Annotated in this window: 53 protein-coding genes, 4 tRNA genes and 1 pseudogene (2 of these 58 cut by a window edge); 28 read left to right on the top strand and 30 right to left on the bottom strand. The window is 61.2% G+C overall.

The window, feature by feature from the left end:
* From C8K61_RS01990 to C8K61_RS01970, 5 genes are all read left to right on the top strand, one after another.
* Positions 1-2,359, top strand: the 3' portion of a protein-coding gene (locus tag C8K61_RS01990; RefSeq protein WP_108094493.1) for a ligase-associated DNA damage response DEXH box helicase. It extends 272 nt beyond the left edge of the window; only the last 2,359 of its 2,631 coding nucleotides appear in the window; its start codon lies beyond the left edge, outside the window; the stop codon is at positions 2,357-2,359.
* Positions 2,360-2,365: 6 nt separating this feature from the next.
* A complete protein-coding gene (gene pdeM / locus C8K61_RS01985) occupies positions 2,366-3,025 on the top strand; it encodes a ligase-associated DNA damage response endonuclease PdeM (protein WP_108094492.1) in 660 nt (219 codons plus the stop codon).
* A gap of 138 nt (positions 3,026-3,163) precedes the next feature.
* Complete coding sequence (locus tag C8K61_RS01980) at positions 3,164-3,565, top strand: type II toxin-antitoxin system HigA family antitoxin (protein WP_108094491.1); 402 nt, start codon at positions 3,164-3,166, stop codon at positions 3,563-3,565.
* Between the two features lie 181 nt (positions 3,566-3,746).
* Positions 3,747-4,982: a trans-acting enoyl reductase family protein gene (locus tag C8K61_RS01975; RefSeq protein WP_108094490.1), complete on the top strand. Its 1,236-nt coding sequence runs from the start codon at positions 3,747-3,749 to the stop codon at positions 4,980-4,982.
* A gap of 63 nt (positions 4,983-5,045) precedes the next feature.
* Positions 5,046-5,273, top strand: coding sequence for a hypothetical protein (locus C8K61_RS01970; protein ID WP_108094489.1), 228 nt, complete (start codon positions 5,046-5,048; stop codon positions 5,271-5,273).
* Between the two features lie 215 nt (positions 5,274-5,488).
* On the opposite strand, the gene C8K61_RS01965 is transcribed toward C8K61_RS01970, so the two are convergent.
* Entirely contained in the window at positions 5,489-5,887 is a 399-nt protein-coding gene (locus tag C8K61_RS01965) for a nuclear transport factor 2 family protein (RefSeq protein WP_108094488.1), read from the bottom strand.
* Between the two features lie 176 nt (positions 5,888-6,063).
* Here C8K61_RS01965 and C8K61_RS01960 point away from each other — a divergent pair, with 176 nt between their 5' ends.
* From C8K61_RS01960 to C8K61_RS01945, 4 genes are read left to right on the top strand one after another with little or no spacing between them, the layout of a single operon-like run.
* A complete protein-coding gene (locus C8K61_RS01960) occupies positions 6,064-7,245 on the top strand; it encodes an ABC transporter substrate-binding protein (protein ID WP_108094487.1) in 1,182 nt (393 codons plus the stop codon).
* 3 nt (positions 7,246-7,248) lie between these two features.
* Positions 7,249-8,118 carry a branched-chain amino acid ABC transporter permease gene (locus C8K61_RS01955; RefSeq protein ID WP_108094486.1) on the top strand — a complete coding sequence of 290 codons (870 nt, stop codon included), beginning with the start codon at positions 7,249-7,251 and terminating at the stop codon, positions 8,116-8,118.
* A complete protein-coding gene (locus C8K61_RS01950) occupies positions 8,115-10,607 on the top strand; it encodes a branched-chain amino acid ABC transporter ATP-binding protein/permease (RefSeq protein WP_108094485.1) in 2,493 nt (830 codons plus the stop codon). The genes C8K61_RS01955 and C8K61_RS01950 overlap by 4 nt, the downstream gene beginning before the upstream one ends.
* Positions 10,604-11,854 carry an amidohydrolase family protein gene (locus C8K61_RS01945; RefSeq protein ID WP_108094484.1) on the top strand — a complete coding sequence of 417 codons (1,251 nt, stop codon included), beginning with the start codon at positions 10,604-10,606 and terminating at the stop codon, positions 11,852-11,854. Before C8K61_RS01950 ends, C8K61_RS01945 begins: the two co-directional genes overlap by 4 nt.
* Here the strand turns inward: C8K61_RS01945 and C8K61_RS01940 are convergent.
* Positions 11,832-12,527 carry a GntR family transcriptional regulator gene (locus tag C8K61_RS01940; RefSeq protein ID WP_108094483.1) on the bottom strand — a complete coding sequence of 232 codons (696 nt, stop codon included), beginning with the start codon at positions 12,525-12,527 and terminating at the stop codon, positions 11,832-11,834. The two genes, C8K61_RS01945 and C8K61_RS01940, sit on opposite strands and share 23 nt — an antisense overlap.
* Before the next feature lie 102 nt (positions 12,528-12,629).
* Positions 12,630-14,201: a gamma-glutamyltransferase family protein gene (locus C8K61_RS01935; protein ID WP_108094482.1), complete on the bottom strand. Its 1,572-nt coding sequence runs from the start codon at positions 14,199-14,201 to the stop codon at positions 12,630-12,632.
* Between the two features lie 338 nt (positions 14,202-14,539).
* Here C8K61_RS01935 and C8K61_RS01930 point away from each other — a divergent pair, with 338 nt between their 5' ends.
* Entirely contained in the window at positions 14,540-14,710 is a 171-nt protein-coding gene (locus C8K61_RS01930; protein WP_218277790.1) for a hypothetical protein, read from the top strand.
* On the opposite strand, the gene C8K61_RS01925 is transcribed toward C8K61_RS01930, so the two are convergent.
* The 6 genes from C8K61_RS01925 to pstS all read right to left on the bottom strand — a co-directional run bounded on the left by C8K61_RS01925 (position 14,695) and on the right by pstS (position 19,881).
* The gene (locus C8K61_RS01925) at positions 14,695-15,276 is read right to left on the bottom strand and encodes a hypothetical protein (protein ID WP_256589342.1); all 582 of its coding nucleotides are present in this window, start codon (positions 15,274-15,276) and stop codon (positions 14,695-14,697) included. The genes C8K61_RS01930 and C8K61_RS01925 overlap by 16 nt on opposite strands.
* The gene (locus C8K61_RS01920; protein WP_108094480.1) at positions 15,273-15,974 is read right to left on the bottom strand and encodes a hypothetical protein; all 702 of its coding nucleotides are present in this window, start codon (positions 15,972-15,974) and stop codon (positions 15,273-15,275) included. Before C8K61_RS01920 ends, C8K61_RS01925 begins: the two co-directional genes overlap by 4 nt.
* Before the next feature lie 82 nt (positions 15,975-16,056).
* The gene (gene pstB, locus C8K61_RS01915; protein ID WP_218277796.1) at positions 16,057-16,818 is read right to left on the bottom strand and encodes a phosphate ABC transporter ATP-binding protein PstB; all 762 of its coding nucleotides are present in this window, start codon (positions 16,816-16,818) and stop codon (positions 16,057-16,059) included.
* A gap of 76 nt (positions 16,819-16,894) precedes the next feature.
* The gene (pstA, locus tag C8K61_RS01910; protein WP_108094478.1) at positions 16,895-17,788 is read right to left on the bottom strand and encodes a phosphate ABC transporter permease PstA; all 894 of its coding nucleotides are present in this window, start codon (positions 17,786-17,788) and stop codon (positions 16,895-16,897) included.
* On the bottom strand, positions 17,788-18,753 hold the full coding sequence (gene pstC / locus C8K61_RS01905) for a phosphate ABC transporter permease subunit PstC (RefSeq protein ID WP_108094477.1): 966 nt from the start codon (positions 18,751-18,753) through the stop codon (positions 17,788-17,790). Before pstC ends, pstA begins: the two co-directional genes overlap by 1 nt.
* 96 nt (positions 18,754-18,849) lie before the next feature.
* Positions 18,850-19,881: a phosphate ABC transporter substrate-binding protein PstS gene (pstS, locus tag C8K61_RS01900; protein WP_108094476.1), complete on the bottom strand. Its 1,032-nt coding sequence runs from the start codon at positions 19,879-19,881 to the stop codon at positions 18,850-18,852.
* A 252-nt stretch (positions 19,882-20,133) separates the two neighbouring features.
* Between pstS and C8K61_RS01895 the strand changes: the two are divergent.
* Positions 20,134-20,247: pseudogene (locus tag C8K61_RS01895) on the top strand (cupin domain-containing protein); the annotation flags it as partial.
* A gap of 246 nt (positions 20,248-20,493) precedes the next feature.
* Positions 20,494-21,498: a tRNA dihydrouridine(20/20a) synthase DusA gene (gene dusA / locus C8K61_RS01885; protein WP_178086407.1), complete on the top strand. Its 1,005-nt coding sequence runs from the start codon at positions 20,494-20,496 to the stop codon at positions 21,496-21,498.
* A 49-nt stretch (positions 21,499-21,547) separates the two neighbouring features.
* Here the strand turns inward: dusA and C8K61_RS01880 are convergent, their stop codons facing one another.
* Entirely contained in the window at positions 21,548-22,570 is a 1,023-nt protein-coding gene (locus C8K61_RS01880) for a zinc-dependent alcohol dehydrogenase family protein (RefSeq protein WP_108094474.1), read from the bottom strand.
* A 186-nt stretch (positions 22,571-22,756) separates the two neighbouring features.
* On the opposite strand from C8K61_RS01880, the gene C8K61_RS01875 reads away from it, so the two are divergent.
* The 5 genes from C8K61_RS01875 (at position 22,757) to tal (ending at position 30,951) form a co-directional block, all read left to right on the top strand.
* Positions 22,757-23,680, top strand: coding sequence for a LysR family transcriptional regulator (locus C8K61_RS01875; protein WP_108094473.1), 924 nt, complete (start codon positions 22,757-22,759; stop codon positions 23,678-23,680).
* A gap of 276 nt (positions 23,681-23,956) precedes the next feature.
* Positions 23,957-25,204, top strand: a complete 1,248-nt coding sequence (mexE, locus tag C8K61_RS01870) for a multidrug efflux RND transporter periplasmic adaptor subunit MexE (protein ID WP_108094472.1) — start codon at positions 23,957-23,959, stop codon at positions 25,202-25,204.
* 27 nt (positions 25,205-25,231) lie between these two features.
* Positions 25,232-28,411, top strand: a complete 3,180-nt coding sequence (locus C8K61_RS01865; protein ID WP_108094471.1) for an efflux RND transporter permease subunit — start codon at positions 25,232-25,234, stop codon at positions 28,409-28,411.
* Positions 28,408-29,820 (top strand): efflux transporter outer membrane subunit, encoded by a 1,413-nt coding sequence (locus tag C8K61_RS01860; RefSeq protein ID WP_108094470.1) that lies wholly within the window; start codon positions 28,408-28,410, stop codon positions 29,818-29,820. Before C8K61_RS01865 ends, C8K61_RS01860 begins: the two co-directional genes overlap by 4 nt.
* Positions 29,821-30,024: 204 nt before the next feature.
* On the top strand, positions 30,025-30,951 hold the full coding sequence (gene tal / locus C8K61_RS01855) for a transaldolase (RefSeq protein ID WP_108094469.1): 927 nt from the start codon (positions 30,025-30,027) through the stop codon (positions 30,949-30,951).
* 63 nt (positions 30,952-31,014) lie between these two features.
* Here tal and rssC read toward each other — a convergent pair whose 3' ends face one another.
* Complete coding sequence (rssC, locus tag C8K61_RS01850; RefSeq protein ID WP_108094468.1) at positions 31,015-31,497, bottom strand: anti-sigma factor antagonist RssC; 483 nt, start codon at positions 31,495-31,497, stop codon at positions 31,015-31,017.
* 43 nt (positions 31,498-31,540) lie between these two features.
* Entirely contained in the window at positions 31,541-32,725 is a 1,185-nt protein-coding gene (rssB, locus tag C8K61_RS01845; RefSeq protein WP_108094467.1) for a two-component system response regulator RssB, read from the bottom strand.
* Positions 32,726-32,942: 217 nt separating this feature from the next.
* Here rssB and C8K61_RS01840 point away from each other — a divergent pair, with 217 nt between their 5' ends.
* Positions 32,943-33,242, top strand: a complete 300-nt coding sequence (locus C8K61_RS01840; RefSeq protein ID WP_108094466.1) for a PilZ domain-containing protein — start codon at positions 32,943-32,945, stop codon at positions 33,240-33,242.
* Positions 33,243-33,380: 138 nt separating this feature from the next.
* Here C8K61_RS01840 and C8K61_RS01835 read toward each other — a convergent pair whose 3' ends face one another.
* Positions 33,381-34,082: a VacJ family lipoprotein gene (locus C8K61_RS01835; protein ID WP_108094465.1), complete on the bottom strand. Its 702-nt coding sequence runs from the start codon at positions 34,080-34,082 to the stop codon at positions 33,381-33,383.
* A 230-nt stretch (positions 34,083-34,312) separates the two neighbouring features.
* Here C8K61_RS01835 and C8K61_RS01830 point away from each other — a divergent pair, with 230 nt between their 5' ends.
* From C8K61_RS01830 to C8K61_RS01820, 3 genes are all read left to right on the top strand, one after another.
* The gene (locus C8K61_RS01830; protein ID WP_108094464.1) at positions 34,313-35,050 is read left to right on the top strand and encodes a phosphatase; all 738 of its coding nucleotides are present in this window, start codon (positions 34,313-34,315) and stop codon (positions 35,048-35,050) included.
* A gap of 123 nt (positions 35,051-35,173) precedes the next feature.
* Positions 35,174-35,437 carry a DUF4404 family protein gene (locus C8K61_RS01825; RefSeq protein WP_108094463.1) on the top strand — a complete coding sequence of 88 codons (264 nt, stop codon included), beginning with the start codon at positions 35,174-35,176 and terminating at the stop codon, positions 35,435-35,437.
* A gap of 101 nt (positions 35,438-35,538) precedes the next feature.
* Positions 35,539-36,291: a hypothetical protein gene (locus C8K61_RS01820; protein WP_146174263.1), complete on the top strand. Its 753-nt coding sequence runs from the start codon at positions 35,539-35,541 to the stop codon at positions 36,289-36,291.
* Positions 36,292-36,395: 104 nt separating this feature from the next.
* Here the strand turns inward: C8K61_RS01820 and queF are convergent, their stop codons facing one another.
* The 5 genes from queF to C8K61_RS01795 form a co-directional block, all read right to left on the bottom strand.
* Positions 36,396-37,226 carry an NADPH-dependent 7-cyano-7-deazaguanine reductase QueF gene (gene queF / locus C8K61_RS01815; protein WP_108094884.1) on the bottom strand — a complete coding sequence of 277 codons (831 nt, stop codon included), beginning with the start codon at positions 37,224-37,226 and terminating at the stop codon, positions 36,396-36,398.
* A 71-nt stretch (positions 37,227-37,297) separates the two neighbouring features.
* Positions 37,298-38,077, bottom strand: a complete 780-nt coding sequence (locus tag C8K61_RS01810; protein ID WP_108094885.1) for an ABC transporter permease — start codon at positions 38,075-38,077, stop codon at positions 37,298-37,300.
* Positions 38,078-38,088: 11 nt separating this feature from the next.
* Positions 38,089-39,021 carry an ABC transporter ATP-binding protein gene (locus tag C8K61_RS01805; protein ID WP_108094461.1) on the bottom strand — a complete coding sequence of 311 codons (933 nt, stop codon included), beginning with the start codon at positions 39,019-39,021 and terminating at the stop codon, positions 38,089-38,091.
* Between the two features lie 105 nt (positions 39,022-39,126).
* The gene (locus C8K61_RS01800; RefSeq protein WP_108094460.1) at positions 39,127-39,747 is read right to left on the bottom strand and encodes a glutathione S-transferase family protein; all 621 of its coding nucleotides are present in this window, start codon (positions 39,745-39,747) and stop codon (positions 39,127-39,129) included.
* 115 nt (positions 39,748-39,862) lie between these two features.
* Positions 39,863-40,519, bottom strand: a complete 657-nt coding sequence (locus C8K61_RS01795) for a transglutaminase family protein (RefSeq protein WP_108094459.1) — start codon at positions 40,517-40,519, stop codon at positions 39,863-39,865.
* A 160-nt stretch (positions 40,520-40,679) separates the two neighbouring features.
* Here C8K61_RS01795 and C8K61_RS01790 point away from each other — a divergent pair, with 160 nt between their 5' ends.
* Together C8K61_RS01790 and C8K61_RS01785 are read left to right on the top strand one after the other, a co-directional pair.
* Positions 40,680-43,127 carry an acyl-CoA dehydrogenase gene (locus C8K61_RS01790; protein ID WP_108094458.1) on the top strand — a complete coding sequence of 816 codons (2,448 nt, stop codon included), beginning with the start codon at positions 40,680-40,682 and terminating at the stop codon, positions 43,125-43,127.
* 81 nt (positions 43,128-43,208) lie between these two features.
* Positions 43,209-43,619, top strand: a complete 411-nt coding sequence (locus C8K61_RS01785; RefSeq protein ID WP_108094457.1) for a PA2817 family protein — start codon at positions 43,209-43,211, stop codon at positions 43,617-43,619.
* Positions 43,620-43,742: 123 nt separating this feature from the next.
* On the opposite strand, the gene C8K61_RS01780 is transcribed toward C8K61_RS01785, so the two are convergent.
* The 4 genes from C8K61_RS01780 to C8K61_RS01765 form a co-directional block, all read right to left on the bottom strand.
* Positions 43,743-43,818: transfer RNA gene (locus C8K61_RS01780), tRNA-Gly, on the bottom strand.
* Between the two features lie 20 nt (positions 43,819-43,838).
* A tRNA-Glu gene (locus C8K61_RS01775) sits at positions 43,839-43,914 on the bottom strand.
* Between the two features lie 45 nt (positions 43,915-43,959).
* A tRNA-Gly gene (locus tag C8K61_RS01770) sits at positions 43,960-44,035 on the bottom strand.
* 25 nt (positions 44,036-44,060) lie between these two features.
* Positions 44,061-44,136: transfer RNA gene (locus C8K61_RS01765), tRNA-Glu, on the bottom strand.
* 223 nt (positions 44,137-44,359) lie between these two features.
* Here C8K61_RS01765 and C8K61_RS01760 point away from each other — a divergent pair.
* A complete protein-coding gene (locus tag C8K61_RS01760; protein ID WP_108094456.1) occupies positions 44,360-45,130 on the top strand; it encodes a hypothetical protein in 771 nt (256 codons plus the stop codon).
* A 147-nt stretch (positions 45,131-45,277) separates the two neighbouring features.
* Here the strand turns inward: C8K61_RS01760 and C8K61_RS01755 are convergent, their stop codons facing one another.
* The gene (locus C8K61_RS01755) at positions 45,278-45,760 is read right to left on the bottom strand and encodes a GAF domain-containing protein (RefSeq protein WP_108094455.1); all 483 of its coding nucleotides are present in this window, start codon (positions 45,758-45,760) and stop codon (positions 45,278-45,280) included.
* Positions 45,757-46,647, bottom strand: coding sequence for an ATP-binding protein (locus C8K61_RS01750; RefSeq protein ID WP_108094454.1), 891 nt, complete (start codon positions 46,645-46,647; stop codon positions 45,757-45,759). The genes C8K61_RS01755 and C8K61_RS01750 overlap by 4 nt, the downstream gene beginning before the upstream one ends.
* 105 nt (positions 46,648-46,752) lie before the next feature.
* Between C8K61_RS01750 and C8K61_RS01745 the strand changes: the two genes are divergently transcribed.
* A complete protein-coding gene (locus tag C8K61_RS01745) occupies positions 46,753-49,077 on the top strand; it encodes an ATP-binding protein (RefSeq protein ID WP_108094453.1) in 2,325 nt (774 codons plus the stop codon).
* On the opposite strand, the gene C8K61_RS01740 is transcribed toward C8K61_RS01745, so the two are convergent.
* From C8K61_RS01740 to C8K61_RS01730, 3 genes are all read right to left on the bottom strand, one after another.
* Positions 49,061-49,552 carry a MarR family winged helix-turn-helix transcriptional regulator gene (locus C8K61_RS01740; protein ID WP_108094452.1) on the bottom strand — a complete coding sequence of 164 codons (492 nt, stop codon included), beginning with the start codon at positions 49,550-49,552 and terminating at the stop codon, positions 49,061-49,063. The two genes, C8K61_RS01745 and C8K61_RS01740, sit on opposite strands and share 17 nt — an antisense overlap.
* A gap of 10 nt (positions 49,553-49,562) precedes the next feature.
* The gene (locus tag C8K61_RS01735; RefSeq protein WP_108094451.1) at positions 49,563-50,048 is read right to left on the bottom strand and encodes a glutathione peroxidase; all 486 of its coding nucleotides are present in this window, start codon (positions 50,046-50,048) and stop codon (positions 49,563-49,565) included.
* A gap of 72 nt (positions 50,049-50,120) precedes the next feature.
* On the bottom strand, positions 50,121-51,338 hold the full coding sequence (locus C8K61_RS01730; protein ID WP_371919958.1) for a YbfB/YjiJ family MFS transporter: 1,218 nt from the start codon (positions 51,336-51,338) through the stop codon (positions 50,121-50,123).
* A gap of 140 nt (positions 51,339-51,478) precedes the next feature.
* Between C8K61_RS01730 and C8K61_RS01725 the strand changes: the two genes are divergently transcribed.
* Positions 51,479-52,063, top strand: coding sequence for a TetR/AcrR family transcriptional regulator (locus tag C8K61_RS01725; protein ID WP_108094450.1), 585 nt, complete (start codon positions 51,479-51,481; stop codon positions 52,061-52,063).
* On the opposite strand, the gene C8K61_RS01720 is transcribed toward C8K61_RS01725, so the two are convergent.
* Positions 52,060-52,953 (bottom strand): LysR family transcriptional regulator, encoded by an 894-nt coding sequence (locus tag C8K61_RS01720; protein ID WP_108094449.1) that lies wholly within the window; start codon positions 52,951-52,953, stop codon positions 52,060-52,062. The two genes, C8K61_RS01725 and C8K61_RS01720, sit on opposite strands and share 4 nt — an antisense overlap.
* A gap of 113 nt (positions 52,954-53,066) precedes the next feature.
* Here C8K61_RS01720 and C8K61_RS01715 point away from each other — a divergent pair, with 113 nt between their 5' ends.
* Positions 53,067-54,419, top strand: a complete 1,353-nt coding sequence (locus tag C8K61_RS01715) for an MFS transporter (protein WP_108094448.1) — start codon at positions 53,067-53,069, stop codon at positions 54,417-54,419.
* Here the strand turns inward: C8K61_RS01715 and C8K61_RS01710 are convergent.
* Entirely contained in the window at positions 54,389-54,646 is a 258-nt protein-coding gene (locus C8K61_RS01710) for a transmembrane sensor/regulator PpyR (RefSeq protein WP_108094447.1), read from the bottom strand. The genes C8K61_RS01715 and C8K61_RS01710 overlap by 31 nt on opposite strands.
* 226 nt (positions 54,647-54,872) lie before the next feature.
* Between C8K61_RS01710 and C8K61_RS01705 the strand changes: the two genes are divergently transcribed.
* The gene (locus tag C8K61_RS01705; RefSeq protein WP_108094446.1) at positions 54,873-55,607 is read left to right on the top strand and encodes an ABC transporter substrate-binding protein; all 735 of its coding nucleotides are present in this window, start codon (positions 54,873-54,875) and stop codon (positions 55,605-55,607) included.
* Between the two features lie 6 nt (positions 55,608-55,613).
* On the opposite strand, the gene C8K61_RS01700 is transcribed toward C8K61_RS01705, so the two are convergent.
* A protein-coding gene (locus C8K61_RS01700; RefSeq protein WP_178086406.1) for a PilT/PilU family type 4a pilus ATPase crosses the window boundary here: on the bottom strand, positions 55,614-55,777 show its 3' end. It continues 1,045 nt past the right edge of the window; 164 of the gene's 1,209 nt are visible here — the last part of the coding sequence; its start codon lies beyond the right edge, outside the window; it ends in the stop codon at positions 55,614-55,616.

Below are 55,777 nucleotides of genomic sequence, written 5' to 3'. Positions count from 1 at the left end.
GACGCCTATGCGCGCCCTGGCCGCCGACACCGCGCGCGCCTTGCAAACGCCACTGGATGATTTGCAGATTGCCTGGAGTGTCGGCCTGCGCACCGGCGACACCAGCAGCGCTGAACGTGCCCGACAAGGCCGCAAGCTGCCCAGCGCCCTGATCACCACCCCGGAAAGCCTGACCCTGCTGCTGACCCGCGCTGACGCCCGCAACGCCTTTGCCAACCTGCGCATGGTGGTCGTGGATGAGTGGCACGAACTGCTCGGCAATAAACGCGGCGTACAACTGCAATTGGCCCTGGCCCGTCTGCGCCAGTGGAACCCGGCACTGATGGTCTGGGCGCTGTCCGCCACCCTTGGCAACCAACCCCATGCCATGCAAGTGCTGATGCCCAGCGGCCGTCTGGTGCAAGGCAAGGTGGCTAAAGACCTGCGCGTCGACACCCTGCTGCCGCCGGGCATCGAACGTTTCCCCTGGGCCGGCCACCTGGGCCTGCGCATTCTCGCGCAGGTGGTCGAAGAACTGGCGCACAGCGCCACCACCCTGGTGTTCACCAACACCCGTTCGCAGGCGGAAATCTGGTACCAGGCCCTGCTTGAAGCACGTCCCGACTGGGCCGGGCTGCTGGCGCTGCACCACGGTTCACTGTCGCGGGAGGTGCGCGACTGGGTGGAGCTGGCATTGAAACAAGGCAGCCTGAAGGCCGTGGTGTGCACCTCCAGCCTGGACCTGGGCGTGGACTTTCTGCCGGTCGAGCGGGTGCTGCAGATCGGTTCGCCCAAAGGCGTGGCGCGCCTGATGCAACGCGCCGGGCGTTCCGGCCATGCTCCCGGGCGGCCATCGCGCGTGACCCTGGTGCCCACCCATAGCCTGGAGTTGCTGGAATCGGCCGCCGCACAAACCGCCGTGGCCGAACGCAAGGTGGAAGCACGCTACTCCCCGGAAAAACCGCTTGATGTGCTGGTCCAGCACTTGGTCAGCATGGCCCTGGGCGGCGGCTTCGAAGCGCCCGCCATGCTCGCCGAAGTGCGCAGCGCCTGGGCCTACCGCCACCTCAGCGACGAGGAATGGCAGTGGGCCCTGGCGTTTATCCGCCACGGCGGCCATTCGCTGACCGCCTACCCCGACTACCGCCGCGCCGAGCCGGACGCCGACGGCCGCTGGCAGGTGCCCGATGCGCGCCTGGCGCGGCGCCATCGGATGAGCATCGGCACCATCGTCAGCGACGCCAGCCTGGCGGTGAAGTACTGGAGCAAAGGCGGCAGCGGCGGCTCGCTGGGCAGCGTGGAAGAAGGCTTTATCGCGCGCCTGCGCCCCGGCGACGGTTTTCTGTTTGCCGGGCGTTTACTGGAGTTGGTGCGGGTGGAAAACATGACCGCCTACGTGCGCCGCGCCACTGGCAAAAAGGCCGCCGTGCCCCGTTGGAATGGCGGGCGCATGCCACTGTCCAGCGAGCTGGCCGACGCGGTGGTCAGCAAACTCGGCGCCGCCGCGCGAGGCGATTACGCCAGCCCGGAAATGCACCTGCTGCAGCCATTGCTCGAAGTACAAAACGCCTGGTCGGCACTGCCCAGCGAAACCACCCTGCTCGCCGAAGTGCTGAAATCCCGCGAAGGCTGGCACCTGTTCCTCTACCCCTTCGCCGGCCGTTCGGTGCACCTGGGGCTGGCCAGCCTGCTGGCCTGGCGCCTGGGCCAAGGGCAGCCGCTGAGCTTCTCGATTGCGGTGAATGACTACGGTCTGGAGCTGCTCAGCGCCAGCCCTGTCGACTTCAGCCAGGTGGTCAACGCCGAGCTGTTCAGCAGCGAAAACCTGCTGCACGACGTGCTCGCCAGCCTGAATGCCGGCGAGTTGGCGCGCCGGCGTTTTCGCGAAATCGCTCGCATCGCCGGCCTGGTGTTTTCCGGCTACCCGGGCGCGCCAAAAAGTGCGCGGCAACTGCAGGCGTCCAGTGCGCTGTTCTTCGACGTATTCCAGCAATACGACCCCGACAACCTGCTGCTCACCCAGGCCCAACAGGAAGTGCTGCGCCAGGAGCTTGAGGTCGAGCGCCTGCAACATTGCCTGCAACGTATCCAGCAACGTCGGCTGGACATCCACCTGATCAAACGCGCCACGCCCCTGGCCTTTCCGCTGTTGGTGGAACGCTTTCGCGAAAGCCTCAGCTCGGAAAAACTGGCCGACCGAATCAAACGCATGGTGCAAGACCTGGAACAAGCCGCCGGCCCTGGCGGTTACCGCCACGACAGCGCCGGTCACTTCGCCATCGACAACGACCGCCCCGCGCCGCGTAAAGGTCGCGCGCCACGGCAAGGCAAAGACGGTCGCCCACGGCCGGCCAAACAACGCCCCGGCGGCGACGGCTGAGGACGTATGGCCCACCCCACCCATATCCCCGTGCAAGTGGCCGGCGAAGAACTCTGGTTGCTGGCCGACAAAGCCATCTGGTGGCCAGCGCAGCAGGCGCTACTTATCGCCGACATCCACATCGGCAAAGCCGCCACCTACCGCCAACTCGGCCAACCCGTGCCCCACGGCACCACCGCCAGCAACCTGCAACGCCTCGACCAGCTGCTACAGCGCTTCCCGTGCCAACGCCTGATCTTCCTCGGCGACTTCCTGCATGCCGCCGCCGCAAAAACACCCGCGACCCTTGAAGCCCTCGACACCTGGCGCCGCACCCACCCCGCGCTGCCCATCACCCTGATCCGCGGCAACCACGACCGCCGCGCTGGCGACCCTCCCGAAACACTGAACATCGAGGTGCTCAGCGAACCCCTGCTGCTCGGCCCCTACGCCCTGCAACACGAACCCCACCCACACCCCAGCCACCACGTACTCGCCGGCCACCTCCACCCCGCCTACCGCCTGTACGGCCGCGGCCGACAAAGCCTGCGCCTACCGTGTTTTGTCCTCGGCCACCAGCGCAGCCTACTGCCCTCCTTCGGCAGTTTTACCGGGGCGATGACGGTGCAGGTAGAACCTGGGGAGCGGGTTTATGTGGTCGGTGATGGGGGGATTTGGGCGGTGTAGGAGCCTGCGGGGAACATGGACTTTCCATCTCATGCGAGAAGGCGAACAACGCTTTACCGGAAACAGCCTTCAAGGCAATAACGGAGGGCTGTGGGATAAAGGTCGCGGATGCCACCAAGGCAAGCTGGAGGAATAACCATGTCCGCACTGATCAAACAGGCCAGTGAGCACTGGCGCTACGTCGCCCCGCTGCTCACCAAGCCCACCAATGAAGCCGAATACGATGTGCTGGTGGCTGCGCTCGACGAATTGCTGGCCATGGTTGGCGATGACGAAGACCGCCCCTTGGCCAGCCTGGCAAGCAGTATCGGCAGCCTGCTTGAGGCCTACGACGAATCTGTTCGACCAATGCCAAAGGTCAGCGGTGCAGAAGCGCTGCGCTATCTGATGCAAGAGCACCAATTGGCCCAGAGCGACCTGCCAGAAATCGGTACCCAGTCCGTGGTTTCGGAAATACTCGGCGGTAGACGTCAATTGAACGTTCGCCATATCCGCGCGCTTTCCAAGCGGTTCAATGTGCCGGTGGACGTCTTCTTTTAGTCGACTCCAGTAGTCACCAAGCCAGCTCTGCGCCTTGGTTTGAAACAGCTTGCGATGGTTTCAAACCCTTCGGCTAACGGCGTTGGTTGGGAGACTCGGCTAAGGTAAGTCGCGCAGTACGGAGTCGGCCGGGTGACCGTGTCGGCAGCCACTGGAAGACTTTGCCAGAAAGAGAATTCGCATGACCGCGCCAGCCTATGACCTCGTCGTTTTCGGTGCCAGCAGCTTTGTTGGCCAGATCCTTACCCGCTACCTGGCCGAGTACCTGCCCGGCGAAGCGCCGGCGTTGCGCTGGGCTATTGCCGGCCGTTCGGCCAGCAAGCTTGATGAGCTCAAACGCGCCCTCGGCCCGCAGGGCGAGAACCTGCCGACGATCATTGCCGACGCTGCCAACGAAGCGCAGTTGCAGGCGCTGTGCGGACAAACCCGGGTGGTGGTGTCCACCGTCGGCCCCTATGCGCTGTATGGCGAGCCGTTGGTAAAAGTCTGCGCCGAGACCGGCACCGACTATTGCGACCTCACCGGCGAGGTGCAGTGGATCAAACGCATGCAGGACAAGTACGAAACCGCCGCCAAGCAATCCGGCGCGCGCATTGTGCATTGCTGCGGGTTCGACTCGGTGCCCTCCGACATGGGCGTGTATTTCCTTCAGCAACAGGCGCAGCAGCAATGGGGCGCGCCCGCCACGCAAGTGAAAATGCGGGTGAAAACCCTCAAAGGCGGCGCGTCGGGCGGCACCATCGCCAGCATCATCAACGTCGCCCAGGAAGCCGCCGCGGACCCGGCGCTGCGCAAAGAGCTGATGAACCCCTACTCCATCTGCCCGCCCGGCCACGGCTTCACCGCTCGCCAACATGCGGTGCGTGGCGTCGAGTACGACAGTGACTTCGGCGTGTGGACCGGGCCGTTTCTGATGGCGGCCATCAACGAGCGCGTGGTGCACCGCTCCAACGCGCTGTCAGGCAATGCCTATGGCAATACGTTCACCTACAACGAAGCGACCCTCACCGGGCCCGGTTTCAAAGGCCGCCTGATGGCGTTCGCCTTCGTGTTCGGCCTGGGCTTTTTCATGCTCGGCGTGATGATCGCGCCGATCCGCAAACTGCTCGAACGTTTTCTGCTGCCCAAACCGGGCGAAGGGCCGAGCCCCGAAGCGCAGCGCGCCGGGCGTTATGACCTGCGCTTTTTAGGGCGCTCGGCGACAGGCCAGGTGCTGAATGTGAAAGTCACCGGCGACCGCGACCCGGGTTACGGCTCAACCAGCAAAATGCTCGGGCAGGCGGCGATCAGCCTGGCGCTGGATCATCCGCAGGAAGGTGGCAAAGGCGGCGGTTTCTGGACCCCGGCGACCTTGTTTGATCAGCGTTATATCGAACGCCTGACGCGGCATGCGGGGTTGGGGTTTGAGGTGGTGTGAGTGCCGTTGGTGAGGAGCTCAATACAGTGAAATCTATAAACTCCCTGTGCCAGGAGGTCCAGCATGTCGTCACGTATTCCTGAAGAGAATGAAACGCCTACAGCGTTGCTGTTTGAACGCAATGGAGGGCCTGACCCATCGGGGCAGGAACCTTCACACGAAAACCAAGACCGCAAGCTCTGGCAGGTCGCCGAGCTCCAGAAAGCCATGGTCGAAGCTGACCGAGGTGACTTTGCTACCGAGGAAGAAGTGGCTGCAGCTGTCCAGACCTGGACGAATAAAGGGAGGTAAACGGTTTAACTTGGACATCTTACCCATGTCATCCCAGCGCAGGCTGGGACCCAGAATGCTGAACTGAACAAATAAATTCGACCGAGCAGGAATTCTGGCTCCCAGCCTGCGCTGGGACGACGGGTGTTTGAGCTAATGATGCCGTTCCACCTTACGGCCGGGTCAGCCTCGATTCCTGGAAACCCAGCGGCCTGCACCATCGCTCAACCCGCACCTCACTCTTTCGCCACCCCCGGCTCCAACATCCACTCCGCGCTGTCATTCCACACATCCATATGGGTGATCTTGCCGTCGCGTACTTCGAAGCGGTCCAGGTAGCGGTTGCCGGAGAAGCTGCGGCCGTCCGGCCATTCGCCGTACAGGGTGCCGTTGGAATACACCACGGTGTGGTCGCCGCGGTCCATCCAGTCGAAGTTGCCCAGGGCTTTTTTCACCCAGGCGTAGCGGGCGCCGTTGAAGGCGGTGATCGCTTGCGGGTTGGGCATGGCGCGGCCACCGGTGAAGGTGATTTTTACTGTGTCACTCATAAAAGTCGCGGCGCGAACTGGATCCGGCGCCATCGAAGCCTCAAGGAAATTGCTAACAATCTGTACCGCTTCATTGATTTCTGACATGGCTAAAACTCCTGACTCAAGAAAACCGAGAACGCCTCTGCATGGTGCAAGCCGCCTCACTTTTGCGCAAAAACAGCGAGAACATTTGGTACACAGCCCGGTTTAAAGGCCCTCCGTGACTGGCATCCTACTTGCTAGCAATAAATATGCAAATGCTAGCAATCAGGAGAATAACGATGGCCGCTCGATTTCCCACGCTGCAACGCTTGCTACTGCCCCTGGCGGCAGCAGTCTCTTTTAGCCTCACCGCCCACGCTGCCGAGCCACCGATCAAAGTCGGCCTGGTCGCTGCCCTTTCCGGTCAGTCGGCCAAGTCCGGTGAAGCCCTGACCCGCGGTCTGACCATGGCGATCAACGAGGTCAACGCCAACGGTGGCGTACTCGGCCGGCAGCTGGAGTTGGTACGCCGCGACGATGAAAGCAATCCATCCAAAGGCATGCTCGCCGCCCGCGAACTGGTGCAGCGCGAGAAAGTCACGGTGCTGTTTGGCGGCCTCGACACGCCGGTGTCGCTGGCCATCGTGCCGCTGGCCAACCAGATGAAAGTGCCGTTCATGGGCATCTGGGCCGCCGGCACCAAAATCACCGAGAACGGTGCGGCCGATAACTATGTGTTCCGCGTTTCCGCCGTCGATGAGCTGGTGGACGAAGCGCTGGTGAAATACGGCGTCGACAAGGGCATGAAGAAGCCCGGGATGATCCTGATCAACAACCCCTGGGGTGAGTCCAACGAGGCCGGCTTCAAGCGTGCCCTGGAAAAACGTGGCATGGCCAACGCCGGGGTCGAGCGCATTCAAGACAGCGACCTCGACGTGGTGCCACAACTCACCCGCCTGAAAAACGCCGGCGCCGATACTCTGCTGATGGTCGGCAACGTCGGCCCCTCGGCGCAGGTGGTGAAATCCCTGGATCGCATGGGCTGGGATGTGCCGGTGGTGTCGCACTGGGGCCCGGCGGGTGGTCGTTTTGGTGAACTGGCCGGGCCAAATGCCTCGCGCGTGCACTTTATCCAGACCTACGTGTTCACCGAGCACAACAGCGCCAAGGGCGATGCCCTACTGGCCGCGTTGAAAGCCGCTTATCCGCAGATCAAAACCCTGGCGGACGTGACCCCGGCCGTCGGCATCGCCAACGCCTATGACGCCCTGCACCTCGCCGCCCTGGCCATCGAAAAAGCCGGAAGCACCGACGGCAAAGCGGTACGCGACGGCTTCTACGCCATTGGCGATTACGACGGCCTGATCAAGCATTACCAGCAGCCGTTCACCGCCAGCAAGCATGACGCCCTGGGCCCAGAGGATTATCTGTTCACCCACTTCGTCAACGACCAGATCGTTCCGCTCGCGGCCAAGGAGTAAACCATGTTCACCGCCGCCATTATTTCCGGCCTTGGCCTGGGCAGCATGTACGCGTTACTGGCGTTGGGGTTTCACCTCACCTACGTGGTTTCGCGCACCGTCAACTTTGCCCAAGGCAGCGCAATGATGGTCGGCGCGGTGCTGGGTTACACCTTCTGCATCACCTGGAACTGGCCGCTGTGGCTGGCCCTGCCGGCGACGCTGAGTCTCTGCGCTCTGTACGGCCTGGTGATCGAACGTTGCCTGGTGCGGCCGTTCCACAGCCGCGGCTCGCAAGCCTGGCTGATGGCGACGGTGGCGGCCGGCATTCTGGTGGACAACCTCGCGCTGTTTACCTTCGGCAAGGAACCCCGGCAGTTCGACAGCAGCCTGGTGCACCTCAACGTCGAGCTGTTTGGCAGCAACGTCGGCGCCCAGCAGTTGCTAATTCCCCTGGCCGGCGCGGCGATTGCCCTGGTGCTGTTTCTGGTACGCCGCTACACCCGCCTGGGCAAAGTGCTGGAAGCCTGCGTGCAGAACCCCAAAGCGGCGATGCTGATGGGCATCAACGTCAACCGAGTGGTGGCGATTGCCTTTGCGCTATCGACGGTGTTTGCCGCGGTGGCCGGTTTGCTGATCGCACCGCTGTTCAGCGTCAGCGCCGAGATGGGCATGTTGTTCGGTTTGAAGGCCTTTGCCGTGGCCATTCTCGGTGGCATCACCAGCGCTGGCGGGGTGTTTGCCGCCGGCTTGTTGTTCGGTCTGACCGAAGCCTTTGTCACCCTCTATTTCGGCTCGGCCTTTACCCAGATATTTACCTTCGCGCTGGTCATTCTGGCGCTGGCCACGCGCCCTAACGGTCTGTTCGGCAGCCAGGCACTGGTGAAAGTATGAGTACAGTCAGAACCCTCGCTGCACCGGTGTTTATCGCCCTGCTCGCGGCCACCTGCGTAGCCCTGGCCTTTACCCTGGACAGCTATTCCCTGCTGGTTTTCACCCTCTGCGCGCTGGCGGCGGTCGTCGGTGTCGGCCTGAATATTCTGATTGGCCTGAGTGGGCAGATTTCCTTCGGCCATATCGCGTTCTACGCCATCGGCGCCTACGTGTCGGCGCTGCTCACTCTAGCCGGCTGGCCACTGTGGCTGGCCTTGCCCATCGCGGGTTTGGCCAGCGGTTTGATCGGCGCACTGCTGGCGATTCCGGCGCTGCGGGTCAGCGGCCCGTACCTGGCGATGATTACCATCGCGTTTGCCTTTGTGGTGCACCACAGCCTGATCGAATGGCGCGACGTCACCGGCGGCTCCAACGGTTTGATGGGCATTCCGATGCCGGAATTTGCCGGCCTCGATCCGTCGATGCTGCTGGCTTTGCTGGCCGCCGCCCTGATGATCGGCGCCCTGCTGTTCTATCAGCGCCTGAGCCGCAGCAGCTGGGGCATGGCCATGCGCGCGGTAAAAGCCTCGGAAATCGCCGCGCGCTCCCTGGGCTTCAACCCGGTAATCAGCAAAACCCTGGCCTTTGCCTTGTCGGCTGGCTTGACCGGCCTGGCCGGCGGCCTGTTGGCGCCGCTGCTGATGTTTATCAACCCGGAGTCCTTCCCGTTTTCGCAGTCGATTCTGTTTGTTCTGGCGGTGATCGTCGGCGGCAGCGGCATGCTGTTCGGGCCATTGATCGGCGCCTTGCTGATCGTGTTGGTGCCGGAGCTGCTGTCGGACTTCGCCGAATACCGTTTGCTGATCTTTTCCGCGCTGTTGCTGGTGGTGCTGTGGATCGCCCCCAACGGCCTGCTCGGCGCCATTGCCGCGCGCTGGCTGAAACCCACGCGCTTGCTGCCGCCCGCCCTGGCTGATGAATCCCGGATTGCCGCGCATTTACGCAGCCGTGGCGAGCCTTGTGGCTTGCGGGTAACCGACATCGGCATCCGCTTCGGCGGCGTGCAAGCGGCGCAGAAAGTGAACCTGCATGCGGCGGCCGGCAGCATCACCAGCATCATCGGCCCCAACGGCGCGGGTAAAACCACTGTGCTGAACATGATCAGCGGCTTCTATGCGCCCGACAGCGGGCAGATCGAACTGCAGCAACCGCTGGCCGGCCTGCCTGCCTGGAAAAGCGCCCGTGCCGGCATCGCTCGCACCTATCAAACCACCCTGCTGTTCGGCGAAATGACGGTGCTCGACAACCTGCTGGTGGCCATGCAGAAAGGCCGCCTGGGGCTGCCGTTCAGCCTTTCCAGCACGGAACAACGCCACCTCGCGCTGGACCTTCTGGCCCTGGTCGGCTACCGCGGCGAAGTGAATATCACCGCCGATGAGCTGCCCCACGTCGACCGCCGCCTGGTGGAAATCGCCCGGGCCCTGGCCACTGCGCCTGCGGTGATATTGCTCGACGAACCGGCCGCCGGCCTCAGCCGCCAGGACACCGATACGCTGGCCGTGCTGCTGCGCAAACTGGCCGCCTTTGGCCTGACGGTGATTCTGGTCGAGCACGACATGAGCCTGGTGATGTCGGTGTCCGAACACCTGCTGGTACTGGATGCCGGCAAGCCCATCGCCAGCGGCCCACCGGCTGAAATCCGCCAGAACCCTCAAGTGATCGCTGCCTATCTGGGCGGTACCGAGTACCAGGCCACGCCGCGCGAACAACGTTGGGACGGCAGCCGCGATGCGCGTCTGTACGTCAAAGACCTGGTGATCGATTACGGCGCCTCGCCGGTGGTCAACCAGGTCAATATCGTGGTCAACCCCGGCGAGCTGGTAGCGATTCTTGGCGCCAATGGCGCGGGCAAATCCAGCATCCTGCAATGCCTGGCCGGCTTGCACCGCGCCAGCGGCGGCAGCATTTTGCTCGACGATGAAAATATCGAGCTGGCCAGCGCCAGCACCATCGCCGCCCGCGGTCTTGCCCTGGTGCCGGAAGGCCGGCAGGTGTTCCCGTATTTGAGCGTGCGAGACAACCTGCTGCTCGGCGCTTATTCGCGCCGCGATGCAGTGGATAGCGACGCCGAGATCGAGGCGATCCTTACCCGCTTCCCGCGCCTGCGTGACCGCATCGACAACCCGGCCGGGCTGCTGTCCGGTGGCGAACAGCAGATGGTCGCGGTGGGCCGCGGCTTGATGGCCAAACCGAAGATTTTGCTGCTCGATGAACCCTCGCTCGGCCTGTCGCCCGCCATGATCGGTGAGCTGTACGACGCCCTCGCCGCCCTGCGCGATGAGGGCGTGACCATCCTCTTGGTCGACCAGATGGCCAACCTGGCGCTGCAAGTGGCCGACCGCGCCTACGTGCTGGAAACCGGGCGCATCGTCAAAGCCGCCAGCGCCGCCGAACTGCGCGATGACCAGGAACTGGCGGCGGCCTACCTGGGCGAAGCGGTCAGCGCATGAGCACTCTGAAAATCATCAATGCGCGCCTCGGTGATGGCAGCGGCAACCACGAGCTGTATGTCGAGAATGGCTACTTCGTCGCCGCCTTCAGCCCGACCACAAGTGCCTGGCAAACCCTCGACCTGCAGGGCCAACTGCTGCTGCCCGGACTGATCGAAACCCATATCCACCTGGACAAGGCCTGCATCCTGCAACGCTGCCACTTGCACGAAGGCACGCTGAGCGAAGCCATCGCCCAGACCCGCGCGGCAAAGGCCACCTTCACCGAGGAAGACGTGTACCAGCGCGGCGCCCAGGTGCTGGAAAAGGCCATCGTGCAAGGCACCACGTACATGCGCACCCATGTCGAGCTAGACCCGCAAATCGGCCTGATCGGCTTCGATGCCGTGCGCCGTTTGCAGGCCGATTACGCCTGGGCGATCACCTTGGAAATCTGCGTGTTTCCCCAGGAAGGCCTGCTGGACAATCCCGGCACCGAAGCCCTGCTGTGCCACGCCCTGGAAAACGGCGCGACCGTGCTCGGTGGCTGCCCGTACATGGACAGCGACCCCCACGGCCACATTCAGCGCCTGTTCGAACTGGCCGTGCGCTACGACTGCGACCTCGACTTACACCTGGACTTTGACCTCAACCCCGAGGGCATGACGGTTCACGAGGTGGCGCGTTGCACCGAGCAACACGGCTGGGGCGGTCGCGTGACCATTGGCCATGTCACCAAACTGTCGGCCCTGCCGGAAGCCCAGCTGATGGCGCTGGGTCGGCACCTGGCCAAGGTTGGCGTGCAGGTCACCTGCCTGCCCAGCACCGACCTGTTTCTCACCGCCCGTGATCGCTTCCACAACAAACCCCGCGGCCTAGCCCCCCTGGCGCCACTGCATGCGTGCGGGGTGACCTGCTCGCTGTCCACCAACAACATCGGCAACCCGTTTACCCCCTATGGCGATGCGTCGCTGGTGCGCCAGGCCAACCTATTCGCCAACGTCAGCCAGCTGGCCACCGTCGCCGAGTTGAGCCAATGCCTGGCGTGGGTTTCCAGTGAGTCGGCGCGGATGTTGCGGTTGAAAGATTACGGTCTGCTGCCAGGCTGTCGCGCCGATTTCATCGTCTTCGACGCGCACTCACCGGCTGCGGTGATCGCTGAAATCAGCGCACCGTTGATGGGTTTCAAAGGGGGCAGACAGACGTTCAGCCGACCGGCCGGCCAGTTGCTGAGACCACAAACGGTCAGTCGCTTAACGCCTGCTTGAGGTTGAACTCTTCGCCAGCGCCGCCCTGCTCCAGCGCCAACTGGTCTTCCAGCTCATCCAGGTGCTCGAGCATCACCGCCACAGCTTGTTCGTTATCGCCGTTTTCCAGGGCCGTGATGATCTGCTGGTGTTCATCGGAGGCGCAGGACGGCACGTCATTGCGCTGATACAGCGCCACGATCAACGAGCTGCGCACCATCAGGTTGGCGAGGATATCGCTGAGCACACTGTTGCCGCTGATCTCGCCGAGCAGCAGGTGAAACTCGCTGAGCTCGCGGACAATGGCGCGGCGGTCGGTGTCGTTGGTGGCCTTGCGTTCGCTGTTCATGTGGCTGGCGATGCGCTGGCGGTGTTTGCGCATGATCGCCGGCGTGATCGCCTCGACAATCGCCCGCTCCACGGCGCGCCGGGCGCTGAAAATATCCCGCGCTTCCTTGGCCGTCGGCTGCGCCACCATGGCGCCGCGGTTAGCTTCGATGGTCACCACTTTCTGCATGGCCAGACGCTGCAACGCCACCTGCACATGGTTGCGGTTGGCCTGCAGGGTTTCAACGATTTGCGCTTCGATCAATCGCGTGCCGGGCGGCAGGCGATGCTGGGCAATAGCTTTGAACAGCTTGTCGACGATGCGCTCCACCTCAAGCTGTTTAGCGGTGACAGTGCTCAACCCCATGCTTCCTTCTGCTGTGCTGAACGCCTCATGCCAACGCACAAGGCTGCGGCTGGCGGGCGAGCGGCGGCATTATCCGCCAGCGGGCCGAAGCCGGTAAATACTTCAATCGGCCTGGCCAAGCGCGACACCCTCGCCGCGCGGATCATGCAGCGCCGAACGCTGGCCTGCCGCGTCGATGGCAATCACCCCGGCATGCCCCGTCATCGGGCTGCGCGCCGGGATGCTTTCCACTTCATGGCCCAGCTTGGCCAGACCTGCAACCGTCTCCAGTGGCATGTCGCCCTCGAGCTTGAGGTTGTCGGTGCTGTCGAAAAAACTGCGGCCAAGCAAGAAGCGCGGCGTTTCCAGGGCCTTGTCGATGGGCTGGGCGAAGTCGATCAATTGCGTGGCCAAGACCATCTGCGTCTGCGGCTGACCATCGCCACCCTGGGTTCCGAAAAACCAGCGGCGGCCATCATCGGCCAGGTAGCAGGACGGATTGAGCGTATGCGCCGGACGTTTACCGGGAGCCCAGGCATTGACGTGCGCGGGGTCGGCGTTGAAGCCAGCGGCGCGGTTCTGCCACAGCACGCCGGTGTCACCGAGCACACAGCCCGAACCGAAATCATGAAACAGACTCTGGATCAGGCAGGCCGTGCGACCCTCGGCATCGGTCGCCGCCATCCACACCGTATCGGCCGGCCGCCCCGGCTCGTTCCAGGGCGCGGCACGCTGGTCATCGATGGCATCGGCGTAAGCCTGCACCTGGGCATCAGCGAGGCTGGCGGCAAAATCCCACGGCGTGCTCAATGGATCGCACAGCTGCGCATTGCGCCGCAGCAGGCCCTGCTTAATCGCCTCCACCAGGTAGTGGTAGTAAAGCGCGCTGCCATTGCCGGCCGCTGCCAGTGGCTTGTGCTGCAACGCCGCCATCGCCTGCAAGGTGTACAAACCCTGGCTCGGCGGCGCGACGTTATACAGCCGGCCATGGCGATACCGCACCGAAATCGGTGCCACTTCCAACGCACGGGTAGCGGCCAGATCGGCAGTCGTCAGGCCGCACCCCAGCCTCTCAAACGCCGCTCCGAAGGCCTGGGCCAGTTCACCCTGATAAAAATCCTCGACACCGTTTTTAGCCAACTGGCGCAGGGTGTTGGCCAGCTCCGGCTGACGCAGTGTGTCGCCCTCGTGCAGCCAGCGCCCCCCGGTCGTGCTCAAGCGCTGCAGATCCGGCAAGCGGGCAATCAGCGGCAGACGCAACGTCTGCCAGAACAGCTGCGACTGCGACACCGGCACACCGGCATCGGCGGTGAACGCGGCGTCCGCCAACAGATCCGCCCAGCCCATTTTCGAGCCCCATTGCTGGCGACTGATGGTCGCCGCCACCTGCCAACTTCTTAACGCACCCGCCGTGCTGGCCACCGAAGCCGGCCCACGCACCGTGATCTCCCCACCCTCCGGCAAACGCTGCCCGGCCTGGCCGATACCCACGATGGTGCGCACCGTGCGGTCATGGATCATCCATAGGGCATCGCCGCCCAGGCCGGTCATATGGGGAAACACCGCCGCCAGCATGGCGCTGGCCGCGAGCATGCCATCGATAGCCGTACCGCCCGCCTCGAGAACCCGCATGCCAGCGGCGCTGGCTTCGGCATGGGGCGTGCAAATCACGGCACGGGAGGAAATGGCGTACATGGCGTAAGGGCTCTCTTGTTGCTAGCTATAGATTTATTGATTGCTAGCAAAGCAAGATACATGCCCTTCGGCTCCGTCGTTAGCGCCATTGAGCGGCCAACAGGGTTTTGCGAAGCGTGATTTAAGGAGGGCGAAAACAGAGATCGATACTCTCAGTGGCGAACCTGCCTAAAAACCGAGGAGTGATCCCATGAGCGGAGTATCTACCTGCGGAAATGGTTCCCACACCCTTTCTGAATTGGCCCAGCGCCTTATCGAAATCCAGCAAACCTTAGAACAAGCGCGGTACCCTCATTCAAGAGATTACCCACCCAGACGATTACGATCGCGCCCTGGCCTTGCTTGACGAACTGACTGAAACCGAAGAGCAGCGCCAACTCACCGAACTGCTGATCGACCAGCTCTGTGCCTCGATCAAACGGTACGAAGAAACGGCGCCGCAGTTTGCTGAATTCAATGCCCGCGTTGCAGCCCTCAGTGAGGGCTACGGCACTCAACCGCCCACATAGGCGCCGCGAATTTCCGCGACCGCATCGATAACGCGCTGCGCCCAGTTTTCGTCATCGGGCCGCACCACTACCACGCGAAAACCGTAGTCATTGCCCTCAATCCGCACGCCTTCGGAGTCGTCGACATGCAGGTCGATGCCGAAGGCCGGGGGGAATTTCGAGGGGGCGTTGGCGAAGCCGTGAACTGTCAGGGCATTGCTATGGCGAACGCTGTTGACGATGCCGTCGACGTGCACGCCGTACAGCAGTAGCCAGCGGCGGATATAGGACGGCGTGCGGCCGGATGAGGTGTAAACCCAGATGCTGCAGCCTTGGCGGCGCAATTCGCGGGTCAGCCGGCGAGTGCCGGTACGCAAGGGTTCACCCAGCCAACGATGGACCATCGCCGGCAGCCGGCTGTGCTCAGCGGCCGCGTGGTGCGGTTGGCAGGCCAGGGTGTCGTCAACATCGAACGAAATACGGATGGGTGGATGCCGGAGCACCGGCCCTGGCGCCAGACGTCGGGCACCTTGGGTCAACTTACCCGCGAAGTGGCGGATTCTGTTGAGCGTTGGATCGCCGCTCATTCGTGGTTTTCCTGATAGAAACTCGAGTGTTTGTCTCGCAGAAAAAACTCCGTTGGATGCGGAGACTGCTCTTCCAGAAAGGCCGCGTATTTTTTCTTGATCTTGGGCAGTTCGTAAAGTGCCTTTACCCCGTGTTTGGCGGAATTGCGAATCACCGACGACGGGTTGAAATAACCTTCGGCATTGGCCAGCGACAGCACGAACGGCGGTTTTCCGGCACGCATCAGCAAGTAGCTGACAATCAGCGAGCCGGTGCGGTTGTTGCCTTCGAGGAACAGCTGCGGCCGGCTGAGAATGCGCACGTAGACGCCAGCCGCGCGCTTCCACACGGATTCGCCTTGGTGCGCACTGTACCAGTGATACAGGTCTTTGATGCCACCTTCGGTGTTGTTGAAAAAATGTTTCTCGGTGGCGACCAGGTGTTCGGCGAACTCGGCCCGCGCCGCTGGGTGGGTGCCGCAGAGCACGGTGGCGTTGATCTCCAGCATCAGGTCCAGCTGCTGCAGATCGAACAGATCCACGTCCCGGGCAACGTAGTCGTCAATCAGCGCATAGCCCTCAAGCACGTTCTGCAGCACTTCGTCGGTGAAGGGGTCACGCGGCTCGGTAAAGTACCTGCTGAGCTCAGTGAAACGCTGCTGCACGTTGCGCAGCGCATCTTCAATCGCAGGCAAATCAAGGCGACGCTTGGCTGGCATTGGTTATCCTGAAAAGGGCGGTTTTAAACGGCAAAAGCCGCATGCAGCGCAGGGCTGCATGCGGCCTCGGACGCACAATTAATCAGCTGAACTTGCCGCTGATGTAGTCGCTGGTCATCTGCTCGCGCGGGTTGTCGAAGATCTGCGCGGTCGAGCCCATCTCCACCAGGTAACCGGTGCGGGTGCCTTGCGAAATATCCACGGAGAAAAACGCCGTGGTGTCCGCCACACGGATAGCCTGCTGCATGTTGTGGGTCACCAGGGCGATGGTGTAGTCCTTCTTCAACTCAACCATCAACTCCTCGACCCGGCGGGTGGCTATCGGGTCGAGCGCCGAGCATGGCTCATCCAGCAGCAGCACTTCCGGTTCGGTGGCGATGGCGCGAGCGATGCACAGACGCTGCTGCTGGCCACCGGACAGCGACAGACCGCTGACCTTCAGCTTGTCCTTGACCTCGTCCCACAGCGCGGCGCCCTGCAACGCGTGTTTTACCCGGTCGCCAATATCGCCCTTGTAGCGATTCAGGCGCAGACCAAACGCGACGTTGTCGAAGATGCTCATCGAGAACGGGTTGGGCTGCTGGAACACCATGCCGATGTAGCGGCGCACCACCACGGGGTCCACGCCTTTGCCATACACGTCCTGACCGAGGAAGTGCACATGGCCCTCGAAACGAAAGCCCTGCACCAGATCGTTCATCCGGTTGAGGCTGCGCAGCACCGTGCTCTTGCCGCAGCCCGAAGGACCGATGAAACCGGTGATCTTGTTTTTTTCGATCGGCACATGGCTGTCACGCACGGCCAGGAAGTTGCCGTAGAAAATCTTGTCCAGCTTGCAGTCCATGACCACCGGAGCCTGGGTATCAACCGAACTTTTTTGTTGCGCAGATAATGCGTTCACGATTCAGATGCTCCCGCTCTCAAAACTTGGGTTTGCCGAAAATACGGCTGACGACGTTTACGACCAGGACGATCATCACCAGCACCAGTGAGGCCGCCCAGGCGAGTTCGAGTTGGTTGTCGAACGGCATGCCGGAGAAGTTGTAAATCAGCACGGCCAGCGAGGCCGTCGGATTCATCACCGCCAATTCGCCCTGGTGGACGATCCAGTAGTTGCTGAACAAGGCGGTAAACAGCAGCGGCGCGGTTTCACCGGCAGCGCGGGCGACGGCCAGCATCACGCCAGTGAGAATCGCCGGCAGGCCCGTGGGCAAGATGATTTTCCAGATCACCTGCGAGCGCGTGCAGCCCATGCCGTATGCCGCGTCTTTCATGATCTTGGGCACCATGCGCATCGATTCTTCAGCCGTCAGCACCACGATAGGCAGCATCAGTACCGCCAGTGCCACGCCACCGGCCGGCGCCGAGTAGGTGCCGGTGGTGACCACCACCAGGGCGTAGGCAAACACCCCGGCCAGGATCGACGGCAGGCCGGTAAGCATCTTCGCGGCAAACCGCGCGGCGCTGGCCAGCTTGCTGTTGGGCCCCAGTTCGGCCAGAAAGATGGCCGCCATGATGCCCACCGGAACCGCGATGGCGGCGGCGATACCGACCATCACAAAGGTACCGGCCAGGGCGTTGCCGAAGCCACCGCCGGTTTCAAAACCGGTGGGCGGCAGTTCGGTGAACACCTCCAGGCTGAGGCGCGCGCCGCCGCGGGTAATCAGCATGTACAGCACGGAAAACAGCGGCACGCTGGCCAGCACGGCGAACAGCCAGACCAGCGTGGTCAACACCAGGCTGCGCAGGGCGCGGCCTTCAAAGGTGCGCTGCAGGCTGGGCAGCGCGACTTTCGCCGACGTCAGGTCATTCATCACTTAGTCCCCCGCTGGGCATACAGCATGATCATCGAGCCGATGACGTTCACGATCAGGGTGATCAGCATCAATATGAGTGCCGCGTACATCAGCACCTCAACCTCGTTCGGCCCGGCCTCGGGGAAGTTCAGCGCCAGCAAGGCTGCCAGCGTGTTGGCAGGCGCGAACACCGAAAGCGCGATCTGGTTGGAGTTGCCGACCAGCATGGCCAACGCCATGGTTTCCCCCAACGCGCGGCCCAAGCCCAACACCAGCGAACCGAAGATGCCGGTGGCCGCGGTGGGCACCATCACCTTGAGAATTGCTTCCCAATGGGTGGTGCCCATGCCGTAGGCGGCCTGCTTGGTTTTCATCGGCACAGCCGTGAGGGCGTCCTGGGAAACGGCAGCAATGGTCGGCAGAATCATGATGGCCAGCACCAGGGAGGCCGGTAGCAGGCCAGGGCCGCTGAGGCTGGTGCTGAAAAAAGGTATCCAGCCGAGCTCGCTGTTCAGCCATCCGGCCAGGGGCCGAATCGCCGGGATTACCACGTAGATCCCCCACAGGCCGTACACCACGCTGGGGATGGCGGCGAGCAGTTCGACGATGGTGCGAAACACCGCCGCGAGCTTGGGCGGAAGGAAATCTTGGGTTAAGAAAATCGCCATGCTGACACCGAATACACCGGCAATCAGTAACGCGATCAGGGCGCTGTAGAGCGTGCCCCATATGGCCGGCAGAATGCCGTACTTGCTTTGGTTAACGTCCCAGACACTGCCGAAAATAACGTCCAGGCCATGCTTTTCCATGCCTGGAACGGCCTTGCGCCCCACCTCGAATACCAGGGCAAATACCAGCGCAAGAATCAACACGACGCCCACACGTGCAAGCGCGCGGAAGGTGCGGTCAACCAGAAAGTCCTTCGTGGAAGGTGGTTTGCACGCGGAGTCCGAGTTAACCGGGACGACAAAGGGTTTGTTCATGGGCTAATTCCGGAACGTGAAGGCTGGCCACCCCGGAAGGGGTAACCTCGCTCGGCGCGGGCCGTTGGCGCACGCCGAGCAGAGGCCGGGCGAGCGTTACTGGATGTTGGCAGAAGCGGCACGAACCTGATCGACAACCGACTTCGGCAACGGGATATAGCCCATCGAGTCAGCGATTTTCTGGCCTTCGGTCAGACCGTACTCGACCATTTCCCGCATGGCTTTGGCCTTGGCCGGGTTGTCGTTGTGCTTGCGGAAAATCATCCAGGTGTACGAGGTGATCGGGTAGGACTTCGCACCATCCGGATCCGGCAGCCAGGCCACCAGGCTTTCTGGCATCTTCACGGCGGCCAGGGCTTCAGCACCGCTTTCAGCGTTAGGCACTACGTACTTGCCCGCCTTGTTCTGCAGCTCGGCGAAGTCGACCTTGGCCAGTTTGGCGAAGCCGTATTCGATGTAGCCGATGGCACCCGGAGTCTGGCGTACGGTGGCGGTCACGCCATCGTTTTTCGGCGATTTGATGAACTTGTCGCTGGCTGGCCAGTTTACGGTGTTGCCTTCGCCCAGGTCCTTGTTGAAGTCGGCGTTGATGGCCGCCAGGTGCTTGGTGAACACGGCGGTGGTGCCGCTGGAGTCAGCACGAACCACTACGGTGATCGGCAGATCAGGCAGCTTCAGCTCGCTGTTGGCGGCGGCGATCTGTGGGTCGTTCCACTTGGTGATCTTGCCCAGGAAAATGTTGGAGTAGACATCGCGCGGCAGCTTGAGGCCTTTGGGGCTGCCTGGCAGGTTGTAGGCCAGCACGATTTCGCCGGCGGTCATCGGCAGCAGCTGCACGCCTTCGGCCACCTTGGCCATGTCTTCTTCTTTCATCGCCGAGTCGCTGGCCGCGAAATCAACGGTCTTGTTGAGAAAATCCTGTACGCCTGCACCGCTGCCCTTGGACTGATAGTCCACGGTGACGCCAGCCGATTTCTTGCTGAAGTCTTTGAACCAGGTGAGGTAGATCGGAGCCGGGAAGCTGGCGCCGGAGCCGGTCAGGCGCACGCTTTCATCAGCGAACACCAGAGAAGTTGCGCTAAGAGAAACGGCAACCGCGAGCACAGCAGACTTCATCAAACCTTTCATCGACGAAACTCCATACAAAGGGTCCCGCAAGCTTGCCGTAGGGCTGTTAAGGTTTTATGAAGGCCGCGTGTCAAAGCCCCCCTCAACCTCGCAGGAGCCCGAGGTCACCCTGTGGGAGAGGCTTCAAGCCTCGATTCCTGCAAACGTGGGTTAGTGAGCCGCCTCAACACAGTTGCTCCCGCCCTTCTTCGCCCGGTACAACGCGCTCTCCGCCAAGCCATAGGCCACTTCGAAACCGCTACCCACAGCACAGGCACCGTGACCTTTGAGCCCGGCGCCCGCACCGCCTGGCACACCCACCCGCTGGGGCAAATGCTGATCGTCACGTCCGGGGTGGGCTATGTGCAGCAGGAAGGTGGGCCACGCCTGGTGCCAGCCGTTTCCTGGCTACCATCTGTACTCCCCGAACCGGCGGGAGCAATCCTCGGCACTGGGGGGTAGTCATTGATGCGTTGCGGCATGAACCGTGAAGTGCGCGGACTTTGAACGGGGCAACGTTGCGGAACTCGTGCTGAAAAAAGGGCAGCCTCCCCCTATCGGCATCAGAATCAGCGCCGCCCCTGTTCCTGATAAACTCCCCGCCCTTCACGCCCCGCTCCTCAGATGCCGACTATGACCGCCCCACTCGCCCTACCCACCGCCTCCGAGCCCTCCCGTCGCTTCAGCGTTGCGCCGATGATGGATTGGACTGATCACCATTGCCGGTTCTTCCTGCGCCTGCTCTCCAAGAACGCCCTGCTCTACACCGAAATGGTCACCACCGGCGCGCTGCTGCGTGGCGATAACCCGCAGCGCTTTCTCCAGCACGACGTGGCCGAATACCCGTTGGCGTTGCAGTTGGGCGGCAGCGTGCCGGCCGAGTTGGCGGCGTGCGCGCGTATGGCGCAGGAGGCGGGTTATCAGGAGGTGAATCTGAATGTGGGCTGCCCCAGTGATCGGGTGCAGAACAATATGATCGGCGCTTGCCTGATGGGCCACCCGGCCCTGGTGGCCGATTGTGTGAAGGCGATGCGGGATGCGGTGTCGATTCCAGTGACGGTGAAGCACCGCATCGGGATTGATGGCCGCGACAGCTACGAAGAGTTGGTGGATTTTGTTGGGCAGGTGAAGGAAGCCGGTTGCCGCAGTTTTACCGTGCATGCGCGCATTGCGATTCTGGCAGGGTTGTCGCCGAAGGAAAATCGCGAGATTCCGCCGCTGCGTTATGACGTAGCCGCGCAGTTAAAGGCGGATTTTCCGGAGCTGGAGATTGTGCTGAACGGCGGCATCAAGACGCTGGAAGAATGCGAAGCGCACTTGCAGACGTTTGATGGCGTGATGCTGGGCCGCGAGGCGTACCACAATCCGTATCTGCTGGCGCAGGTGGATCAGCAGTTGTTTTGCAGTGAGGCGCCGGTGATCACCCGCCTTGAAGCGTTACAGGCGTTGCGACCTTATATCGCCAAGCACGTGGCCAGTGGCGGTGTGATGCACCACGTTACGCGGCATGTGCTGGGGTTGGGGACGGGGTTTTCCGGGGCGCGGAAGTTTCGGCAGATGTTGTCCGTGGACATTCACAAGGCGCCGGACCCGCTTGCGTTGCTCGACCAGGCGGGTGAGTTGTTGCGAGGGAAATAACGCAAACGGCGGATACCTTCCGATATCCGCCGTATGTTTTGACGCGCTGTTACTCGTTTACTTCGATCACCACACGCCCCTGTTTCGGGCATTTTTCCATGTAGCGGTGCGCTTCGACGAAGTCGTTGAAGGCGAACACCTTTTCCACTCGCGGTTGCAGCACGCGGTCGCGGGCCAACTGGTTCAGCGCGGTCAGCGCGTTGGCCACGGCTTCCTGGTCGGGCGGAATGTCCAGTTCGGGCTTGCCGGTAAAGTTACCGATGCAGTGCACGAAGAACTGAATATTCTTCTGGAACGCGGCGCAGGCCGGGAATGGGGTCTGGTTGCCGCCTTGCAGGCCGTACAACACCAGGCGACCACGCGGGGCGATGACATCACCCAGCAGGCACATCTGCGGACCACCCAGGCCATCGAGCACTACATCCACACCGCGGTTGTCGGTGTATTTGTTGATGGCGGCGACCAGGTCCTGCTCTTCGGTGACAATGACTTTGTCGGCACCCAGGGCAATCAGCGACTCGCGGTCTTCCGGGTCTTTGGTGGCGGCGATGATGCGCAGCCCCAAAGCTTTACCCAGTTGCACGAAGGCCGGGCCCGAACAGTGGGAGGCGTCGGTGATCAGTACGGTTTGCCCGGCTTTGGCCTTGGCCAATTCCACGTAGGCAAAGTAGGCGATCAGCAGCGGGGTGTAGAAGCCGCTAGCTTCGACCGGGCTGAGCACGTCGTCCGGGTACAGGGTCAACGAGGCGCGGGGCAGCACCAGTTCGTCGCCGTAACCGGGGTATTGGTTGGCGCTGTGGCCGGGGAAGCTGGCGACTTTATCGCCGACTTTCAAATCGTCTACGCCAGCGCCAACGGCAATGACTACGCCGGCGACTTCCTGGCCGATACCGGCCGGCAAGCGCGCTGGGCTGGGGGCCAGGTTCTGGCGCCAGAGCACGTCGTGCCAGCTGACGCTGATGGCTTCAACCCGCAGCAATACCTCTCCAGCCGCCGGTTGGGCGGTGGGTTGTTCTTCCAGCTTGAGGACCTCAGCTGGGCCGAACTGATGGAATCGGATTACACGGGACATCGCTCACCTCGCATGTGGACTCCCAATGGCCACGGACTTTATCGGGGCTTTACCAGCAAAACCACCCGCGTCTATCAATAGTCGACATAAATGCCAATGATGGCGCCGCTTGACGCCAGCTTCGCCGCCCGTCAGCCTCTTGCTCCAGGAACCGCACTAGAGCACTCAGGTACAGGGTAGCGCTGAATGAATCGTAACGACCTCCGCCGCGTTGATCTCAACTTGCTGATCGTGTTCGAAACGCTGATGCACGAACGCAGCGTGACGCGTGCGGCGGAAAAGCTGTTTCTCGGTCAGCCGGCGATCAGTGCGGCGCTGTCGCGGCTGCGCAGTTTATTCGACGACCCGCTGTTTGTGCGAACCGGTCGTAGCATGGAGCCCACCGCGCGGGCCTCGGAAATCTTTGGCCTGCTCTCGCCGGCGCTGGATTCGATCTCCACCGCAGTCAGCCGCGCTTCCGAATTCGACCCTGCCACCAGCACCGCCGTCTTTCGTATAGGCCTCTCGGACGACGTGGAGTTCGGACTTCTTCCTGCCCTGCTGCGCCGTGTGCGCGCCGAAGCACCGGGTGTAGTGATTGTAGTGCGGCGTGCCAACTACCTGTTGATGCCCAACCTGCTGGCCTCCGGAGAGATTTCCGTCGGTGTGAGTTACACCGATGAACTGCCGGCCAACGCCAAGCGCAAGACCCTGCGCAAGAGCAAGCCGCAGTTGCTGCGCGCCGATTCGGCGCCGGGCAAGTTGACCCTGGATGAATACTGCGCCCGCCCGCATGCGCTGGTTTCCTTTGCTGGCGACCTCAATGGGTTTATCGATGAGGAGCTGGAAAAGGTCGGGCGCAAACGCAAAGTGGTGCTCGCAGTACCGCAATTCAACGGGCTGGGGACGCTGCTATCCGGGACGGATTTGCTCACCATCGTGCCCGACTACACCGCCGCCGCCCTGACCGCCACTGGCGGTGTGCGCGCCGAAGATGTACCCGAAGGCATTCCAGAGCGCACGTTTGAACTCTCGATGGCCTGGCGCGGCGCGCAGGACAACGACCCGGCCGAGCGGTGGTTGCGGTCGCGGATCACCATGTTTGTGTCTGATCCGGATAGTTTGGGGTAGTTACCGCCCCGCCCGGCTTGAGATTCTGGATCCCCGCCTGCGCGGGGATGACGGTGATTTAACTTCAAACTTCCGTCATTCCGGCGCAGGCCGGAATCCAGAATCGCACAGGAGACACCCATCTCCGCCTCAATGCACCTTCCCCGTACTATTACCGTCAGATGAACCATTCATCATTAATATTGATATCCAAGTTCGGCTTGTTCGATTCGTCTGACGTCTCATTGCGCCATCACACTCCGCCCATCCTAAAAAACCTATGGCGGAGTCCCACCGATGCAACAGTCCATTTCAGCCTTGCGATACCCACTGGCCGCCCTCGCCCTGGTCATTATCAGTGCGTGTGGCAAAGCGCCCGAAGCCACCGCGCAGCTACCGGTGGCCAAGGTCAGCGTTGCCGAGGTACTGCAACAGCCCATCAATGAGTGGGACGAGTTCACCGGCCGCCTCGAAGCGCCGGAAGCCGTCGACATCCGCCCTCGCGTTTCCGGTTACATCGACAAAGTGGTGTTCACCGAAGGCTCCCTGGTGAAGAAAGGCGATCTGCTGTTCCAGATCGACCCGCGCCCGTTCGAAGCCGAAGTGCGCAGCCTGGAAGCCCAGCTGCAGCAAGTTCGCGCCAACCTCAACCGGACAGAAAACGAAGCCCAGCGCGGTGAGCGTCTGCGTGCCAGCAATGCCATCTCTGCCGAGTTGGCCGATGCCCGCACCAGCGCTGCACAAGAAGCCCGTGCCGGTGTGGCAAATATCCAGGCGCAACTGGAAAACGCCCGTCTCAACCTGAGCTTTACCCGCATCACAGCGCCGATTGATGGCCGTGTCAGCCGCGCGGAAATCACCGCCGGCAACCTGGTGAACGCCGGGCAAACCCTGCTGACTAGTGTGGTGTCCACTGACCGCGTGTACGCCTACTTCGACGTCGATGAGCGCGTGTTCCTCAAATACAACGAACTCGCCCGCCAAGGCCAGCGCGGCCAGAACAGCCCGGTGTACCTGGGCCTGACTGGCGAAGAAGGCAACCCGCACCTGGGCCAGATGAACTTCGTCGACAACCAGGTGAACCCGAAGACCGGCACCATCCGTGGTCGCGCGGTGTTCGATAACACTGATGGCCGCTTCACCCCTGGTCTGTATGCCCGCCTGAAACTGGTTGGCAGCGCCACCTACAACGCCACCCTGATCAACGACGAAGCCGTCGGCACGGACCTCGGCAAGAAGTTTGTGCTGGTGGTCGATGCTGAACACAAAGCGGCGTACCGCGCGGTAGAGCTGGGGCCGAAGCTGGAAGGCTTGCGCATTGTGCGTAGCGGCCTGGCTAAGGGTGACCAGATCGTGGTGAAAGGCCTGCAACGCACTCGCCCAGGCTCGCCGGTAGAACCTCAGGTTGTGCCAATGGCCAGTGACGCCACCATCGCCGCCCTGGCGCAACAACGCCAGGCGCTGGAAAACACCAATGCGGCGCAAGCCAAGAACGACAAAGTCGTGCAGCAGAAGCTCGCCAGCGCTTCTCCGGCACGCGGCTAAGCCCTTGGCTTAAAAGGATTAATAGCGATGAATTTTTCCCAGTTCTTCATTTCCCGGCCGATCTTCGCCGCAGTGTTATCGCTGCTGATCCTGATCGCCGGCGCCATCTCGCTGTTCCAGCTACCGATCAGCGAATACCCGGAAGTGGTCCCACCGACCGTCGTGGTCCGTGCCAACTTCCCAGGCGCCAACCCGAAGGTCATCGGTGAAACCGTAGCCGCTCCGCTGGAGCAGGCGATCACCGGCGTCGAGAACATGCTGTACATGTCCTCGCAGTCGACCGCCGACGGCAAGATCACCCTGACCATCACCTTCGCCCTGGGTACCGACCTGGACAACGCGCAGGTGCAGGTGCAAAACCGGGTGACCCGTACCCAGCCCAAGCTGCCGGAAGAAGTGACGCGCATTGGTATCACGGTCGACAAGGCATCGCCGGACCTGACCATGGTGGTGCACTTGACCTCGCCGGATAAACGCTACGACATGCTCTACCTGTCCAACTACGCCTTGCTCAATATCAAGGACGAGTTGGGCCGCTTGGGCGGTGTGGGTGACGTGCAGTTGTTCGGCATGGGCGACTACTCCCTGCGTGTGTGGCTGGACCCGAACAAGACCGCTTCGCGCAACCTGACTGCCACCGATGTGGTGACCGCCATTCGCGAGCAGAACCGTCAGGTAGCCGCCGGCCAACTGGGTGCCCCGCCCTCGCCTAGCAGCACCAGTTTCCAGCTCTCGGTTAACACCCAGGGCCGTCTGGTAAGCGAAGAAGAGTTCGAGAACATCATTATTCGCTCCGGTGAAAACGGTGAAATTACCCGCCTGAAAGACATCGCTCGCGTTGAGCTGGGTTCTAGCCAGTACGCTCTGCGCTCGTTGCTGAACAACGACCCGGCAGTGGCCATTCCGATTTTCCAACGCCCTGGCTCCAACGCCATCGAAATCTCGAACGAAGTGCGTTCGAAGATGGAAGAGCTGAAGAAAGGCTTCCCGGAAGGCATGGACTACAGCATCGTTTATGACCCGACCATCTTCGTTCGCGGCTCCATCGAGGCAGTGGTGCACACCCTGTTCGAAGCCCTGATTCTGGTGGTGTTGGTAGTAATCCTGTTCCTGCAAACCTGGCGCGCCTCGATCATTCCGTTGGTGGCGGTGCCGGTCTCGCTGATCGGTACCTTTGCCGTGATGCACCTGTTTGGCTTCTCGCTCAACGCGCTGTCACTGTTCGGCCTGGTATTGGCCATCGGTATCGTGGTGGACGACGCCATCGTGGTGGTGGAGAACGTGGAGCGGAACATCGGCCTGGGCCTGACCCCGGTCGAGGCCACCAAACGCGCCATGCGGGAAGTGACCGGTCCGATCATCGCTACCGCGTTGGTGCTTTGTGCCGTATTTATTCCGGCGGCCTTTATCTCCGGCCTCACCGGGCAGTTCTACAAGCAATTCGCCCTGACCATTGCAATTTCCACCGTGATCTCGGCCTTCAACTCGCTGACCCTGTCGCCAGCGTTGGCTGCGGTATTGCTGCGCGATCACCATGCACCGAAAGACCGTTTCTCCAAGGTGCTGGATAAGCTGCTGGGCGGCTGGTTGTTCCGTCCCTTCAACCGCTTCTTCGACAAAGCCAGCCATGGTTATGTCGGCACCGTGGCGCGGGTTATCCGCAGCAGCGGTATTGCCCTGGTGGTGTACGGCGGCCTGATGGTGCTGACCTATGCCGGCTTCTCGTCGACGCCAACCGGCTTCGTACCGCCGCAAGACAAGCAGTACCTGGTGGCCTTCGCCCAACTGCCGGACGCGGCGAGCCTGGACCGTACCGAAGCGGTGATTAAGCAGATGTCCGAAATGGCGATGAAGCAACCGGGCGTGGCCAATGCCATCGCGTTCCCCGGCCTGTCCATCAACGGCTTCACCAACAGCCCTAACAGCGGCATCGTCTTCGTCGCCCTGAAAGACTTCGATGAACGCAAAGACCCAAGCCAGTCGGCCGGGGCCATTGCCGGTGCCTTGAACGCCCAGTACGCCGGTATTCAGGAAGCCTACATGGCGATCTTCCCGCCACCACCGGTCCAGGGCCTGGGCACCATCGGCGGCTTCCGCCTGCAGATCGAAGACCGTGGCGGTCTGGGCTATGAAGCGCTGTACAACGAAACCATGAACATCATCGCCAAGAGCCAGAGCGTGCCAGAGCTGGCTGGGTTGTTCACCAGCTACCAGGTGAACGTGCCTCAGGTAGACGCGGCGATCGACCGGGAAAAAGCCAAGACCCATGGCGTAGCCATCAGCGACATCTTCGACACCCTGCAGGTGTACCTGGGCTCGCTGTATGCCAACGACTTCAACCGTTTTGGCCGAACTTATCAGGTCAACGTGCAGGCTGAGCAGCAGTTCCGCCTGGAAGCCGAGCAGATCGGTCAGCTGAAAGTACGCAACAACCTCGGCGAAATGATTCCGCTGGCGACCTTCCTCAAGGTCAGCGACACCTCCGGCCCGGACCGGGTGATGCACTACAACGGCTTTATCACCGCCGAAATCAATGGCGCGGCAGCACCGGGCTACAGCTCGGGCCAAGCGGAAAAAGCCATCGAGAAACTGCTGAAAGACGAACTGCCTAACGGCATGACCTACGAGTGGACGGACCTGACTTATCAGCAAATCCTCTCGGGCAACACCGCGCTGTTCGTGTTCCCGCTCTGCGTACTGCTGGCCTTCCTGGTGCTGGCTGCCCAGTACGAAAGCTGGAGCCTGCCATTGGCGGTGATCCTGATCGTACCGATGACCCTGCTGTCGGCGATTACCGGGGTGATTGTGTCCGGTGGCGACAACAACATCTTTACCCAGATCGGCTTGATCGTATTGGTGGGATTGGCCTGTAAGAACGCGATTCTGATCGTCGAGTTCGCCAAGGACAAACAGCTGGAAGGCATGACCCCGCTGGCGGCGGTGTTGGAAGCTTGCCGCCTGCGTCTGCGGCCGATTCTGATGACCTCGTTCGCCTTCGTCATGGGTGTAGTGCCTCTGGTGTTCTCCAGCGGTGCCGGTGCGGAAATGCGTCATGCCATGGGCGTGGCGGTGTTCTCCGGGATGCTCGGGGTGACCTTCTTCGGCCTGCTGTTGACCCCGGTGTTCTATGTGTTGATCCGCAACTTCGTGGAACGCCGCGAAGCCCGCAAAGCACCCAAAGCGCCTGCACTGGAGGCACACGCATGAGCTTGAAAGCAGCCTTCGCGCCTACCCTGCTAGCACTGGCGCTCAGCGCCTGTGCCGTAGGCCCGGACTATAAAGCGCCGGAAACCGAGGCGGCCAAAGTGGCCGCCGCCGCTCAAGGCAACTACGACCGTAGCAAGTTCGAAGTGACCTGGTGGCAGCAGTTCGATGACCCCACCCTGAACCAACTGGTCAGCCAGTCGTTGCAGGAAAACCGTGAGTTGCGCGTGGCGTTCGCCCGTCTGAAAGCGGCTCGCGCCATTCGTGATGACGTCGCCAATGACCGCTTCCCGGTGGTCACCAGCCGCGCCAGCAGCGAGAACGGCAAAGCGCAGCAACCCGGTATCACCGAAAACCGTGTGCGTAACGAACGGTATGACCTCGGTTTGGACATGGCCTGGGAGATCGACCTGTTCGGCCGCATCCAGCGCCAACTGGAAGCCAGCGACGCCGAGCAGGATGTCGCCGAGGCCGAGCTGTACCAGCTGCAAGTCAGCCTGATTGCCGAGCTGGTGGATGCCTACGGTGAACTGCGTGGCGCGCAATTGCGCGAGAACATTGCCCGCAGCAACCTGAAAAACCAGCAGGAATCGCGCGACCTCACCGACACCATGCGCGAAGCCGGTGTCGGCAGCGAATTGGACGTGCTGCGTGCCGATGCACGCCTGGCGGCCACCGAGGCCACCCTGCCGCAGCTGCAAGCGCAGGAGGTGCGTTCGCGTAACCGTATCGCCACCCTGCTCGGTCAACGGCCGGAGCAATTGACCGTAGATTTGAGCCCGAAAGCGATTCCGGCGATTGCTAAGGCGTTGCCGATTGGTGACCCTGCGGAATTGCTGCGTCGCCGGCCGGATATCCGAATTGCCGAGCGGCAACTGGCAGCGGCTACGGCCAATGTTGGCGTAGCCACGGCAGACCTGTTCCCACGGGTGAACGTCGCCGGCTTCCTCGGCTTCACCTCGGCACGTGGTTCGCAGTTGGGCTCTTCGGCCGCCCGGGCCTGGGGCGTGGCGCCGACCATCAGTTGGGCAGCGTTTGACCTGGGCAGCGTGAGAGCGCGTATCCGTAGCGCCGATGCCGATTCGGAAGGCGCCCTGGCCAACTACGAGCAGCAAGTGCTGGTGGCCCTGGAAGAGTCGGAAAACGCCTTTAGCGACTACGGCAAACGCCAGGAACGCCTGGTCTCGCTGCTGCGTCAGAGCGAAGCCAGCCGTGCGGCGGCTAATCAGGCGTCGATTCGCTACCGTGAAGGTACGTCGGACTTCCTGGTATTGCTGGACGCTGAGCGTGAACGTCTGGCTGCCGAAGATGCGCAGGCGCAGGCCGAGGTCGATGTGTACCACGGCATCGTCTCCATCTATAAAGCCCTGGGCGGCGGTTGGCAGGCACCGGCGACTGTCGCTACGCGCTAAGCAACTGCACTCCCCGCAGCCCCGATATGGGCGCCTGGTCAACCAGGCATCTGTACCGGGGCTGTTTGTTTTTGCCGGGAAACTGGCGCGCTGGGCCGATAACGTCAAAAACACCCTCGAATGTCACGCTCCAGCCGTTGAGCGGGGCTGGCGGCTCGGGTAAGGTCTAGGCACTCGTTGCATTCGTTACTACAAGGCCGTGCCATGACCTCCAAGCTTGAACAACTCAGCCAGTTCACCACCGTGGTTGCCGACACGGGCGATATCGATGCCATTGCCCGCCTCAAACCTGTCGACGCCACCACCAACCCTTCCCTGCTTCTGAAAGCCGCCGCCATGCCGGGCTATGCCGACCTGCTCAATCAGGCCGTGGCCGACTGCAATGGCGACCTGGGCCTGGCCAGTGACCGTTTTGGCGTGGCCGTGGGCCAGGGCATTCTCAAGGTGATTCCAGGGCGTATTTCCACCGAGGTGGATGCTCGCCTGTCGTTCGATACCGAAGCCACGCTAGCTCGCGCCTATCGCCTGGTAGACCTGTACGAAAAGGCCGGCGTGGGTCGCGAGCGCATCCTGATCAAAATCGCTTCCACCTGGGAAGGTATTCGCGCCGCCGAACAACTGGAGCGCGCCGGAATCCAGACCAACCTGACCCTGCTGTTTTCCTTCGCCCAGGCCGCCGCCTGCGCCGATGCCGGGATCTTCCTGATCTCGCCGTTCGTGGGCCGCATTTACGACTGGTACAAAAAGGCCGAAGGCCGCGACTTTGTGGGCGCCGAAGACCCGGGTGTGAAGTCGGTGACGCGCATCTACAACTACTACAAGGCCAACGATTACGGCACCGTGGTGATGGGCGCGAGCTTCCGCAATATCGGCCAGATCGAGCAATTGGCTGGCTGCGACCGCCTGACCATCAGCCCGGAACTGTTGCAGCAGCTGTCGGATGACAATGGCTCGCTGGAGCGCGTGTTGCGCGAAGGCAATCCGGGTGAACCGAAGCAAGTACCCACCGAAAGCAGCTTCCGCTGGGCGATGAACGAAGAAGCCATGTCGACCGAGAAATTGGCCGAAGGTATTCGCCAGTTCGCGCGCGATCAGGAAAAGCTCGAAGCACTGCTCGCCGCCAAACGCTGAGCAAACAAAAACGCCCAAGAGCTTTTGGCTCTTGGGCGTTTTTTATGGGCGCTTGAAAGGCGTTTAGCCGCGTTCGAGTGCGCTCACCAGATCGTGGAATTCTTCCCGATTGGATTCGTTCAGGCCCATCAGAATGCGGTGCGCTTCCAGCACTTTGGCCTTCACCACTTCTTCCGATTGATCCTGCGACGGCAGGTCCGCCAGGCTGCCTGGGCAGGCCAACGGCTGGTCGACGATATTGAACACCTGATCAAAACCCATGGATTGCAGCAAACGGGTGATGTCGGCGTGGGTCGTGACGACGGTGGGCAGCAGCCCGACCTTTTGCCGCGACAGAATCGACAACTTGGCCAGCAAGCCAAGGGTGGTGCTGTCGATGCTGCGGGTTTCCGTCAGGTCAATGACGATGGCCGAGAAGTTCAGGGCAGTGAAAATCTTCTCGATCGTGGCATCCAACGCCGAACAAAGCGTCAGGCGCACTTCACCCACGAACTTGAGAACGAAGGTGCCGTTCTGCTCAGCAAACTGAATTCTACCGGTACTCATGCAACGGTACCCTTCCGGCTCATAAGACGCGCGGTCATACAGATCATGCAAGGTTCCTGCTTAACACCAGCAAGGCGATATCATCTGGCATCTCGGCGAGATTGGCCAGCCCAAGCACCTGGCGCAAGCCATCCAGGCTGCCACCTGCCGTGCACACCAACTGTGGTAGCAACGCTTCCTTTTCTTTGAGTGTATCGCTCGGCAAAAGGTCCAAAATGCCGTCGGAAAGCAAGGTCAGGCTGAACGACTCGGGCAACTCGATCACGTGATCGCTGTAGGTTGCCTCATCAAACAGCCCCACCGGCAGGCCGCGGCCTTCCAGGTAATGCGCCTTGCCTTCGCTGTACATGATCGGCAGCGGTAAATGGCCGCCGATGCTGTACGTGAGCTTTCCACTCTGCTCGTCAATCACACCACCCAACATGGTGACGTGCTTGCCGAGTTTGCAATTGATCAAGCCGCGGTTGATGTGCCCAAGCACATCCGACGGTTTGAATTCGGGGAGCAGACCGCCACGGCGCGACTCGTACAGCAGCCGGGTGGTCATGAATTTCAGCAGTACCGTGATAAACGCCGAGGACGCGCCGTGGCCAGAAACGTCGGCCAGATAGAAGGCGATGCGGTGGTCGTCCAGACGGAAGTAATCAACGAAGTCGCCCGACAAGTACAGCGACGGGATGATCTGGTGGGCAAACTGCAGGCCGTCGACGCTCCAGGGCGTGACCGGCAGCATGTTCATCTGCACCTGGCGACCGGCGTTCTGGTCTTCTTGCAACAGGTTCAGGCTGGCTTGCAGCTCGCGGTTGGCGACTTCCAGTTTTTCCCGGTAGCGCTGGTTTTCCAGGCGCAGGTTGGCGCGGTCCAGGGCTCGGCGCACCGAGTGCTCGAGCACGGCCAGGTCTTCCAGGGGTTTGATCAGGTAGTCGGCGGCGCCCAGGCGCAAGGCCTCGACCGCATCGCTCATGACGCCAGCACCGGACACGACGATAACCGGGGTTTGCACCTCGAGCGCGTTGATCCGGCGGATCAGTTCTAAGCCGTCGACTTGCGGCATACGTAGGTCGCAGATCACCAAGTCAGGTTTTTCCTGCTCGAATATCTGCAGACCCTGCAAGCCGTTGCTAGCTTGCAGAACGCTGAAGCCACTGTCTTCCAAGTAGGCAGCCAAGCTGGCGCGCACTACTTCGTCGTCATCAATAATCAGCAGCGAGGCACTGGAATTGTGCATGGGGTACCAGGCAAACGGCGCCAGGGGTGGTTGGCGTGTACGTCAGGCCGATCAGCCGGGACGCGTGTACTAGGGAGATCATGTCAAGGCGCAGACGGTACTCCCATCCGTGCGGCGATTCAAGCTTACGCCGATCATCGTCTGATGCCTTTACAGCTGAAAGAGGCCAAGGTTATAAGGGCCATCGGAGAGTCCATAAAACCAGAGGAGCGGGTCAATGAGCCAAAGTGATCATGCCTACACCGAGAAACGCGACTACATCCGTATGCGCTTGGAAGCACCCGTTACCTTGAAACACGCCGGCCGCGACATTCCGGCCCTCTGCCTCGATCTGTCCAGCACCGGCATGCAGTTGGAAGCCGAAAGCGACGCCAAGGTGGGCGACAAGGTCCGCGTCCACATCGCATCCGAACACAACGAACTACGCGGCCTCGACGCCGAAGCCGAAGTCATCCGCGCCAGCGCGCTGGATGGCGGCAGACAATCCCTGGGGTTGGCGATTCTGTCGATGAAGTAATTCCCCGTAGCAATAAAAAAGGCGACCTTGAAGGTCGCCTTTTTTATTGCTCAAAACATCGCCCCGTAGGAGCGGCTTCAGCCGCGATGCTCTTTTCAAAGCCATCGCGGCTAAAGCCGCGCCTACAAGAGCTGCGCGTTAAAAATCATCTTCGACTTGGCCGTCTTTGACTTTGAATTCGCGCATCTGCAGATAGGCATTGCGGATAAAGCTGTACTTGTCGCCGCTGATGAACTTCTCCGCCGACAGCAGGCTGGCGCGGGTATCGATCACATCAACGCCACGGGCCACGTTACGCGCCGGCACGTCGTTGATGTACGGATAGGGTTCGAGGAAGCTGTCCGGGATCTTGCCGGAAGCGTCGCGCACGGTGCTTGGACCGAGCAGTGGCAGAACCAGGTACGGGCCGCTGTTCAGGCCCCAGGCGCCGAGGGTCTGGCCGAAGTCTTCGTCGTTGCGCTGCAGGCCCATCTTGGTGCCCACATCGAAGAAACCGAGCAGGCCGAAGGTGGTGTTGAACAGTACGCGACTGGTATCGACGCCAGCGGCTTCGACCTTGCCTTGCAGCAGGTCGTTGGCCAGGTTGCCGACGTCACCGACGTTATTGAAGATGTTGTGGATGCCGTCTTCGAGGAACTGCGGGGTGACCTTCTGGTAGCCCTGCGCCAGAGGTTTCAGGGCGTAAGTGTCGATGGTGTCGTTGAAGGTGAACACCGGGCGATTGAAGCCTTCCCACGGGTCGCTTTCTGCGGCCAGGGTTACCTGCGACAGCAGCGCCAAGCCGACACACAGGCAGAGTTGGCCAAAACGCGCGGCCCAATTGCTGGCAAACACATCCATTGCAAGGCTCCAGAGACTGAATAAGAGATCGCGCCAGGCGCGTTTTGCCAGCATAGGCGCTGGCGCAAAAGGCGCACAGTATAGGGGCTGCGGCAGGGGTTTGGCAGGTGAAGAACGACAGAAAAATCTGCCCTGGCGCGCGGTATTCTCGATAATTGTCACAAAGTATTCATCGACACGTCATCGTTGCTCACTAGTTTGCCTATAACCCCCTCGCTCGGATGCGTGCCATGCCTGCTCTCGCCTCATCGTCTGCCGACTTCACCGCTGTTCTGTTTGGCCTGTCCGGTTGTCTGGTCGACTTTGGTGCCCGCACCCTGCCCGTCACGCTGCAACGCCTATTCCCCGAGGCGGCCAATCAAGGCAGCCAGCAGCTGTCACCGCATGCCGCCCTGAGCGCCGCGCTCGGTCGGGAACCCCATAGCGCTGACCTTTCCTCGCTGCAGCAGGCCTTGCAGGATTGCGCCAACGAACACGCCCAGGTCACCCCCGGCGCTCTTCACGTATTGGAAACCTTGCAGCAACAAGGCGTGCCCTGCGCCTGGCTGGATGAACTGCCGAGTAACGCCAGCACGCAACTGGCCAGCGCCCTGCCCGCCTGGCTGCCGGGAACCGACACCAGCGCCGCCCGCCCGTGGCCAGCACCGGATGCCTGCTGGCAATCGCTGTCGGCCTTGAAGGTGAACAACCTCGATGGCTGCGTGTTGATCAGCGGCGAACCGCGCCTGCTGCAAGCCGGCCTGAATGCCGGACTGTGGACCGTCGGCCTGGCCGCCTGCGGCCCGCTCTGTGGCCAGGCACCGGATGACTGGCAGGCGCTGCCGGCGCCGGAGCGGGATCACCTGCGCGCCCAAGCCACCCTGAGCCTGTACCGCCTGGGCGTGCACTCGGTGATCGACCAGTTGGCCGACCTTGGCCCCAGCCTGGCAGACCTGGCCCAGCGCCGGCACAAGGGCGAAAAGCCCTGACCTGTTACATCTTCGTCTGCCCTGGATCAGGCAAAGCGCCAGGCCATGGATTACCCTCAACGCTAGAACCTTTGGCTGCGGCCCGGGGTCAATGCTGTTGCCTATCACAGAGGGAGAAACACCATGCCTGCCCGCGAATTGCAGCACCAACTGGACTTACTGCGCGAGCAACTGCAAAGCGAGCCCCCGGTTTCCGCCGAGCAACGCGAAGAACTCGCCGCCCTGGCGCAACAGATCGAACTGCAGCTGGCGCGCGAAGCCAGCGCTCCGGATACCAACCTGGTGGATGGGGTAAACCTCGCCGTCGAACGTTTTGAAGTTGAACACCCGACCATCGCCGGCACCTTGCGCAATATTGTGCAGAGCCTGGTGAGCATGGGGATCTAAGCCCTGAGCCCAACAAAAAGCCCCGACATGTGCGGGGCTTTTTGTTGGGGCAAAAATCATCGAGGCGCAAGCCTCTCCCAAATAAGATCACCGTTTAATTAATGGAACAAATTCTTGGTAAAATGATAGATAAAAATATTTTAGAAAAATTAATACATTTAAGCGAAAATAATATTACTTCCGAAAATTGGATAAATTGGTGGAAACAAAATGAGCCTCTAGTTAAAAAAGAGATTTCTCCAGGTTGGTTTTTAAAGATAAAACCTAAAATGGCTCAAGGAATTGATGGAGCAACTTTAATATCCCAAAACAATGCAAAAGAATTTTTAAGATCTATTAATCAAGATTTTAATGCTAAGTCTGAAAATAATTATAAGTTGAATTGGGAAAAAAGCATTACTGGTTTAAGCGAGAAAGAAGAAAATGACTTCAAAATTTATTTTGAGCATAATTTTAAAAATTTAGATAAAGAATATCCAAACCTATATTTTGCTATAAAAAATAACTTTAAAGGGGTTGGGGATACTATAAAAAGAGAATTTTCAAAAGAGGATATATTAGAAAAGTCTATTTCAAATTTTTTAACTGAAGAAATTATAATCTATTTCAGTAACATTTCATTGTTGCAATTCGAGGGGTTGTTTGTTGATTTTCAGTTAATTGAATTGAATGATGACGAGTATTTAAAATTCGGAGAATTATGGCTTCATAACGACGGGGATGAAATTTTAATTAAGAGAAATAGTAACGAAGTATATCTTCATAATATTGGATCAAAACAGATTAAGCTCTTAAATAGTTCATTTCATAATTTTATAGACTTTACATTAGCTAATTTTATAAATGATAATTAAACCCTCGCTGTTTTTGGGACGGAAGTGTTCTTATCCACGAGTGGAAATACGACCAAAAAGATTTGTGGGAGAGGCTTCAGCCTCGATTGGTCTCAAGTCGAACCCTATTGGCGAACCAACCGGCGATTGTCCGGCTGGATGGCCGCCAAGCTGCGATACGGGTTGATATCCAACCCACCCCGGCGCACATAGCGCGCATACACCGTCAGGCTCTCCGGCTGCAGCAACCGCTGCAAGTCGAGGAAGATCCGCTCCACACACTGCTCATGGAAGTCCGCGTGCTGGCGAAAGCTCACCAGATACGCCAACAGGCTGGCGGCATCCAGCGCAGGGCCTTTGTAGCTGACCACCACGGTGCCCCAGTCTGGCTGGCCAGTGACCGGGCAATTGGATTTCAGCAGGTGGCTGTGCAGGCTTTCTTCCACAACGCGGCTGCTGTCGCAACGCAGCAGTTCCGGCTGCGGCTGCGCGTAGTTGCTGATGGCCACATCCAGCTCATCGATGCACTGCCCCGGCAAGGCGCTGACGCCTTCCGCTTGCACGTCAGCCAGGCTGCGCACCCGCACACCCACAGGCTTTCCAGCAGCTGAGCTGAGGTCTTTTTCCAGTACCGCCTGCAACTCGGCCGGCGTGGCGAACACGCTCTGGTTCAGCGAGTTGAGGTACAGCTTGAACGACTTCGACTCGATGATATTCGGCGAGTCAGCCGGGATGGCGAATTCGCCAATGGCCACCACCGGTTTGCCCGAAGGCAGCAGCCAGGACAGCTCGAAGCAGTTCCAGAAATCCACGCCCTGATACGGCAAGGTCTCTGCAGTGAGACCCAGCTCGGCCCATTTCGGCGCGCGAGGAATCGGGTACAGCAAGGACGGCGTATAGGTGGCGATGTACTCGCTGGCCTTGCCCAGAGGGGAATGTTCGACGGCGGGATGCATGGCGGCGACCTGAATGAAAAAACGCGGCAAGTGTATACAACTTGCCGCGTTTTTTTAACCGACAGCCTGCCTTACTGGCGCATGCCGCGACCGCTGACCAGCAAACGCACGCAGGCGATGTACAGCACAGTGGTGGCAGCCAGCATAAAGGCGATGGCGATACTGATGCGGATATCCGAGACGCCGAGAATGCCGTAGCGGAAGGCGTTGACCATGTGCAGCACCGGGTTGGCCAGCGACACGGTCTGCCAGAACGGCGGCAACAGGTTGATCGAGTAGAACACCCCACCCAGGTAGGTCAGCGGCGTCAGGACGAAGGTCGGGATTATCGAGATGTCATCAAAGTTGCGTGCGTACACGGCGTTGATAAAGCCGCACAGCGAAAAGATCGTCGCCGTCAGCAATACCACCAGCACGGTGATGCCCAAGTGGTGCACCTGCAACTTGGTGAAGAACAGCGACAGGATGGTGACGATAACGCCCACCGCCAAGCCGCGCAGCACGCCGCCCACCACGTAACCGATGAGGATGGTGTGTGGCGACACCGGCGCCACCATCAGCTCCTCCACCGAGCGCTGGAACTTGCTGCCGAAGAAGCTCGACACCACGTTGCCGTAGGCGTTGGTGATCACCGACATCATGATCAGGCCGGGCACGATGTACTGCATATAGGTGAAGCCACCCATATCGCCGATCTGCCGGCCGATCAGGTTGCCGAAGATGACGAAGTACAAAACCATGGTGATCGCTGGCGGCAGCAGGGTTTGCGGCCAGATCCGCGTGAAGCGGCGCACTTCGCGGTAGACGATGGTCTGCAGCGCCACCCAGTTGGCCTGCAGTTCGCTGTTCAGATACTCGGGCTTCATACCGCCACCTTCGCCAGGTTTTTCTCCACCAGGGACACGAACAGCTCCTCCAGGCGATTGGTTTTATTGCGCATGCTCAGCACCTGAATGTTCTGCTCGGCCAGTTGGCGGAACAGCTCGCTGATGCCCAGGCTTTTTTCCACTTGCACCGACAGGGTGTGGTCATCCACCAACTGCGCGGGATAGCCCGGCAGGTTCGGCAGCAGGGTCAGCGAATCCTTCAGGTCGAGCAGGAAGGTTTCCACATGCAACTTCTTCAGCAGCGAACGCATGCTGGTGTTCTCGACGATCCGCCCGTGGTCGATGATGCCGATGTTGCGGCACAGCTGTTCGGCCTCTTCCAGGTAGTGGGTGGTGAGGATGATGCTGATGCCCTGCTGGTTCAGCTCGGTGAGGAAGGTCCACATCGAGCGGCGCAGTTCGATATCCACGCCGGCGGTGGGCTCATCGAGAATCAACAGGCGCGGCTGGTGAATCAGCGCGCGGGCAATCATCAGCCGGCGCTTCATGCCGCCGGACAGTTCACGGGAGGCCGAATTGCGCTTGTCCCACAAGCCCAGCTGGGTCAGGTACTGCTCGGCGCGCTCTTTGGCGATGCGCAGCGGAATGCCGTAGTAACCGGCTTGGGTCACGACGATGTCGAAGACCTTCTCGAACTGGTTGAAGTTGAATTCCTGCGGCACCACACCCAGGCAGCGCTTGAGCTGCGAGGGTTCGCGGTCGAGGTCATGGCCGAACACATTGACCGTGCCGCTGGACTTGGTCACCAGGGTCGACAGAATGCCGATGGTGGTGGATTTGCCGGCACCGTTGGGGCCGAGCAAGGCGAAAAAGTCGCCTTCGGCTACATCCAGATCAATACCGTGCAGTGCTTGAAAGCCGTTGCCGTACGTCTTGGTCAGGCCACGGATAGACAGGGCAGAACTCATAGGAAATACACACTTGTAATAGAAAAAGTGGAGCGGGAAACGGCGACGCAGTTTAGCGCCATAACGCCAGGTCGCCGAATCGTTTCCCGGGCTGAATTTTTATCGTCAGGTCAACGCCGTCATCACCGCAGCCTGATACGCAGGCCGCTCTTTAAGCCGCTCGTACCAGGCTTGCAGATTAGGTAATGAGGGGCGTTCGATGGGCATTTCAAACCACGCATAGATAGCGGAGCCTAGCGGAATATCGCCCATGCCGAAGGTGGCACCGGACAGATAGGGTTGCGAAGCCAAGGCTGCGTCAGGGATGGCCAACAACTCGCCACAGCGCTTGATCGCGGCAGTAATCACTTCCTGGTTACGCTGCTCGGGCGGCGTGCGCACGGTGACCCAGAACACATCGCGAAACGGCGCAGCCAAGGTGGAACTGGCCCAGTCCATCCACTTGTCGGCCTGCGCGCGCTCACCGGGATCGCTGGCGTAAAGCACACCGTCAGCGTACTTGGCAGCCAGGTAACGCACGATGGCGTTGGACTCCCACAGCACCAGGCCGTCGTCTTCAATCACCGGCACCAGACCATTGGGGTTCATCGCGCGGTAGTGGGCATCGTTCACAACCCCGAACGCGCCACCGGCGTCCTGTCGCGTGTACGGCACACCTGCCTCTTCTGCGGCCCAAAGCGCCTTGCGCACGTTGCCGGAATTCTTACGACCCCAAATCGTCAGCATCGGTCTGTTTCCTTCTGTGTCAGAAATTCTGCCCTGGCATCCTACCTGCCTGAGCCGAAGAAAACAGACGTGGAAATTGATGTTGGCTATCGAGGCCCTTCATGGTTTGCGCGTTTCAGCCGACGATTTCCTTGTGCATATCGCCCATCACCAGCGGCGCGTCGTCGCTAAACAGGTGCGGGTAGCAGTGCTGCAGATGGCCGAAGAACAGCTGCTCCGGCAGGTCGGCGAACTGGCCGTGGTCGACCAGGTATTCCATGTGCCGCTGCCCGGCTTCGTTGTAGGGCTGAAATACGCTGTCGGTGAGCCCGTCGAACTCCAGCGGCGCCACCTTGAACAGCTGACACAGAGTCAGGTTGAACGCCGGCGTGGCTTTCACCCACCGGCCTTCCAGGTACAGCTCGGTGTAGCCGTGCATGGCGAACACTTCGCTGCGCAGCGCTTCGAGCAGGCGTGGGGTGGACAGGTGATTGCGCACATCCGCCAGGCCAATACGCGAAGGAATGCCGCAATGCCGGGCGCAGGCGGCGAGCAAGGTGGCCTTGGGCACGCAGTAGCTTTCGCCCGCGTGCAAGGCAGCGCTGCCTTTCAGGGTGTCGGGGTCGCGACTGAAGCTGTAGGGGTTGTAGCGAATCTGGTCGCGCACGGCGTAGTAAAGACTGACCGCCTGGTCACGTAATTCGGTGCTTTGACCGCGATTATCTTGTGCGAACTCAACTACCCGAGGGTGGTCACTATCAATGAAGCGGCCGGGGGCAAGGTACTCGCGCATGGGGCTCTCCTGAGGGCTACCGGGTGGTGCCAGGCTCAGTCTAACCACCCCCAATCGACCGCGCTCACGACGATCAGGCCAAGCTCGGCGCTCTTCTCGCCAGCGCCAACTACGCTAAGCGCAGTTGGCTCCCGGCCTGCCGTCTCATGGAGGAATTTGCATGCTCGCTGTCTGGTTACTGGTTTTAGTGGTGGGGGTCGCCGTACTCGCCCACCGTCGCGTCTCTCCCCTGCCCGCCCTTGGAATCACCGCCGTCTTTCTGGTGGTGATGGGCATCTATAGCCACGCGCCGACCTGGTTGCTGGCCATTCTCTGGCTGCTGGTAATCGCCATTACTGTGCCCTTGGTACTGCCGGACCTGCGCCGCAAGCTGTTTACGGCGCCGCTGTTCGCCTGGTTCCAGAAAGTGCTGCCGCCGATGTCGGAAACCGAAAAGGACGCCATCGAAGCCGGCACCGTATGGTGGGACGGCCATCTGTTCAGCGGTCGCCCGGACTGGGACACCTTGCTGGCCTACCCCAAGGCGCAGCTCACTGCAGAAGAACAGGCCTTTATCGACGGCCCCACTGAAGAACTGTGCGCGATGGTCACCGACTGGGACATCGGCCAACAGATGGACCTGCCGGAAAAAGCCTGGCAGCACATCAAGCAGCACGGTTTTTTCGCCCTGATCATCCCCAAGGAGTTCGGCGGCAAGGGCTTTTCAGCTTATGCCCACTCGCAAGTGGCGATGAAACTCGCCACCCGCAGCGGCGACCTGGCCTCCACCGTAATGGTGCCCAACTCCCTCGGTCCGGCCGAACTGTTGCTGCACTACGGCACCGACGAGCAGCGCCAGCATTACCTGCCGCGCCTGGCCCGCGGTGACGATATCCCCTGCTTCGCCCTCACCGGCCCGCTGGCTGGCTCCGATGCCGGCGCCATGCCCGATGTCGGCATCATCTGCAAAGGCCAGTGGAACGGTGAGGAAGTCATCGGCCTGCGTCTGACCTGGGAAAAGCGCTATATCACCCTCGGCCCCGTCGCCACCCTGCTCGGCCTGGCGTTCAAGGCCTATGACCCTGAGCACCTGCTGGGCGAGGAAGAAGACCTGGGCATCAGTCTGGCGCTGATTCCCACCGACACCCCCGGGGTGGAAATCGGCCGTCGCCACCTGCCGCTGGGCGCTGCGTTCATGAACGGTCCAAACTCCGGCAAGGACGTGTTTGTACCACTGGACTTCCTCATCGGCGGTCAGCCTATGCTCGGCAAGGGCTGGATGATGCTGATGAACTGCCTGTCGGTGGGCCGCTCCATCTCCCTGCCCGCTGTCGGCACCGGCGCCGCCAAATACACCAGCCTGGTCACCGGCCAATACAGCCAGGTGCGTGAGCAATTCAACGTGCCACTGGCCGCCTTCGAAGGTATTCAGGAAGCACTGGCACGCATCGGCGGCAACGCCTGGATGATGGACGCCGCGCGCATCCTCACCGCCAACGCGGTCGACCTTGGCGAAAAACCGTCAGTACTCTCGGCGATTCTCAAATACCACCTCACCGAGCGCGGCCGCGAGTGCATCAGCCACGCCATGGACGTACATGGCGGCAAGGGCATCATCATGGGCCCGAACAACTACCTGGGCCGTTCGTGGCAAGGTGCGCCGATCTTCATCACCGTGGAAGGCGCGAACATTCTGTCGCGCAACCTGATGATCTTTGGTCAGGGTGCGATTCGTTGCCACCCCTATGTATTGAAGGAAATGGCCCTGGCCGGCCGCGAAGACCGTGACCAAGCCCTGGTGGAATTCGATGACCTGCTGATGCAGCACATCGGTTTTGCCATCAGCAATGCCGCCAGCAGCCTGATTCTCAGCCTGACCTTCGGCAAACTCGGCAAGGTGCCGGGCGACAACTTCAGCCAGCCGTACTTTCGCGCTCTGAACCGCCTGGCAGCGGCCTTCGCCATGCTCGCCGACTTCAGCATGATGTTGCTCGGCGGTGAGCTGAAACGCCGTGAACGCTTGTCGGCTCGCCTGGGCGATGTGCTCAGCAACCTGTACCTGGGCTCGGCGGCGCTCAAGCGCTACCACGATCTGGATTACCCGGAGCATCTGCGCCCTTCCGTAGCCTGGGCCCTGGAGGAAAGTCTGGGCAAGGCCGAGCAGGCGCTGGCTGACCTGCTGGAGAATTTCCCCAATCGCTTCTTTGGCTGCGCGCTGAGCCTGCTGGTGTTCCCGTTTGGCCGTCGCCACAAAGGCCCATCGGATGCCCTGGACGCCGAGATCGCCGGCATCATCGGCCGCCCGGCCGGCGACCCGGCGCTGGAATCGGTGCTGGCTGGCTGCTACCGCCCACAAGCGCCAACCGATGCGGTCGGCGCGCTGCAGCATGCTGTGAACCTGCTGGGCGCCAGCCATGGGCTGTCGAAAAAGCTGCATGTGGCGGTGAAAGAAGGACGCCTGACGGCAAAACCAGGCGAAAGCCTGATCGATGCGGCCGTGACGGCTGGCGTGTTGCAAGCCGAAGAAGCGCAGAACTTGCGCGAAGCTGAGGCGGCGCGGCGTCGGGTGATTGATGTCGACGACTACGCGAAGGAAGATCTCAAGTTGAGTCGCGGCAAGATCCGTTAACCAGCCCGGCTGGTCGCAACAGGACAACGGGCGCGGAGGCCTTTATACTTCGCGCCCGTTTTTGCTTCTGAGGAACCGCCCATGTCCAGCCCCTACCTCGATCACCATCTGACCCTGCTGGCACACCTGCGCAGCATTCTGGTGGCACTGGGCGAAGCCGAACAGGTTCCCGAAGAAAGCCACTATTTGTTCCTTGAGCGCTTCGACGAACTGCTCACCCTGCTACCGCAAGAGCCGGAGCAAAGCCTGTACCTGGGCCAGGACCTGATGTGCCAGGTAATTCACCGCTACCCGCAAATCGCCCACTTGGTACCGCGCGACCTGCTGTGGTTCTTTGGTGGCGACTGCCTGCACTTTATGCCCGACGAAGAGATCACCCTGTTCCAGGCCCTCGACGAGCGCCGCTTTGAAGCCGAGCAGAACGACGAACCGTTCGACTGGGAGCGCGAAAAGCAATTCCTCGCCATTCCCCAGGAAAGCGCCAAGCACTAACGGCTCCGCACAAAAAAGCCCGCTCGGCCGTCCAGCCAAGCGGGCTTTTTTATCGCCACCAGCACGGCAGCTTTTTTCCGCACACACAAAAACGCCGCTCAATGAGCGGCGTTTTTGTTTATTTGGAGCGGGAAACGAGACTCGAACTCGCGACCCCGACCTTGGCAAGGTCGTGCTCTACCAACTGAGCTATTCCCGCGGTACATCTACAACTTGAAGTGGCGTCCCCTAGGGGACTCGAACCCCTGTTACCGCCGTGAAAGGGCGGTGTCCTAGGCCACTAGACGAAGGGGACATCAACCTTTTTACCAGCAACGCTTTACAGCACTGCCTTTGAATTTGGAGCGGGAAACGAGACTCGAACTCGCGACCCCGACCTTGGCAAGGTCGTGCTCTACCAACTGAGCTATTCCCGCATCTACATCTATACCGCTTGGAAAATGGCGTCCCCTAGGGGACTCGAACCCCTGTTACCGCCGTGAAAGGGCGGTGTCCTAGGCCACTAGACGAAGGGGACACAGGTTGTGCATGACGCACATTTTCCAACCTTCGAAGCGTCTGCTTGTTGCCTTACGCTGCGAAGTGGCGCGAATTCTAGGGAGCCTTTCGAAGGTCGTCAACACTTGAGTGAAAATTAATTTAAATCAATGACTTCTGTGTAGAAGTTGGCCGGTGTCTATCCGCGATAGCACATAGGCACTACACTCCGGCAAAACTCCAGTAGTCGAGAGGTTGTAAAGGTGTCCCCACTCGTGATCACTCTACTGATCGTAGCCGGCATCGTGGTGCTGTTCCTGATCGGCTATATCAACCATATGGTAGAGAACAATAAGCTGGAGAAGGCCCGCCTCAAGGCAGACCTCGCCGACCGCATTCGGCGCTGTAACGATGTCTCCGACTCCCTCCCCGGCCAATTCATGAGCCCGGCGCTCAAGCAACTGCTCAACCGCTTCATGCTGCAATTTGCCGAACGTCTACTGACGGTCGACAAGAACATCGCCGGGGTCAAAGACCGCGTCGAAGAGCTGCGCGGCCTGACTGCCCAGGGCGATGCCATTGTGGTGCGCAACCCGGTGCAACAGATCGTCAACGAAGCCCGCGCCAAGGAAATACGCCTGACCCTCGAAACCCTGCACGGCCTGATCACCCGCGCCGCCCAGGAAAACCTGCTGCCCCAGGGCGAAGCCAAGCAGTGGCTGCAAGAGGTCCGGCACATTCTGGTGCAGCTGCATATCGAGCTGTTCACCAATGCCGGCCAGAACGCCATGCAGCAAGGCCAGCCCGGCCATGCCCGCCTGGCCTTCGAACGCGGCGTGCAGTACATCCGCAAGCAGCCGGACGCCAAACGCTACCTGGCCCCGCTCAGCGTCCTGGAAAAGCAGCTGGCGCGCGCCAACACCATGGTCCTGGAAAACAACAAACCGGTTACCGATGAAGCCAACGAGCTCACCGACGGCTTGAAGTCCATGGATGGCGATGACGACTGGAAGAAAAAGAACATGTACGACTGAGCCCATTCCAGCGCCCACAAAAAAGCCCGGTCTCGAACCGGGCTTTTTTGTGGGCGCTGGAATGTTGGGCTTCGCCTTTGGCTCAACCCAACCTACGCGCTCCCTGAACCGTAGGTTGGGTTGAGTGCAACGAAGCCCAACTCGATCTCAGCACTCAGTCAGACGCAGAAAAATCGCCGCCAGTTGTTCGATGCCGCGCTGATCCACTTCGGTGAAACGCGCCAGCTTGGGGCTATCCAGGTCCAGCACGCCAATCAGACGCCCATCCTTGACCAAGGGCACCACCAGCTCGCTGTTGGAAGCACTGTCGCAGGCAATGTGGCCTGGGAACGCATGCACGTCTTCAACGCGCTGGGTCTGCAGGCTGCTCGCTGCCGCGCCGCATACGCCCTTGCCGAACGGGATGCGTACGCAGGCCACTTGGCCCTGGAACGGCCCCAGCACCAGTTGTTCCTGCTTGTTGAGGTAGAAACCGGCCCAGTTGAGGTCCTCCAGCTGGGTATAAAGGAACGCGGAAAACTGCGCGGCATTGGCGACGAAGTCGCGTTCATCCGCGAGCAGGGCTTCCAGCTGCGCAGCCAGCAGGCCGTAGCCTTCCAGGCCAGCGCCGGTATTTTGCAGATCGATCACGACTGTTTCTCCAGTAATTGCAGGCCCACCCAATTGCGGGCGAACTGATAGGCACAACGGCCGTTACGGTTGCCACGGCTGGTGGCGTAGCGTGCGGCAAGCACGCCCAATTCTTCACTCCACTGCCACTCGAGGCCGGCCTGTTTGGCCAGCACGCCGATCCAGTGGCGCACCACGTCGTGGAAGTGCTCCTGGGTGAACGGGTAGAACGACAGCCACAGGCCAAAGCGGTCGGACAGGGCAATTTTGTCTTCCACCGCTTCGCTGGGGTGCAGCTCGCCGTTGACCATCTTGCTGTCGAGGTTGTCGCTCTCTTTTTCCGGCACCAGGTGGCGGCGGTTGGAGGTGGCGTACAGCAGCACGTTGTCCGGCGCGCGCTCCAGCGAGCCGTCGAGCACGCTCTTGAGCACGCGGTAGTCGCCCTCGCCCGCTTCAAACGAGAGGTCATCGCAGAACAGCACAAAACGCTGTGGCAGCTTGGCGATCAGCTCGACGATGCGCGGCAGGTCGGCCAGATAGTCGCGCTCGATCTCGATCAGGCGCAGCCCGGAGCCAGCGAGTTCCGCCAGCAGCGCGCGCACCAGCGACGACTTTCCGGTGCCGCGCGCGCCCCACAGCAAGGCATGGTTGGCCGGCAGGCCGGCAACGAACTGGCGGGTGTTGCGAGCCAGGTGGTCGCGCTGGGTGTCGACACCGATCAGGTCGGTGAGGCGCATGTCCAGGCTCACCTGCAACGGTTGCAAGTACCCGCCGCGCCCCTCACGGTGCCAACGGGCGGCGACGGTGTCGTTCCAGTCCAGCGCCACACGCAGGGTCGGCAGCAACGGATCGAGGCGCGCCAACACGGCATCGGCACGTTCCAGAAAGGCATTCAAACGGGAGTCCACGACTTACTCCTTAACAGGGGAAAAACGCGATGCGGGCCAGGCAAGCAGCAAATCTATTCAGCTATGCTTGCCAGGTGCTCAGAGACGAGGCCGGCTCACTACTCTATGGATATAACGCTCACCCATCGCCTGTCATTCAAACAGGCCAGCCTGACGGTTCTCGTGGCGTTGATCCTCGGCACCTTGCTCAGCCTGCTGCAGGTGAGCAGCGATTATGCCAGCGAAGACGCCTCGATCAACCGCGAGATACACGCATTGCTGGAGATCAGCCATAACCCGGCGACCCGCATTGCCTACAACATCGACACCGAGCTGGCCCAGGAACTGGTCGCCGGCTTGTTGCGTTCGCCCGCGGTGATCAGCGCGCAGATAGTCGATGACACCGGCACCAGCCTGGCCAGCGCCAAACGGCCACGCATCAACAGCCCCTATCGCTGGTTCAGCGACCGCCTGTTCGGCCAGAGCCGGCACTTCGAAGACCCACTGTTCGTAAATCACTCGCCACAGGAAACCATCGGTCTGCTGCGCCTGGAGGTGGACACTTTCGCCTTCGGCGATAACTTCCTGCGCCGCTCTCTGGTGACCCTGCTCAGCGGCTTCGCCTACAGCCTGTTGCTGTCGCTGATTCTGCTGGTGGTGTTCTATTTCATGCTGACCAAGCCGCTCACCGACGTGATCCAGGCCATCAGCGCCCGCGACCTGCGCCGCCCGACCCGGCAAAAGCTGCCCTGCCCGGCCGGCCACGAAAACGATGAGATCGGCATTCTGGTGGACGTCACCAATCAGCAGCTGTCGAGCCTTTCGGAAGAAGTCGAACACCGGCGCAAGGCCGAAGACCAACTGACCCAGTACCTCGGCGAGCTGGAAAACATCATCTCGGCGCGCACCAACGAACTGAAAGCCAGTAACACCCGCCTGACCCTGTCTAACCAGGAGCTGGAAACCGCCCGCGCCCAGGCTAATCAGATGGCCATGGCCCGCGCGACCTTTCTGGCCAACATGAGCCATGAGATCCGCACCCCGCTCAACGGCCTGCTGGGCATGCTCGGACTGACCCTGGACAGCCACCTGAGCGCCGAACAACGCCAGCAACTGAGCATCGCCCACAACTCTGGCAAGGTGCTGGTGGAGCTGCTCAACGACATTCTCGACCTGTCCAAATTCGAGGCCGGGCAACTGGAGCTGGAGGCGATTCCGTTCGATTTCGCCACCCTGGTGGAAGACACCGCCAACCTGCTGTCACAAAACGCCGCCAGCAATGTCGAACTCACCTGCCTGATCGACACTCGCCTGCCGGCGCTGTTTCTCGGCGACCCGACACGGGTGCGCCAGGTGGTCAGCAACCTGCTGTCCAACGCGCTGAAGTTCACCCACAGCGGCCGCGTCGATATCCGCCTGAGTTACACCGATCCGGGCGTGCGCATCACCGTCACCGACAGCGGCATCGGCATTGCCGAAGACGCCCAGGCGCGGATCTTCCAGCCTTTCGCCCAAGCCGGCGCCACCATCACCCGCCAGTACGGCGGCACCGGCCTGGGTCTAGCCCTGACCCGTCAGCTGTGCGAAGCCATGCGCGGCACCCTGACGCTGAAATCCAAGCTGGGCGAAGGCAGTCAGTTCTGCGTCGAGCTGCCGCTGCCGAGCGCGGCGCCGCCAGCGTTGCTGCCGGCCCTGCACGGTCGGGTGGTGGCCCTGTGCAGCGCAGAGAGTGGTCTGGCCGACCTGCTGCATAACCTGCTGCCGTGCTGGGGTCTGAACTACCAACGGCTGGACAGCTGCAGCGCACAACCACTGGCGACCGCCGACCTGGTGATCACCGACCACGCCGAAGAATTGGCCAGCCTGCGTGAGCACTTCAAACACACAGTACTGTTCATCAGCGCCTACGGCAGTTTTCTGCCCAGCGAACAGGCCAGCACCCTTGCACCCATTTTGCAGCTGCCGCGGCCACTGGCCCGCGCCGCCTTGCACAAGGCCCTGCAGCGCTCGCTCGAACCCGGAGGCGAGCCTATCGCCGCGCCAGTCCCGCAAGGCTCACCGGTGGCGCTGGAACAGAAAAGGGTGCTGCTGGTGGAAGACAACCCGGTCAACCAACTGGTGGCCAAAGGCATGCTGAGCAAGGCCGGTTGTGAAGTGCTGCTGGCGATCAATGGTGCCGAAGCACTCGAGGTGCTGGAACACGAGCAGATCGACCTGGTGCTGATGGACTGCAATATGCCGGTGATGGATGGCTACGAAGCCACCAGAAGAATTCGCCAACAGTCGCGCTGGAGCGACTTGCCGATCATTGCCCTGACCGCCAATGCCCTGCCGGATGAGCGCGAGCGCTGCACCGCAGCGGGCATGAACGATTATTTGGCCAAGCCGTTTCGCCGCGACGAACTGATCGCCCTGCTCAGCCAGTGGTTGCCGGCTACGGCGCTGCTATAACGCGGTCCAGCAGGCCACCGAGCTGGTCGCGCAAGCCATCCAGTTCATCCAGGTTAAAGCCGCTGTCACACAACAGCTGTTGCTTGAGCGGCAACACCTGGTCTTTCAGTGCCGCGCCCTCGGTGGTTAACCCCAGATGCACTTCGCGCTCGTCGCGGGCGCTGCGCTGGCGGGCCACCAGGCCCAGTTGCTCAAGGCGCTTGAGCAACGGCGTGAGGGTGCCGGAATCGAGCAACAAGCGCTCGCCCAGGGCCTTCACCGTTGGCTGCTCGGGCGGCGTCTGCTGCCACTCCCACAACACCAGCATGGCCAGGTATTGCGGGTAGGTCAGGCCAAGCTGATCGAGCATCGGCTTATAGCCACGGATCACCGCGCGCGAGGCGGCATACAGCTTGAAACACAGCTGATTGTCGAGTTGCAGCGCGGTGGCGGCGTCCAGGTGAATGGCCGCGGGTGGGACGTGCGGTTGACTCATGGGCAAAGGCTCACTTGAGCAGCGCTTCGATCTCGCTGGTCAATTCTTCCGGTTTGGTCAGGGGGGCAAAACGCTTGACCACTTTACCGTCCGCACCGATCAGAAACTTGGTGAAGTTCCACTTCACTCCCTGGCTGCCAAGCAAACCGGGTGCGCGCTTTTTCAGCTGGACGAACAACGGATGGGCATCGGCGCCATTGACGTCGATCTTCTTGAACAGCGGAAAACTCACGCCGTAGTTCAGCTCGCAGAACTCGGAAATCGCCCCTTCGTTGCCGGGCTCCTGCTTGCCGAACTGGTTGCAGGGGAAACCGAGAATCACCAGCCCCTGGTCTTTATAGGTCTGCCACAACTCTTCCAGGCCTTTGTACTGCGGAGTGAAGCCGCATTTGCTGGCGGTGTTGACCACCAGAACGGCCTTGCCGCCGAAATCGGCGAGGGTCTTTTGCTCACCTTTGATGGTGGTCGCGGGAATGCTGAACAGCGTATCGCTCATGGCAGTTGTTCCTATAGAGGTGATGGGGACGGCAAACAAGATAGCTAACGATTAAATTGCACGCAATTTAAATTACGCCCGCACCAGATCGCGCGGTGTCGCTGCCGGCCGGATAACGTCCAACAACAAGGCCAACACCACTGCCCCACCACCGATCCCAAACAGCAGCGTGTAATTGCCGCCACTGGCCGCGTACAAGTATGAGTAAGCGTAGCCGGCCAGTGCCTGAAACAGCGCAAACGCCGTGGTGGCGCGGCTCCAGGCATGGTTTTGAGCGCCGAGGTCACCCGGCAGCAGGTGCTGGATGCGCCCCAGGTTGACCGGCACGATGCCCGGCGGAAACGAGCCGATCACCAACACCGCCACCACCAATGCCGGCACGCTGTGGTTCAGCGCCAGCAAGGCAATCGCCACGGCCTGGATAACCAGGACTACGCGGCTGGTGGTGGCAAAGCCGATGCGGTCGGCCAAAGCGCCGTAGACCATCGGCCCGAGAATCGCGCCAATGCCATACACCACCCAGACCATTGCGCCCCAATGCGCGCCCCATTGCAGACCGCGGGCGACGTAGTCCACCAGGAACACCATCATCGGCACCAGGGCCACCGCCATCAGCGCGTATTGGGCGTAGAGCAGTTTCATCGCCGACGAGGTTTTACCTTCGGCGCCTGCCGCCTCCACAGCAGGGGTGCTTGGCAGCGTCGGCCAGCCGCTCCAACTGGTGGCGGTCAGCAGCGCCGACAACACACCCAAACCGATCCAGGTTTGCTGCAAGCCAAGGTTGAGCAACAGCGGCACCAAGGTGCCGGAAGCGGCTATACCCAGACCCAGCCCGAGGAAGATCGCGCCACTGGCCAGCCCCTTGCGGGCGCCGGGAATAAACGGCAGCACGCTGGTGGCCGCCAGCACCATGATTGCCCCGCCCGCCAGACCGGACACGAAACGCCAGGCGAAGACCCACAACACCGACACTGGAAACGCACAGGCCAGAAACGCCAGCGAAGCCAGGGCCATCATCAGCCGCAACGTCCAAGGCCCGCCCAAACGTCGGGCGATGGGTCGCCCGCTGAGGGCACCGGCGAGGTAACCCACCAGGTTGGCGGCGCCGAGGTACATCACATCGTTGGCGGCAAACCACTGCGCCTCGATCAAAGACGGAATCAACGGTGTGTAGGCAAATCGCGCCAGGCCGATACCTACCAGGCTGGCACACAGGCCGGCGATGATGGCGTGCATCACGCTGGGTTGGCGGGGGCTGTCTTCGTGGGTGACGCTGTGGGGACTGGGCATACAGAGCTCGCTTGGCAAAAGGCTGATCGGCTGTCCGCGCCATCTTTGACATACCTGTCATGCTTGCTAGTGTTGTGAGCAACAGAGCGCCTGTCAAGGCAATATTGACAACACTGTCAAACAAGGTTGAAATCAGCGCCATGGTCGGAATCCGTCAATTCAACGAAGAACAAACCCTGGAGCGCGCGCTGGAAGTTTTCTGGCGCAAAGGCTACGGGGCCACCTCCATGCCGGAACTGGCGGAGGCCACCGGCGTGCTGCGCGGTTCGCTGTACAACGCCTATGGCGACAAGCAGGGCCTGTTTCTCGCCGTGTTCGCCCGCTACCAGCAAGGTTTTCTGGCGGCGGCCTGCGAAACCCTCAAACCTGCTGATACCCGCACTGCGCTTAAGGCCTTCTTCAGCTTTGCCATTGCCTCGATGAAATCCGGCGAGGCGGCCCGTGGCTGCCTGTCGACGAAAACCACAGTCGATGAAAACGCCAGCGCCGAACCGATTCGCGACGTGCTGCGGGGCATGGTCGACGGCCTGGAGAACTTGCTGGCCGAGCGCCTGCGCCAAGCCACTGAGCCCTTGGCATTGCCGATAGCCGATGCGGCGCGGTTGCTGGTCACCCTTACCCGCGGCACCGTGGTGATCGAGCGCTTGTACCCCGACAGCGAACGCCTGCAAGCCACCGCCGATGCGCTGGTGGACCTGATTGTGCCGCCACCCTTGCCCGTTTAATCCGCCTGACACACCTCACGCACACAGGCCCGCAGCCAACGGTGCGCCGGGTCGGCGTCCTGGCGCGGATGCCAAAGCATGGCCACCGAAAACTCCGGCACCGTCAGCGGTAACTCGAAGCTGTACATGCCATCGCGCAACACGCCGCTATGGCGTTCCGGCACGGTTGCCACCAGGTCGCTGCTGCGAGCCAGAGCCAAGGCACTGGCAAACCCGCCCACCATCGCCGGAATGTCACGGGCGAGCCCCATCTGCTGCAAGACCTCATCCACCACCGCCACCTTGTGGCTGCGCCGCGCCACCTGCACATGCTGGGCAGCGACATACCGGGCGGCGCTGATCGTGCCCGTACCAAGCGGATGACCGGCACGCACCACGCCGATAAAACGGTCTTGAAACAAGCGCTGAGTAATCAGCTCGGGGCTGGCTTCTGGCCCAACCACAGTGGTTTCCAGATCGACCTCGCCGTCACGCAGCAAGGTGCTGTGTTTGTCGAGTTTGGGCCTAAAACGCAGCCGCACGCCTGGCGCCTCTCGGCGCAATCGCGCAAACAACGCCGCGCCGAAGTTTTCCACGAAACCTTCGCTGTTACGCAGGGTAAAAGTGCGCTGCAACTGCAGCAGGTTCACCTGTTGCACCGGCCGCAGCACAGCCTCGGCGCTCTGCACCAGCTCGCGCACTTGTTCACGCAATTGCAGCGCCCGGGGCGTCGGCACCAAGCCGCGGCCAGCGCGCACCAGCAGCGGGTCGCCGGTGGTTTCGCGCAGCCGTGCCAGGGCCCGACTCATGGCCGAAGGGCTGAGCTGCAGGCGCTGCGCGGCGCCGGCCACGCTGCCTTCGGCCAGCAACGCATCCAGGGTGACCAGCAAATTCAAATCCGGCAGCGACATGGGCGCCTCATCGAGATAGAGCGTTTGGTGCACTAATACTATGCAACCCATGCGTCTTCCGCCATGTATTGCACCCACCTAAAGTGCCCGAACACCTTAGAAGCGGAGCGCCCATGTCAGCCCTCAACCACCGCCAAGCCCTGTTCACCCTGGGCCTGGCCACCCTGCTTTCGGCCCTCGGCAGCAGCATCGCCAATGTGGCGTTACCGACACTGGTGACGGCGTTTGAAACCTCACTCTCGGCCGTGCAATGGGTAGTGCTGGCCTATCTGCTGACCATCACCACATTGGTTGTCAGCGCCGGTCGTCTGGGCGATCTTTTCGGTCGGAGGCGGGTTCTGGTGATCGGTTTACTGCTGTTCAGCCTGGGCTCTGGCTGCTGTGCAGCTGCGCCGAATCTTGGCTGGCTGATCGCTGCACGTGCTCTACAAGGGCTAGGCGCAGCGGCGATGATGGCGTTGCCGTTGGCGCTGGTGGCTGACACGGTCGACAAAGCGCGCACCGGCCACGCCATGGGTTTGCTGGGCACGTTGTCTGCTGTGGGCACAGCGTTGGGTCCTTCACTGGGTGGCGTATTGATTGCCTGGCTTGGCTGGCGCTGGCTGTTCGCCTTGTGCGTACCGTTGGGGCTGATCGCCGCCCTGCTCGCTCAGCGCTGCCTAGCGCCAGCGGCGCAGACGGCAAAGCAGGCTGGTTTCGACGCCATGGGCACGATCATCCTGAGCCTGACGCTGGCAACCTATGCGCTGGCGATGACCCACACCCTACCGTTCAGGCCGCTGCTGCTGGTAGCAGCCGCCGCCGGCTCAGCGCTGTTTATCTGGCATCAGCGGCGCGCCCACTTTCCACTGCTCGACCTGTCGCTATTTGCCGACACCGCCCGCAGCCGTGCACTCCTCATGGCAGCCTTGGTGGCTGCGGTGATCATGTCGACCCTGGTGGTTGGCCCGTTCTACCTCAGCCAGGGGCTTGGCCTGAACGCGGCGCTGACTGGCTTGGTCATGGCAGCCGGCCCCGCCATGGCAGCGCTGAGTTGCCTACCCGCGGGTCACCTCACCGAGCGTTTTGGCGCGGCCCGCATCACTCGCTTGGGTTTACTGCTGATGGCCTGCGGCTGCCTGGCCTTGGCACTGCTTCCACAATCAACGGGTGTGGGCGGCTATCTCGTTCCGTTGCTGGTGACGACAGCGGGCTACGCCCTGTTTCAGACAGCCAACAACACCGTGGTAATGGCCTCGATCGGCACCCATCAGCGTGGCGCCCTCGCCGGCCTGCTCAACCTGGCGCGCAACCTGGGTCTGATTACCGGCGCCTCCGCCTTGGGGGCGGTGTTTATCAGCGCCGCCATGGGCGCGACCGCGACATCAGGTCTGCATATGAGCTTTGCCGTAGCGTTGGGCTTGGTGCTACTGGCCCTGGCGTGCAGCTGCCGCCCTTACGCACGGGCGCAAGCTACAGCCGATTGAGTTTTGTTGAGGTTGTAGTGCGCGATCAGGCGCATCACATAACCGATTTTCAGCGCGGTCGGACCAAGAATCACCCCGGCATGGGCCGCCACCAGGGTCGGCAGATTCAAACTGCCTTCGTAGCCGTAGGCGACGAACACGCCGATCAGCAGTAACGCCAGGCCGCCGGTCAGCAATTGGTTGGAGATACACAGAACGTTTTTTGGGCTGCTCAGGTAAGTAAACATGATCCATTCTCCGCTTGAGTGTGGGGAAGTCTTTCCTTCCGTACTCAAGAGATATCAGGATATGTGCCAACTTTTATTATTATATAAATCAACAGGTTAAAAATTTAGTGTCAAAACGACACAAGACAGAAAAGAGTCATAGAGACACATAGAAGTCATAATGACCAACAACACCCGATGCTGGCTACCGCCTATACTGCCTCCATCTCCCTCGACGGAATCCGCCATGCGGCTCCCCCCTACCGGCCTGCTAATCGGGCTATTCGCCTGCGGCGCCCTCGCCCAGCAGCCCAGTGTTGACCTCTATATTCCCGACGCCATGCCACTGGTTGCCGCGCAAGACGCCATGGGCCACGGCATGATCGGTGACGTGGCACTGGAAGCGCTGAAGCGTGCCGGGTACCAGGTGACCATCAAGACCGAACCCTGGCTACGCGCGCAGAAACGCGTGCGCGAGGGTAAAAATCTGCTGCTGGTACCGCTGTCACGCACCCCTGAACGAGAAGACAAATACACCTGGGCAGCTTCGGTATTTCCCTTGCCACGGGCCTTCTTCACCTTCGACACACCAGTACAGAGCTTCGAAGAAGCCCGCACCCGCTATAAACGCATCGGCGTCAGCATCGGCACGGCCCAGGAAGAAATTCTCCGCGCCCACGGGTTCAGCCGCGAGCAGATTTACTCCCTGCAACTGGGCGATCACCCACTGAAACTGCTGGAGTTGAACCGCATCGATGCCTGGTTCACCACCGCACCCGAAGGCCAGTACCACTGGACGCGCACCAGCACTCGGCCACTGCTGAAGAGCCCGGAAATGGCAGCGACCGACATGTACGTGGCGTGCTCGAAAACCTGCGATGCGGCGTTGGTACAGGCGCTGCGCAAAGCCGTCGAAGCCATGCGCGCCGATGGCAGCATCAAGCGCATCACCACCCGTTACCTGGGCCCTAACCCCCCGTAGGCACAATCAGATGCCGTGACGGCCAGGGTCTTCCGGCGGTGGCGCCTCTTCCTCGATATCTTCGAGGGTCAACTCCATACTCCAATCGCCGGCGTCGGCGGCCTTGGCCGCTGGCGCCACAGGCGCTGCGACCGGCGCTGCAGGGGCCGCCGGAGTTTCGCGGTAGAGTT

Source organism: Pseudomonas sp. GV071, from assembly GCF_003050835.1.
Taxonomy (GTDB): Bacteria; Pseudomonadota; Gammaproteobacteria; order Pseudomonadales; family Pseudomonadaceae; genus Aquipseudomonas.
The sequence above is the reverse complement of the archived record's forward strand: the minus strand, read 5'-3'. Positions and strand labels throughout refer to the sequence as shown.

Coding starts and splice junctions, on each gene's coding strand:
- pdeM (WP_108094492.1), top strand. CDS start 2,366: ATGGCCCACCCCACCCATATCCCCGTGCAAGTGGCCGGCGAAGAACTC.
- C8K61_RS01980 (WP_108094491.1), top strand. CDS start 3,164: ATGTCCGCACTGATCAAACAGGCCAGTGAGCACTGGCGCTACGTCGCC.
- C8K61_RS01975 (WP_108094490.1), top strand. CDS start 3,747: ATGACCGCGCCAGCCTATGACCTCGTCGTTTTCGGTGCCAGCAGCTTT.
- C8K61_RS01970 (WP_108094489.1), top strand. CDS start 5,046: ATGTCGTCACGTATTCCTGAAGAGAATGAAACGCCTACAGCGTTGCTG.
- C8K61_RS01965 (WP_108094488.1), bottom strand. CDS start 5,887: ATGTCAGAAATCAATGAAGCGGTACAGATTGTTAGCAATTTCCTTGAG.
- C8K61_RS01960 (WP_108094487.1), top strand. CDS start 6,064: ATGGCCGCTCGATTTCCCACGCTGCAACGCTTGCTACTGCCCCTGGCG.
- C8K61_RS01955 (WP_108094486.1), top strand. CDS start 7,249: ATGTTCACCGCCGCCATTATTTCCGGCCTTGGCCTGGGCAGCATGTAC.
- C8K61_RS01950 (WP_108094485.1), top strand. CDS start 8,115: ATGAGTACAGTCAGAACCCTCGCTGCACCGGTGTTTATCGCCCTGCTC.
- C8K61_RS01945 (WP_108094484.1), top strand. CDS start 10,604: ATGAGCACTCTGAAAATCATCAATGCGCGCCTCGGTGATGGCAGCGGC.
- C8K61_RS01940 (WP_108094483.1), bottom strand. CDS start 12,527: ATGGGGTTGAGCACTGTCACCGCTAAACAGCTTGAGGTGGAGCGCATC.
- C8K61_RS01935 (WP_108094482.1), bottom strand. CDS start 14,201: ATGTACGCCATTTCCTCCCGTGCCGTGATTTGCACGCCCCATGCCGAA.
- C8K61_RS01925 (WP_256589342.1), bottom strand. CDS start 15,276: ATGAGCGGCGATCCAACGCTCAACAGAATCCGCCACTTCGCGGGTAAG.
- C8K61_RS01920 (WP_108094480.1), bottom strand. CDS start 15,974: ATGCCAGCCAAGCGTCGCCTTGATTTGCCTGCGATTGAAGATGCGCTG.
- pstB (WP_218277796.1), bottom strand. CDS start 16,818: ATGGACTGCAAGCTGGACAAGATTTTCTACGGCAACTTCCTGGCCGTG.
- pstA (WP_108094478.1), bottom strand. CDS start 17,788: ATGAATGACCTGACGTCGGCGAAAGTCGCGCTGCCCAGCCTGCAGCGC.
- pstC (WP_108094477.1), bottom strand. CDS start 18,753: ATGAACAAACCCTTTGTCGTCCCGGTTAACTCGGACTCCGCGTGCAAA.
- pstS (WP_108094476.1), bottom strand. CDS start 19,881: ATGAAAGGTTTGATGAAGTCTGCTGTGCTCGCGGTTGCCGTTTCTCTT.
- dusA (WP_178086407.1), top strand. CDS start 20,494: ATGACCGCCCCACTCGCCCTACCCACCGCCTCCGAGCCCTCCCGTCGC.
- C8K61_RS01880 (WP_108094474.1), bottom strand. CDS start 22,570: ATGTCCCGTGTAATCCGATTCCATCAGTTCGGCCCAGCTGAGGTCCTC.
- C8K61_RS01875 (WP_108094473.1), top strand. CDS start 22,757: ATGAATCGTAACGACCTCCGCCGCGTTGATCTCAACTTGCTGATCGTG.
- mexE (WP_108094472.1), top strand. CDS start 23,957: ATGCAACAGTCCATTTCAGCCTTGCGATACCCACTGGCCGCCCTCGCC.
- C8K61_RS01865 (WP_108094471.1), top strand. CDS start 25,232: ATGAATTTTTCCCAGTTCTTCATTTCCCGGCCGATCTTCGCCGCAGTG.
- C8K61_RS01860 (WP_108094470.1), top strand. CDS start 28,408: ATGAGCTTGAAAGCAGCCTTCGCGCCTACCCTGCTAGCACTGGCGCTC.
- tal (WP_108094469.1), top strand. CDS start 30,025: ATGACCTCCAAGCTTGAACAACTCAGCCAGTTCACCACCGTGGTTGCC.
- rssC (WP_108094468.1), bottom strand. CDS start 31,497: ATGAGTACCGGTAGAATTCAGTTTGCTGAGCAGAACGGCACCTTCGTT.
- rssB (WP_108094467.1), bottom strand. CDS start 32,725: ATGCACAATTCCAGTGCCTCGCTGCTGATTATTGATGACGACGAAGTA.
- C8K61_RS01840 (WP_108094466.1), top strand. CDS start 32,943: ATGAGCCAAAGTGATCATGCCTACACCGAGAAACGCGACTACATCCGT.
- C8K61_RS01835 (WP_108094465.1), bottom strand. CDS start 34,082: ATGGATGTGTTTGCCAGCAATTGGGCCGCGCGTTTTGGCCAACTCTGC.
- C8K61_RS01830 (WP_108094464.1), top strand. CDS start 34,313: ATGCCTGCTCTCGCCTCATCGTCTGCCGACTTCACCGCTGTTCTGTTT.
- C8K61_RS01825 (WP_108094463.1), top strand. CDS start 35,174: ATGCCTGCCCGCGAATTGCAGCACCAACTGGACTTACTGCGCGAGCAA.
- C8K61_RS01820 (WP_146174263.1), top strand. CDS start 35,539: ATGGAACAAATTCTTGGTAAAATGATAGATAAAAATATTTTAGAAAAA.
- queF (WP_108094884.1), bottom strand. CDS start 37,226: ATGCATCCCGCCGTCGAACATTCCCCTCTGGGCAAGGCCAGCGAGTAC.
- C8K61_RS01805 (WP_108094461.1), bottom strand. CDS start 39,021: ATGAGTTCTGCCCTGTCTATCCGTGGCCTGACCAAGACGTACGGCAAC.
- C8K61_RS01800 (WP_108094460.1), bottom strand. CDS start 39,747: ATGCTGACGATTTGGGGTCGTAAGAATTCCGGCAACGTGCGCAAGGCG.
- C8K61_RS01795 (WP_108094459.1), bottom strand. CDS start 40,519: ATGCGCGAGTACCTTGCCCCCGGCCGCTTCATTGATAGTGACCACCCT.
- C8K61_RS01790 (WP_108094458.1), top strand. CDS start 40,680: ATGCTCGCTGTCTGGTTACTGGTTTTAGTGGTGGGGGTCGCCGTACTC.
- C8K61_RS01785 (WP_108094457.1), top strand. CDS start 43,209: ATGTCCAGCCCCTACCTCGATCACCATCTGACCCTGCTGGCACACCTG.
- C8K61_RS01745 (WP_108094453.1), top strand. CDS start 46,753: ATGGATATAACGCTCACCCATCGCCTGTCATTCAAACAGGCCAGCCTG.
- C8K61_RS01740 (WP_108094452.1), bottom strand. CDS start 49,552: ATGAGTCAACCGCACGTCCCACCCGCGGCCATTCACCTGGACGCCGCC.
- C8K61_RS01735 (WP_108094451.1), bottom strand. CDS start 50,048: ATGAGCGATACGCTGTTCAGCATTCCCGCGACCACCATCAAAGGTGAG.
- C8K61_RS01730 (WP_371919958.1), bottom strand. CDS start 51,338: ATGCCCAGTCCCCACAGCGTCACCCACGAAGACAGCCCCCGCCAACCC.
- C8K61_RS01725 (WP_108094450.1), top strand. CDS start 51,479: ATGGTCGGAATCCGTCAATTCAACGAAGAACAAACCCTGGAGCGCGCG.
- C8K61_RS01720 (WP_108094449.1), bottom strand. CDS start 52,953: ATGTCGCTGCCGGATTTGAATTTGCTGGTCACCCTGGATGCGTTGCTG.
- C8K61_RS01715 (WP_108094448.1), top strand. CDS start 53,067: ATGTCAGCCCTCAACCACCGCCAAGCCCTGTTCACCCTGGGCCTGGCC.
- C8K61_RS01710 (WP_108094447.1), bottom strand. CDS start 54,646: ATGTTTACTTACCTGAGCAGCCCAAAAAACGTTCTGTGTATCTCCAAC.
- C8K61_RS01705 (WP_108094446.1), top strand. CDS start 54,873: ATGCGGCTCCCCCCTACCGGCCTGCTAATCGGGCTATTCGCCTGCGGC.